Annotated in this window: 55 protein-coding genes; 24 read left to right on the top strand and 31 right to left on the bottom strand. The window is 60.7% G+C overall.

Annotation, left to right across the window (positions count from 1 at the left end):
* Window positions 1–69: 69 nt before the first annotated feature.
* Entirely contained in the window at window positions 70–1047 is a 978-nt protein-coding gene (locus AC07RO_RS18400; RefSeq protein WP_423571912.1) for an NADPH:quinone oxidoreductase family protein, read from the top strand.
* A gap of 63 nt (window positions 1048–1110) precedes the next feature.
* Here the strand turns inward: AC07RO_RS18400 and AC07RO_RS18395 are convergent, their stop codons facing one another.
* Entirely contained in the window at window positions 1111–1935 is an 825-nt protein-coding gene (locus AC07RO_RS18395; protein ID WP_495086753.1) for an energy transducer TonB, read from the bottom strand.
* 65 nt (window positions 1936–2000) lie between these two features.
* On the opposite strand from AC07RO_RS18395, the gene AC07RO_RS18390 reads away from it, so the two are divergent.
* The gene (locus tag AC07RO_RS18390) at window positions 2001–3143 is read left to right on the top strand and encodes an acyltransferase family protein (RefSeq protein ID WP_192171370.1); all 1143 of its coding nucleotides are present in this window, start codon (window positions 2001–2003) and stop codon (window positions 3141–3143) included.
* On the opposite strand, the gene AC07RO_RS18385 is transcribed toward AC07RO_RS18390, so the two are convergent.
* Complete coding sequence (locus AC07RO_RS18385; protein ID WP_495086752.1) at window positions 3140–4204, bottom strand: WaaS/CpsH family glycosyltransferase; 1065 nt, start codon at window positions 4202–4204, stop codon at window positions 3140–3142. The genes AC07RO_RS18390 and AC07RO_RS18385 overlap by 4 nt on opposite strands.
* Before the next feature lie 141 nt (window positions 4205–4345).
* Between AC07RO_RS18385 and glpT the strand changes: the two genes are divergently transcribed.
* On the top strand, window positions 4346–5695 hold the full coding sequence (glpT, locus tag AC07RO_RS18380; RefSeq protein ID WP_282365818.1) for a glycerol-3-phosphate transporter: 1350 nt from the start codon (window positions 4346–4348) through the stop codon (window positions 5693–5695).
* Window positions 5696–5744: 49 nt separating this feature from the next.
* Here glpT and AC07RO_RS18375 read toward each other — a convergent pair whose 3' ends face one another.
* The 9 genes from AC07RO_RS18375 to AC07RO_RS18335 all read right to left on the bottom strand — a co-directional run bounded on the left by AC07RO_RS18375 (window position 5745) and on the right by AC07RO_RS18335 (window position 14364).
* Window positions 5745–6014: a type II toxin-antitoxin system RelE/ParE family toxin gene (locus tag AC07RO_RS18375; protein WP_495086751.1), complete on the bottom strand. Its 270-nt coding sequence runs from the start codon at window positions 6012–6014 to the stop codon at window positions 5745–5747.
* Window positions 6004–6198, bottom strand: a complete 195-nt coding sequence (gene relB / locus AC07RO_RS18370) for a type II toxin-antitoxin system RelB family antitoxin (protein WP_192171373.1) — start codon at window positions 6196–6198, stop codon at window positions 6004–6006. Before relB ends, AC07RO_RS18375 begins: the two co-directional genes overlap by 11 nt.
* Window positions 6199–6273: 75 nt before the next feature.
* Window positions 6274–6948 carry a gamma-glutamylcyclotransferase gene (locus tag AC07RO_RS18365; RefSeq protein WP_282365928.1) on the bottom strand — a complete coding sequence of 225 codons (675 nt, stop codon included), beginning with the start codon at window positions 6946–6948 and terminating at the stop codon, window positions 6274–6276.
* A gap of 211 nt (window positions 6949–7159) precedes the next feature.
* Complete coding sequence (locus AC07RO_RS18360; protein ID WP_346628103.1) at window positions 7160–8128, bottom strand: CDP-6-deoxy-delta-3,4-glucoseen reductase; 969 nt, start codon at window positions 8126–8128, stop codon at window positions 7160–7162.
* Entirely contained in the window at window positions 8128–9594 is a 1467-nt protein-coding gene (gene ubiD / locus AC07RO_RS18355; protein ID WP_122534102.1) for a 4-hydroxy-3-polyprenylbenzoate decarboxylase, read from the bottom strand. The genes AC07RO_RS18360 and ubiD overlap by 1 nt, the downstream gene beginning before the upstream one ends.
* 70 nt (window positions 9595–9664) lie before the next feature.
* On the bottom strand, window positions 9665–11623 hold the full coding sequence (locus AC07RO_RS18350; protein WP_495086750.1) for an acyltransferase family protein: 1959 nt from the start codon (window positions 11621–11623) through the stop codon (window positions 9665–9667).
* Between the two features lie 96 nt (window positions 11624–11719).
* The gene (gene rho, locus AC07RO_RS18345) at window positions 11720–12979 is read right to left on the bottom strand and encodes a transcription termination factor Rho (protein ID WP_037016529.1); all 1260 of its coding nucleotides are present in this window, start codon (window positions 12977–12979) and stop codon (window positions 11720–11722) included.
* 227 nt (window positions 12980–13206) lie between these two features.
* Window positions 13207–13536 (bottom strand): thioredoxin TrxA, encoded by a 330-nt coding sequence (gene trxA, locus AC07RO_RS18340; RefSeq protein ID WP_192171377.1) that lies wholly within the window; start codon window positions 13534–13536, stop codon window positions 13207–13209.
* A gap of 123 nt (window positions 13537–13659) precedes the next feature.
* Complete coding sequence (locus tag AC07RO_RS18335) at window positions 13660–14364, bottom strand: FadR/GntR family transcriptional regulator (RefSeq protein ID WP_192171484.1); 705 nt, start codon at window positions 14362–14364, stop codon at window positions 13660–13662.
* Between the two features lie 266 nt (window positions 14365–14630).
* On the opposite strand from AC07RO_RS18335, the gene AC07RO_RS18330 reads away from it, so the two are divergent.
* The 5 genes from AC07RO_RS18330 (at window position 14631) to ppx (ending at window position 19186) form a co-directional block, all read left to right on the top strand.
* On the top strand, window positions 14631–15416 hold the full coding sequence (locus tag AC07RO_RS18330) for a transporter substrate-binding domain-containing protein (RefSeq protein WP_495086749.1): 786 nt from the start codon (window positions 14631–14633) through the stop codon (window positions 15414–15416).
* A 23-nt stretch (window positions 15417–15439) separates the two neighbouring features.
* Window positions 15440–16105, top strand: a complete 666-nt coding sequence (locus AC07RO_RS18325; RefSeq protein ID WP_122623513.1) for an amino acid ABC transporter permease — start codon at window positions 15440–15442, stop codon at window positions 16103–16105.
* On the top strand, window positions 16102–16752 hold the full coding sequence (locus AC07RO_RS18320; protein ID WP_495086829.1) for an amino acid ABC transporter permease: 651 nt from the start codon (window positions 16102–16104) through the stop codon (window positions 16750–16752). Before AC07RO_RS18325 ends, AC07RO_RS18320 begins: the two co-directional genes overlap by 4 nt.
* Complete coding sequence (locus AC07RO_RS18315; protein WP_122534109.1) at window positions 16739–17473, top strand: amino acid ABC transporter ATP-binding protein; 735 nt, start codon at window positions 16739–16741, stop codon at window positions 17471–17473. Before AC07RO_RS18320 ends, AC07RO_RS18315 begins: the two co-directional genes overlap by 14 nt.
* A gap of 210 nt (window positions 17474–17683) precedes the next feature.
* On the top strand, window positions 17684–19186 hold the full coding sequence (gene ppx, locus AC07RO_RS18310) for an exopolyphosphatase (protein WP_346627448.1): 1503 nt from the start codon (window positions 17684–17686) through the stop codon (window positions 19184–19186).
* Here the strand turns inward: ppx and ppk1 are convergent.
* The gene (ppk1, locus tag AC07RO_RS18305; RefSeq protein WP_192171381.1) at window positions 19173–21410 is read right to left on the bottom strand and encodes a polyphosphate kinase 1; all 2238 of its coding nucleotides are present in this window, start codon (window positions 21408–21410) and stop codon (window positions 19173–19175) included. The genes ppx and ppk1 overlap by 14 nt on opposite strands.
* A 517-nt stretch (window positions 21411–21927) precedes the next feature.
* On the opposite strand from ppk1, the gene AC07RO_RS18300 reads away from it, so the two are divergent.
* Window positions 21928–22557 (top strand): DedA family protein, encoded by a 630-nt coding sequence (locus AC07RO_RS18300; protein ID WP_346627456.1) that lies wholly within the window; start codon window positions 21928–21930, stop codon window positions 22555–22557.
* Window positions 22558–22692: 135 nt separating this feature from the next.
* A complete protein-coding gene (elbB, locus tag AC07RO_RS18295; protein WP_495086748.1) occupies window positions 22693–23373 on the top strand; it encodes an isoprenoid biosynthesis glyoxalase ElbB in 681 nt (226 codons plus the stop codon).
* A 42-nt stretch (window positions 23374–23415) separates the two neighbouring features.
* Here elbB and AC07RO_RS18290 read toward each other — a convergent pair whose 3' ends face one another.
* The 4 genes from AC07RO_RS18290 to AC07RO_RS18275 all read right to left on the bottom strand — a co-directional run bounded on the left by AC07RO_RS18290 (window position 23416) and on the right by AC07RO_RS18275 (window position 29008).
* On the bottom strand, window positions 23416–23898 hold the full coding sequence (locus AC07RO_RS18290) for a YaiI/YqxD family protein (RefSeq protein WP_495008382.1): 483 nt from the start codon (window positions 23896–23898) through the stop codon (window positions 23416–23418).
* Window positions 23899–23925: 27 nt separating this feature from the next.
* The gene (locus tag AC07RO_RS18285; RefSeq protein ID WP_495086747.1) at window positions 23926–25818 is read right to left on the bottom strand and encodes an FTR1 family protein; all 1893 of its coding nucleotides are present in this window, start codon (window positions 25816–25818) and stop codon (window positions 23926–23928) included.
* Window positions 25819–26330: 512 nt separating this feature from the next.
* Complete coding sequence (locus AC07RO_RS18280; protein WP_192171386.1) at window positions 26331–26957, bottom strand: LysE family transporter; 627 nt, start codon at window positions 26955–26957, stop codon at window positions 26331–26333.
* A gap of 140 nt (window positions 26958–27097) precedes the next feature.
* Window positions 27098–29008, bottom strand: a complete 1911-nt coding sequence (locus AC07RO_RS18275; protein WP_346629500.1) for an ATP-binding cassette domain-containing protein — start codon at window positions 29006–29008, stop codon at window positions 27098–27100.
* Between the two features lie 46 nt (window positions 29009–29054).
* Between AC07RO_RS18275 and AC07RO_RS18270 the strand changes: the two genes are divergently transcribed.
* Window positions 29055–29522, top strand: coding sequence for a TIGR02444 family protein (locus AC07RO_RS18270; protein ID WP_495086746.1), 468 nt, complete (start codon window positions 29055–29057; stop codon window positions 29520–29522).
* Here AC07RO_RS18270 and AC07RO_RS18265 read toward each other — a convergent pair.
* Window positions 29519–30532 carry an AlgP family protein gene (locus AC07RO_RS18265; RefSeq protein ID WP_346627442.1) on the bottom strand — a complete coding sequence of 338 codons (1014 nt, stop codon included), beginning with the start codon at window positions 30530–30532 and terminating at the stop codon, window positions 29519–29521. The genes AC07RO_RS18270 and AC07RO_RS18265 overlap by 4 nt on opposite strands.
* A gap of 179 nt (window positions 30533–30711) precedes the next feature.
* Here AC07RO_RS18265 and AC07RO_RS18260 point away from each other — a divergent pair, with 179 nt between their 5' ends.
* On the top strand, window positions 30712–31389 hold the full coding sequence (locus tag AC07RO_RS18260) for an FKBP-type peptidyl-prolyl cis-trans isomerase (protein ID WP_192171390.1): 678 nt from the start codon (window positions 30712–30714) through the stop codon (window positions 31387–31389).
* Window positions 31390–31482: 93 nt separating this feature from the next.
* On the opposite strand, the gene rsd is transcribed toward AC07RO_RS18260, so the two are convergent.
* The 8 genes from rsd to AC07RO_RS18220 all read right to left on the bottom strand — a co-directional run bounded on the left by rsd (window position 31483) and on the right by AC07RO_RS18220 (window position 39038).
* Window positions 31483–31941, bottom strand: a complete 459-nt coding sequence (gene rsd / locus AC07RO_RS18255; protein ID WP_495086745.1) for a sigma D regulator — start codon at window positions 31939–31941, stop codon at window positions 31483–31485.
* Between the two features lie 182 nt (window positions 31942–32123).
* The gene (locus AC07RO_RS18250; RefSeq protein WP_346627440.1) at window positions 32124–32651 is read right to left on the bottom strand and encodes a disulfide bond formation protein B; all 528 of its coding nucleotides are present in this window, start codon (window positions 32649–32651) and stop codon (window positions 32124–32126) included.
* A 251-nt stretch (window positions 32652–32902) separates the two neighbouring features.
* Window positions 32903–34150, bottom strand: coding sequence for a heme biosynthesis protein HemY (locus tag AC07RO_RS18245; RefSeq protein WP_495086744.1), 1248 nt, complete (start codon window positions 34148–34150; stop codon window positions 32903–32905).
* Window positions 34147–35289 (bottom strand): uroporphyrinogen-III C-methyltransferase, encoded by a 1143-nt coding sequence (locus AC07RO_RS18240; protein WP_495086743.1) that lies wholly within the window; start codon window positions 35287–35289, stop codon window positions 34147–34149. Before AC07RO_RS18240 ends, AC07RO_RS18245 begins: the two co-directional genes overlap by 4 nt.
* 49 nt (window positions 35290–35338) lie before the next feature.
* Window positions 35339–36112, bottom strand: a complete 774-nt coding sequence (locus tag AC07RO_RS18235; protein WP_495086742.1) for a uroporphyrinogen-III synthase — start codon at window positions 36110–36112, stop codon at window positions 35339–35341.
* A complete protein-coding gene (gene hemC / locus AC07RO_RS18230) occupies window positions 36109–37050 on the bottom strand; it encodes a hydroxymethylbilane synthase (RefSeq protein WP_369304971.1) in 942 nt (313 codons plus the stop codon). Before hemC ends, AC07RO_RS18235 begins: the two co-directional genes overlap by 4 nt.
* Window positions 37051–37212: 162 nt before the next feature.
* Complete coding sequence (locus tag AC07RO_RS18225) at window positions 37213–37959, bottom strand: LytR/AlgR family response regulator transcription factor (protein ID WP_074892681.1); 747 nt, start codon at window positions 37957–37959, stop codon at window positions 37213–37215.
* Window positions 37956–39038, bottom strand: coding sequence for a sensor histidine kinase (locus AC07RO_RS18220; protein WP_346627436.1), 1083 nt, complete (start codon window positions 39036–39038; stop codon window positions 37956–37958). The genes AC07RO_RS18225 and AC07RO_RS18220 overlap by 4 nt, the downstream gene beginning before the upstream one ends.
* A 146-nt stretch (window positions 39039–39184) precedes the next feature.
* Between AC07RO_RS18220 and argH the strand changes: the two genes are divergently transcribed.
* The 4 genes from argH (at window position 39185) to AC07RO_RS18200 (ending at window position 44407) form a co-directional block, all read left to right on the top strand.
* On the top strand, window positions 39185–40579 hold the full coding sequence (gene argH / locus AC07RO_RS18215; RefSeq protein ID WP_282365873.1) for an argininosuccinate lyase: 1395 nt from the start codon (window positions 39185–39187) through the stop codon (window positions 40577–40579).
* 63 nt (window positions 40580–40642) lie between these two features.
* Window positions 40643–40936: a hypothetical protein gene (locus tag AC07RO_RS18210; protein WP_495086741.1), complete on the top strand. Its 294-nt coding sequence runs from the start codon at window positions 40643–40645 to the stop codon at window positions 40934–40936.
* Between the two features lie 170 nt (window positions 40937–41106).
* On the top strand, window positions 41107–41358 hold the full coding sequence (locus AC07RO_RS18205; protein WP_074892677.1) for a TIGR02647 family protein: 252 nt from the start codon (window positions 41107–41109) through the stop codon (window positions 41356–41358).
* Window positions 41359–41557: 199 nt separating this feature from the next.
* Entirely contained in the window at window positions 41558–44407 is a 2850-nt protein-coding gene (locus AC07RO_RS18200) for a class I adenylate cyclase (RefSeq protein WP_495086740.1), read from the top strand.
* Window position 44408: 1 nt separating this feature from the next.
* Here AC07RO_RS18200 and AC07RO_RS18195 read toward each other — a convergent pair whose 3' ends face one another.
* Window positions 44409–44642, bottom strand: a complete 234-nt coding sequence (locus AC07RO_RS18195; protein ID WP_282365883.1) for a DUF1289 domain-containing protein — start codon at window positions 44640–44642, stop codon at window positions 44409–44411.
* Window positions 44639–44995, bottom strand: a complete 357-nt coding sequence (cyaY, locus tag AC07RO_RS18190; RefSeq protein WP_192171402.1) for an iron donor protein CyaY — start codon at window positions 44993–44995, stop codon at window positions 44639–44641. Before cyaY ends, AC07RO_RS18195 begins: the two co-directional genes overlap by 4 nt.
* 288 nt (window positions 44996–45283) lie before the next feature.
* On the opposite strand from cyaY, the gene lptM reads away from it, so the two are divergent.
* From lptM to AC07RO_RS18160, 6 genes are read left to right on the top strand one after another with little or no spacing between them, the layout of a single operon-like run.
* Window positions 45284–45448 carry an LPS translocon maturation chaperone LptM gene (gene lptM / locus AC07RO_RS18185; RefSeq protein WP_192171403.1) on the top strand — a complete coding sequence of 55 codons (165 nt, stop codon included), beginning with the start codon at window positions 45284–45286 and terminating at the stop codon, window positions 45446–45448.
* A 9-nt stretch (window positions 45449–45457) separates the two neighbouring features.
* Window positions 45458–46705 (top strand): diaminopimelate decarboxylase, encoded by a 1248-nt coding sequence (gene lysA / locus AC07RO_RS18180; RefSeq protein WP_282365888.1) that lies wholly within the window; start codon window positions 45458–45460, stop codon window positions 46703–46705.
* Between the two features lie 4 nt (window positions 46706–46709).
* Window positions 46710–47540 (top strand): diaminopimelate epimerase, encoded by an 831-nt coding sequence (gene dapF / locus AC07RO_RS18175; protein ID WP_463582415.1) that lies wholly within the window; start codon window positions 46710–46712, stop codon window positions 47538–47540.
* 13 nt (window positions 47541–47553) lie between these two features.
* The gene (locus tag AC07RO_RS18170; protein ID WP_192171406.1) at window positions 47554–48291 is read left to right on the top strand and encodes a DUF484 family protein; all 738 of its coding nucleotides are present in this window, start codon (window positions 47554–47556) and stop codon (window positions 48289–48291) included.
* A gap of 2 nt (window positions 48292–48293) precedes the next feature.
* Window positions 48294–49199: a tyrosine recombinase XerC gene (xerC, locus tag AC07RO_RS18165; RefSeq protein ID WP_495086739.1), complete on the top strand. Its 906-nt coding sequence runs from the start codon at window positions 48294–48296 to the stop codon at window positions 49197–49199.
* Window positions 49189–49905 carry an HAD family hydrolase gene (locus AC07RO_RS18160; RefSeq protein ID WP_346629509.1) on the top strand — a complete coding sequence of 239 codons (717 nt, stop codon included), beginning with the start codon at window positions 49189–49191 and terminating at the stop codon, window positions 49903–49905. The genes xerC and AC07RO_RS18160 overlap by 11 nt, the downstream gene beginning before the upstream one ends.
* A gap of 89 nt (window positions 49906–49994) precedes the next feature.
* Here AC07RO_RS18160 and AC07RO_RS18155 read toward each other — a convergent pair whose 3' ends face one another.
* From AC07RO_RS18155 to glnK, 4 genes are all read right to left on the bottom strand, one after another.
* Window positions 49995–50324, bottom strand: coding sequence for a hypothetical protein (locus AC07RO_RS18155; RefSeq protein ID WP_192171409.1), 330 nt, complete (start codon window positions 50322–50324; stop codon window positions 49995–49997).
* Window positions 50325–50417: 93 nt separating this feature from the next.
* On the bottom strand, window positions 50418–50849 hold the full coding sequence (locus AC07RO_RS18150) for a secondary thiamine-phosphate synthase enzyme YjbQ (protein WP_285349477.1): 432 nt from the start codon (window positions 50847–50849) through the stop codon (window positions 50418–50420).
* Window positions 50850–51098: 249 nt separating this feature from the next.
* A complete protein-coding gene (locus AC07RO_RS18145; RefSeq protein ID WP_346627428.1) occupies window positions 51099–52436 on the bottom strand; it encodes an ammonium transporter in 1338 nt (445 codons plus the stop codon).
* A 34-nt stretch (window positions 52437–52470) separates the two neighbouring features.
* Window positions 52471–52809 (bottom strand): P-II family nitrogen regulator, encoded by a 339-nt coding sequence (glnK, locus tag AC07RO_RS18140; RefSeq protein ID WP_002555808.1) that lies wholly within the window; start codon window positions 52807–52809, stop codon window positions 52471–52473.
* Between the two features lie 415 nt (window positions 52810–53224).
* Between glnK and AC07RO_RS18135 the strand changes: the two genes are divergently transcribed.
* Complete coding sequence (locus AC07RO_RS18135) at window positions 53225–53509, top strand: accessory factor UbiK family protein (RefSeq protein ID WP_192171412.1); 285 nt, start codon at window positions 53225–53227, stop codon at window positions 53507–53509.
* Between the two features lie 201 nt (window positions 53510–53710).
* Window positions 53711–55204, top strand: coding sequence for a YifB family Mg chelatase-like AAA ATPase (locus AC07RO_RS18130; RefSeq protein ID WP_495086738.1), 1494 nt, complete (start codon window positions 53711–53713; stop codon window positions 55202–55204).
* Window positions 55205–55436 lie beyond the last annotated feature (232 nt).

The raw sequence follows: 55436 nt of genomic DNA, 5'->3' as shown, positions 1-55436 counted from the left end.
CATGCTCATTGACCCCACAACCTCGCTACCTGTACTTATCGGCCATCCCCGAAAAAGGAATAGCCCTCGATGAAAGCCGTGCTGTGTAAAGCCTTCGGTCCCGCTGCAGATCTGGTGTTGGAGGAAATCCCCAGCCCGGAGCCGAAGAAAAACGAGATTCTTCTGGACGTGCACGCTGCCGGGGTCAACTTCCCGGACACGCTGATTATCGAAGGCAAATACCAGTTCAAGCCGCCTTTTCCGTTTTCGCCCGGAGGTGAAGCGTCGGGCGTCGTGACGGCTGTCGGCGAAAAGGTCAGCCATGTTCGTGTCGGTGACCGAGTGATGGCGCTGACCGGCTGGGGCAGCTTCGCCGAACAGATCGCCGTGGCCGGTTACAACGTCCTCCCCATCCCCGAAACGATGGACTTCACCACCGCTGCTGCTTTCAGCATGACGTACGGCACCTCCATGCACGCCCTTAAACAGCGCGCCAATCTGCAGGCAGGCGAAACGCTCCTCGTCCTCGGCGCATCGGGGGGCGTCGGCCTCGCCGCGGTTGAGATCGGCAAAGCCATGGGCGCTCGCGTGATCGCCGCCGCCAGCAGCGCAGAAAAGCTGGAGGTCGCCAAAACCGCCGGCGCCGACGAGTTGATCAATTACAGCGAAAGCAATCTGAAGGATGAAATCAAACGCCTCACCAACGGCAATGGCGTCGATGTGATCTATGACCCTGTGGGCGGTGACCTTTTTGATCAAGCCGTTCGCGGCATCGCCTGGAACGGCCGATTGCTGGTCGTCGGCTTCGCCAGTGGTCGTATTCCCGAACTGCCGGTCAATCTCGCGCTGTTGAAAGGTGCCTCGGTTGTAGGCGTGTTTTGGGGCTCATTTGCCCAACGCCAGCCGCAAGACAATGCGGCGAATTTCCAGCAACTGTTCACCTGGTTCAGCGAAGGCAAGTTGAAGCCGCTGGTGTCGAAGATTTACCCGCTGGAGCAGGCCGGGGAAGCGATTGAATCGCTGGCGCAGAGGAAAGCGGTGGGCAAGGTGGTGGTTAGCGTCAGGTAGCGCGTATCGGGATCCACCTGTTCTGAAGAAACGGAGCGAACTTTGCGCAGTTCTCTGCACGGCTCACAGCATCCTCCTCACTTGATCAGGCAACACGTCCTTGTAACGCAGTTCCGGAGTCGCCCGGCAGCGCTGAATGACCTCCGGAACTGCATCTGCCAGCGCATCCCCCAGCGCGAACCTGTCCTCGTCGGACAGCTTTCTGTAAGTCGCCACCCTCGCGAGCACGCTGTAGGTGTGCCGGAACACGCTCATCTCCACCTGTTCAAGATCAGACGAGTTCTGCTGGAAGTCTTCGAAGCGTTTGTTGAATTTCGCGCAGGACAGGTGGCGCAGACTCCGATGCAGCCAAGGCACGGCGGCATTTCCTTCACGCGGGTGGACGAAGTAATGCTCCTGACGCAGCGAAATGACTGCCGGACGCTGCTCACTGACGACCCAGGGTTTAACGCGCCACGTTGGCACCACGTTTACCACGGAGAGGGAAAACAGAGGATGCGAGCTGTCCAGCACCTCAGGCTCGGAAACCCGTCCATCATGGTGCGCCACTAGGTCGTAGACGACCCACCCGGATATTCCCGATTTTGAAAGCGAATACGGCCAGGCAGGCGCCCTGCGGTAATCAAACTCCACACTGTGCTCATCTGCATGGGCGCCGATACATACCGCGAACATCAGCCATAAAACCCACTTGCTCATCACTGCCATCACCTGCGCGCTTCTCCCGTCTACCTCCTGCGTGGGTGCAAAAGGCTGGCGCGCATTTTGTGTGCTGTTCTCCGGCGGCAATAGCTCATGACTTCCCAGGGCTGCGTAGGACCAGTCCCAAATTTCAGAGTCATGCTTAAACAAGCCGCGACGCCGCTCGAACGGTTCCGTATATTTCACGGCCGATACATACCGAACACGAGTCATTCGGTATCGACTCCCATACGAACTGCGGACCCGTGTTGATGACCGTCACTCTGCTTTTGATCACGTTGTACGCGCTGTCGATCGCGATATTTTGCTTCGCCACCCGGCGACTGCCGATCCTCTCCAGAGACGCGCTTCATCGCGTTTCGTCGCTGGACGGGCTGCGAGGCGTGCTCGCAACCGCAGTCATTGTTCACCACTTCATGGTCAGTTATTACTGGCACGTCAACGGCGTTTGGGAAACCACGGACAGCCGCGTGCTGAACAACATGGGCACGGTGCCGGTGTCGTTGTTTTTCATGATCACCGGTTACCTGTTTACCGCGAAGATCTACCGAAGCGAGCCAAAATGGCGTCAGATTCTGTCGTCACGGGTACGACGAATCTTCCCGATGTACCTCTTCAGCGTCGCGCTGATTACGGCCATCGCGCTGTACCAGTCCGCAGGCATCAGTGCGCCGGTCATGGACACGATCAAGGCGCTCGGGCGATGGGTGATTTTCATCGGCAGCCCCCTCAGTGGTTTTCCGGACACCGTGCGTATCAACGCCTCGGTGCAGTGGACGCTGCTCTATGAAGCGGTCTTCTACCTGTCGCTGCCGGTGCTGTATTGCCTGCTTCGACGCAAGCTCCCCGGCATGGCCGTCGTGGTCGCGCTGATTGCGCTGGCGTGCCTGTGGGGCGAGTACCACCATCATTTTCACAACCGGTTCATCAAACTGTTTGCTGTCGGCATCGCGGTGGCGGTCTTTGAAGACCGGATGCGCCAGTGGAAAATCGACTTCACGGGCGTACGCTGCACGTTGGTAGCGGTCGCGATACTGCTGATCTGCTTGAAGCTCAAATCGTATTCAACGCTGCAAATGCTGATCCTCGGCATTCCATTTGCGCTGTTCGTACTCGGCAACAGCTTGCACGGGGTGCTAGAGATTCGAGGGTTGAAGATTCTGGGCGAAGCGAGCTTCAGCATTTACCTGCTGCACGGCATCGTCATCTACAGCGTGTTCAGCCTGCTGGGCGCGTACGACTTCGCAATGCCGGACCCGCTCAGCTACGCGCTGTACTTACCGTTGATCATCCTGCTGACCAGCAGCATCAGCGTCGCAACGTACTGGTGCATCGAGCACCCGTTCCTGCGCAAGGCATCGCCGAGCACCAAAGCAATCCTGCCGAAAGCTTAAGACTCGGTAACGGGTGACCGATGCGGGCTAGCCGGGGGCGGACTGAACACCTCGTTCGCCCAACTGGCCATGCTGTACCGCTGCACGACTTCTTCGGGCGGGCCCACGTATTCCCCGTTAATGAACGCGTCAGGGATCACGGGGTGATCGCTATCGATGATCAAAATGTTGCGCGGATCGTAGAAGTCGTAATCCGCCACCGATGGATTGTTGGTGATCATTTTCTTGCGGTAGAGCAGCGCCTCAAAAAAACGGAAGCTCAAACCCGCGTGGCCCGGCCGGACGATGTCGATCAGGATTTCCGAACGCCTGACGTATTCGGCCGTTTCATCGATGTCCATGCGCTGGCGGAAGAAGGTCAGTAATGGACTGGCTCCGGGCACTGGTTTGCTCTGCACCAGAAATTTGCAGGTGCTGGTGTAGCCCAGCTGTTCAAACGCTTGAGCCACCCGGCCAAGCACATCAACGCGGTGCTTGCCGCCCATCACGACGAACGCCTTAAAGTCGGACGTCGTTTTGAAATCGGCGTGCTCTTCGTAGATGTAGTTGTAGAGCTTGCGCAGCTGGTACTCGCGGGCATCGGCACTGTCGAAGGTGTAGACCTTGTCAAAGGTCGCCAGTTGATCGAGCGGCATGGACAGCCGTGCGATTCCGTCTGACAGATACGCAATGGTCAGCTGCGCGGCGGACTGTGCCTGCAGGACCAGCCCCTGATCCAGCTGACTCGGGTTCACCACCAGCAATGCGTCGACATGCCCTGCTGCCCGGATCGTAGCGTTGGCACGCCGAATGATCAGGTACTTTTTTAGCCATCGCCGCATCTTTCCCGGAAGCCAGGACAGCTCCTTCCCGCCTTGGGTCAGGTCAATGAACACCACGTCGTTCGACTTGCCGAGAAAGTGGCTGAGCCGGCCAAGGTATCCGCCGACATCGCGGCACAGAATGATGATCTTTTGATTCCGAATCCCAAGCGGGGGTGACTGCATGTCGTTTGCCAATCGTGAGCCCATGAGCGCGCACTTTACCTGTCCCACGCATCGAAACCCACCTGCGCGCAGCACTGCACAAACGCAATGTTCGCAAAAGAATTCCCTCCCGCCCCGCATTTACGCCCTTTTTATCCGATGAGAAGCCTTCCTATTTTCTGTAACGAAAATGTAATATTCGGATTCGCATAACAAAAAAATAAATGGAGTGTCCCGATGTTTGCCTTTTTCCGTCCTGCCGCGCATCAGGCTCCGCTGCCTGCGGAGCGTGTCGACTCCACCTACCGCCGCCTTCGCTGGCAGATTTTCGCCGGCATCTTCTTCGGCTACGCCGGCTACTATTTGCTGCGCAAGAACTTCTCGCTGGCCATGCCCTACCTGATCGATGAGGGATATACCCGCGGTCAACTGGGGCTGGCGATCTCGGCGATCGCCATTGCGTACGGCCTTTCGAAGTTCCTCATGGGGCTGGTGTCGGATCGCTCCAACCCGCGTTACTTCCTGCCTTTCGGATTGGTGATTTCCGCGCTGGTGATGTTCGTGTTCGGATTCGCACCCTGGGCGACGTCCAGCGTGACGATCATGTTCATTCTGCTGTTCATCAACGGATGGGCCCAGGGCATGGGCTGGCCGCCGAGCGGACGCACGATGGTGCACTGGTGGTCGCAGAAGGAACGTGGCGGCGTCGTGTCGGTGTGGAACGTGGCGCACAACGTCGGCGGCGGCTTGATCGGCCCGCTTTTCCTGCTCGGACTCGGCTGGACCAACGACTGGCACGCCGCATTTTATGTGCCTGCGGCGGTTGCCCTGTTTGTCGCTCTCTTCGCCTTCGTCACCATGCGTGATACCCCGCAGTCCGTGGGCTTGCCGCCGGTCGAGGAATACAAGAACGACTACCCGGAAGGCTACGACGCGAGCCACGAAGAGGAATTCACCGCCAAAGAGATCTTCGTCAAATACGTCCTGCGCAACAAAATGCTCTGGTACATCGCGCTGGCCAACGTGTTCGTTTACCTGCTGCGTTACGGCGTGCTGGACTGGGCGCCAACGTACTTGAAAGAAGCCAAGCACTTCGACGTCGACAAAACGTCGTGGGCCTACTTCTTCTATGAGTGGGCAGGTATTCCGGGCACGTTGCTGTGCGGCTGGATGTCCGACAAGATCTTCCGTGGCAACCGTGGCCTGACCGGCATCGTATTCATGGCAATGGTGACCGTTGCGACGCTGGTCTACTGGCTCAATCCGCCCGGCAACCCCACCGTCGACATGATTGCGCTGGTCTCGATCGGCTTTCTGATCTACGGCCCGGTCATGCTGGTCGGCTTGCAGGCCCTTGAGCTGGCACCGAAGAAAGCAGCCGGCACGGCAGCGGGATTCACTGGCCTGTTCGGGTATCTCGGTGGTTCGGTCGCCGCCAGCGCCCTGATGGGCTACACAGTCGACCACTTCGGCTGGGACGGCGGCTTCGTGCTGCTGGTGTCCGCTTGCATCCTCGCGATAGCGTTCCTGGTGCCGACGCTGCGCCATACGCGGGTGGCGAGTCAGTCGCGAGAGGAAATGGCTTAAGTCTCAAACGGAAAAGGCTTGGTCAGTGCGCTGATCAAGCCACGTCTGTTCAAGGGTATTGCTGGCGAGCGTGAAGGACGCTCAGTATCTCGATACGATCCGTTAGTCGGTGAATAGCCACGTAATTCGGATGGACAATGATTTCGCGGGTATTGAGCACCCGACCTAAGCGGTAGAGGTAAGGATGCTCGGGCAGTGCTGAAGTAGCTCTCTCAATTTCAGCATAAAGCTCTTCCGCCGCTTGTGGATTTCGCTCATCAATATACTCAAGTATCTCCCACAGATCGGCGACTGCCTCCGGGCGCCAATCAACGATCATCGCTACGCTTGTCGCGCTTGGCGGCCAGTCTCGCTTTCAGTTTTGCCATGACTTCATCATGCGGGACGTTAGGTCGTGGGTCATCTACCGAAGCCTGCACCTTGGCACGGAGCCAAGCGTCGTAGCGCGCAGCCTGCTCTTCTGATTCGAACTCCGACACAAGCGGAGAAAGCCGAGCACTCATGATTAACTCCTCAGGGGGTTTCGATGCAGTCTAGCGTCTCGCGCGCAAGCCTGACCGGAAGATCGTGACCAAATGCTATATCGCCAACAACACCGGTTTACACCGCTTGAACCGCGCTTCCAGGCTCAGGTCCGGCATGGCGTGGGTGCGCAGTGCGTGGATGGTTTGTTCGACGTATTCCCACGTGGTCCCGTACCGCCCGCTGGCATTGGCCAGCACTTGGGTAAGCACGCTGTCGGGCAGGTTGCCGGCGTAACTGGGCAAATGCCGCTCCAGCACAAATCCCAAAGCCTGCACCTTGCTGCCGTCTTCAAGTCGGCAGTTGAGCCAGTGTGGGCGGTAGGACGGGAACGGCATTTCTCTCTGCCACAACGCCAGCAGCGATTCGTCGATATTGTCTTCGGGCAATCGGTACGCGAATCCGCTGCAGGAGCCGCCTCGATCCAGACCGAAGACCAGCCCCGGCTGCTCGGGGGTGCCGCGATGTTCATGGGACCAGAGATAGAGGCCGCGATGATAACCGTGGACCCGACCGCGCTGACGCTCGACGGCGCTGCACTCGGGCCGCCAGATCAATGATCCGTACGCGAACAACCAGATCGGGCCGCCCTGGTGACGGCTCATCGTGGCGTGGATGGAGGCAAGCAGCTGTTCTCGGGTGAGCTTCGGCCCAAGATCGATGACCGGCGGGTAGGACAACCCCAGGCCGTCATGGACAGCTCCCGCCAGGATATTGATTTGATTCCCCATCTGGTTCCCCCCACCGGCAAGGCTGACGCCGGTGCAACGCTGAACGCTCATGAAACGGGTCTGGCAACAACGAATGAACAATCAGACGGCATCGCAGGCAGTGTGACGTTGTGACTCGGCCACCGGCGCATGGGTCACGCCGGAAAAACCGATATCTGACAAACAGCCATGCAATACGCTGTCCACATCCAGCTCGGCGAGTGGCTGCGCTTCAGGGCCTCGGCGCGTAAGCGAAAACATCGGCACGCATCTGATGCGCATCCATGCCAGCCAGCACCAGCGCATCAAGGGTCGAATAGACCATCGCCGGTGAACCGCTGGCGTACACATAAAGCGACTTCAGATCGCTGAAGTCCTCGCAGACCGCCTCGTGCAGCATGCCGCAGCGCCCTTCCCAACCGCACAGATCACTGACGACCCTGTGCAAGAAAAGGTTAGGCAGCGTCTGCCATTCATCCCAATGCCTGAGCTGATAGAAATCTTCCGGACGGCGCATTCCCCAATACACATGCACCGGATACGGAAAGCCTTTTGAGCGGCAATGCTCGATCAGGCTGTGCATCTGCCCCATACCGGTGCCTGCCGCGATCAATACCAGCGGGCCATCGGGCAGTTCGCCCAAGTGAGTATCACCAAAGGGCAGGTCAACTCGCGCCATGCCATCGCGCTGCAACTGCTTGATCAGATTTTGCGCACTGGCCTCGCGGGCGAGGACGTGAAATTCCAGATCTCGCCCGCTCTCCGGCGCCGAGGCCATGGAAAATGCCGATTTCTCGCCGTCGTCTCGATGGATCATCAGGTACTGACCAGCGTGATAACGCGGCGGTTTGCCCGCAGGCGCACGGAGCATCACTCGCCAGACATCGCCGCCGACTTCCACACATTCGCTGACCTGGCAGGCGAACGTGCGCACCGGCAACTCGCCGAGCGCCAGCACACTGTCCCACAGCACGACGCAGTCTTCCTGCGGCACCGCCAGGCACGTATAGATTTCGCCGTGGTTGCGGATTTCTCCGGCCTGCTCGACGCTGCCTTCAACCAGCAGCGCGGAACAGATGTGGCAATTGCCGTTGCGACAGCTCTGAGGACATTCGTAGCCCAGGCGCTGAGCGGCGTCGAGGATCCGCTCGCCCGGCAATGTCTCGATGACTGCGCCCGATGGCTGCAAGGTTACACGCATCAATCAATTCCCAGCTGAGTCCAGATTTCATCGATCCGGCGGGTCACCGCTTCGTCCTTGACGATAGCGCGACCCCATTCACGGGTGGTTTCGCCCGGCCATTTATGCGTGGCATCGAGCCCCATTTTCGAACCCAGGCCGGAGACCGGCGAGGCGAAATCGAGGTAGTCGATTGGCGTGTTGTCGATCATCACCGTGTCGCGCTTGGGGTCCATGCGCGTGGTGATCGCCCAGATGACGTCATTCCAGTCACGGGCATTGATGTCGTCGTCGGTGACGATAACGAACTTGGTGTACATAAACTGTCGCAGAAACGACCAGACGCCCAACATCACGCGCTTGGCATGGCCGGGATACTGTTTCTTGATCGTCACAACCGCCATGCGGTACGAGCAACCCTCGGGCGGCAGGTAGAAGTCGACGATCTCGGGGAACTGCTTCTGCAGGATCGGCACGAACACTTCATTCAGCGCGACGCCCAGAATGGCGGGCTCGTCAGGCGGCCGACCCGTGTAGGTGCTGTGGTAAATCGGCTTGATGCGGTGGGTGATGCGCTCGACCGTGAAGACGGGGAAGCTGTCGACCTCGTTGTAGTAGCCGGTGTGGTCGCCGTACGGACCCTCATCGGCCATTTCGCCGGGATGAATCACGCCTTCAAGGACAATCTCTGCACTGGCCGGGACCTGGAGGTCGTTGCCACGGCACTTGATCAATTCGGTCCGGTTGCCACGCAGCAGGCCGGCGAATGCGTATTCGGACAGGCTGTCAGGCACCGGCGTCACGGCGCCGAGGATGGTAGCGGGATCCGCGCCCAAGGCCACCGAGACCGGGAATGGTTGACCCGGGTGTTTGTCGCACCAGTCCTTGAAATCCAGCGCGCCGCCGCGGTGGCTAAGCCAGCGCATGATCACCTTGTTGCGGCCGATCACCTGCTGGCGGTAGATGCCCAGATTCTGCCGTTCCTTGTTAGGCCCGCGAGTGACCGTCAGGCCCCATGTGATCAGCGGGCCCACATCGCCGGGCCAGCAGGTCTGTACCGGCAGCATGCCGAGGTCGACGTCGTCGCCTTCGATCACGATCTCCTGACACGGGGCGTCCTTGACGACTTTCGGCGCCATGGCGATGACTTTTCTGAAGATGGGCAGCTTGGACCAGGCGTCTTTCAGGCCCTTGGGCGGCTCGGGCTCCTTGAGAAAGGCCAGCAGCTTGCCAATTTCCCGCAGCTCGGACACCGATTCGGCGCCCATGCCCATGGCCACCCGCTCAGGCGTGCCAAACAGATTGCCGAGCACCGGAATGTCGAAACCCGTCGGCTTTTCGAACAGCAGCGCTGGCCCCTTGGCGCGCAGGGTCCGGTCGCAGATTTCGGTCATTTCCAGTACAGGGGAAATAGGCACCTGAATGCGTTTCAACTCTCCGCGCTGCTCAAGCTGCTGCACGAAATCCCGTAGATCCTTGAATTTCATTAACCCGGCCACTCACCAAATAGATGCACATCCTACCTGCTCTGACCGCAGACGGCAGCCTGTGTCCAACTCAAATGCGCGGTGTTGCGCGGAATACCGGCGTGAACAGCGGCTGCATCTTCTCGCCGCCCAGATCCGACAGGTGATCCTCGTCCTTGTACAGCGAACGCCCGTCAACTTCGGCACGGCACAGGCCGCCCTCACACATCAGCGGTTTCGGGTCAATCAGGTGAACGCCCGCATCCGCTTGGCTGAGGGTGGCGAACAGCTGATTGATGAACGCCTGTCGCGCATCGAGCTCCGCCGCCGGCCGCCCAACCTCTGCCGCCGAACGCCCGACCCTCGCCAGACTGCTCAATCTTTCGATAGCGCCCTTGCGCTGCTGCGGCACTTCCTTGAACAACCAGACCTGGGCGCCGGCTGCACGCAATTCGGCGACCTGCGCTTTCAACGCATCGGCAAAATACGCTTCGTTTTGAGCAATGGATTCCCGTTTCAGCAGCACGTTGCTCTTGTTGCCGTCTTCCAGCCCGTAGATGTACAGGCTCCAGCGCGCGGCCAAGGTGACATCGGGAATTTGCTGCATTCGAACGCGCTCGACGTTCAGCGCATTGAAATCCTGACAGCGCTTACTGGTTGCGGTGCTAACAAGGGGCGGGCATCCACTCATGCTCGCCAGCCAGACAGGCATGTGCGCTCGCTCGGCCGCGATTCTGACGCCAGGCCACAAAGCCGCTGCATGACTGTCGCCCCAGATGAGATGGGACGGCGCGGCGTCGGCACTGCCACCCGCTCGACAGAGCTTGTCCAGACCCTTGCTGTGCTTTGATCCGAGCAGGAAGCAGTCCATCTGACCGGCGTTCCATTCCTGAGACTGCGCATAGGCAAGCGCCTGACCCGACATCCGTTGCGGCACGCCATCACTGGAGCGCACCGCCTGCCCTACCAGCGCCAGCACGGCCAGGGTCAGCAGGCCGCCAATCAGCACCGGCTTGCGGCCGGCCAGTAAGCGGCGCTCACGGAACGGGAGCTCGACGAAGCGCCAGCTCAGCCAGGCCAGCGCGCCGGCCAGAAGGATCCAGCCGATCGCTTCGAGGTCGGAAATGCCGTCGGCGGAAATCGCGTTGGCGTAGACGTGGATAGGCCAATGCCAGAGGTACAGCGAGTAGGAGATAAGCCCGATTGCCACCAGCGGTTTGATGCTCAGCAAACGCCCGACCCAAGACGCAGGATGACCGTTGGCCCAGATCATCGCCGTGGTGCCCAGCACCGGCAGCAGCGCTGCCCAGCCGGGAAATTGAGTGGTTTTGTCAAAGCTCAGCATCGCCAGTACGACCGCCGCAAAGCCGCTCAGGCTGATCGTCTGGTACACCCAGCTCGGCAGCGGACGTTTGGGCGCAGGCCCGACGGCCAGCATCGCACCGCACAGCAGTTCCCATGCACGCATCGGCAGTAGAAAGAACGCGGCCTCGGGCTTGTGCTTGATCGCCCAGATGTTCAGCCCGAACGACAGCACCAGCAAGCCGAGCAGCAACCAGCGCCAGTGCCGCACGTACCGCGTCGCCAGCACCATCAGCAGCGGGAAGAAAATGTAGTACTGCTCCTCCACCGCCAGCGACCAGGTGTGAAGCAGCGGTTTGAAATCTGACGCGGAATCGAAGTAGCCGTCCTGCCGCATGAACAGCAGGTTGGACATGAACATCGACTGATACCGCACTTCCCGGCCCAGCTCGGCGTAGTCCTTGAGCGTCAGCAATATCCAGCCAAACGCCAGCGTGGCCAGCACGACAACGGTCACGGCGGGGACAATACGCCGCGCGCGACGGGCCCAGAAATCAACGAAGCTGAATCGCTCAGCGCTGATCTCACGGAAAATGATGGACGTGATCAGGTACCCGGAGATGACGAAGAACACATCGACGCCGACGAAGCCGCCGCTCAGTCCAAGACCGAAGTGAAACAACAGCACCGGGACCACGGCCAGGGCCCGCAGCCCATCGATATCACGGCGATTGCCAAACGTGTGCATGACGCTCCTTGTCTACGGGAGAGGTCTACGGAAAAGGGCAAAAAAAATGGTGTCCGGAAGGACACCATTTTTCTACGGTCGGTTCAGCGCAGGGTGTTACTTGCGCTTCATCGACAGGAAGAACTCATCGTTGGTCTTGGTCTGTTTCAGCTTGTCGATCAAGAACTCGATGGCGGCGACTTCATCCATAGGATGCAGCAGCTTGCGCAGGATCCACATGCGCTGCAACTCGTCGTCGGCCGTCAGCAACTCTTCGCGGCGTGTGCCGGAGCGGTTGATGTTGATGGCCGGGAAGACGCGCTTCTCTGCGATCTTGCGATCCAGAGGCAGCTCCATGTTGCCGGTACCCTTGAATTCTTCGTAGATCACTTCATCCATCTTCGAGCCGGTTTCAACCAGCGCGGTGGCGATGATGGTCAGCGAGCCGCCTTCTTCGATGTTACGTGCCGCACCGAAGAAACGCTTTGGCTTCTCGAGGGCGTGCGCATCGACACCACCGGTCAGGACCTTGCCGGAGCTAGGAATGACGGTGTTGTAGGCGCGAGCCAGACGGGTGATGGAGTCAAGCAGGATGACCACGTCTTTCTTGTGCTCGACCAGGCGCTTGGCCTTTTCGATCACCATTTCGGCGACCTGCACGTGACGGGTCGGTGGCTCATCAAAAGTGGAAGCAACCACTTCGCCGCGCACGGTGCGCTGCATTTCGGTCACTTCTTCCGGACGCTCATCGATCAGCAGAACGATCAGATGGACTTCAGGGTTGTTACGCGTGATGTTCGACGCGATGTTCTGCAGCATGATGGTCTTGCCCGCCTTTGGCGGAGCAACGATCAGGCCGCGCTGACCTTTACCGATCGGGGCACACAGATCGATGACGCGACCGGTGAGGTCTTCGGTGGAACCGTTACCGGCTTCCATCTTCATGCGAATGGTCGGGAACAGCGGCGTCAGGTTTTCGAACAGAATCTTGTTCTTCGCGTTTTCTGGACGGTCGAAGTTGATGGTGTCGACCTTGAGCAGCGCGAAGTAACGCTCGCCTTCCTTCGGCGGACGGATCTTGCCGACAATGGTGTCGCCCGTGCGCAGGTTGAAGCGGCGGATCTGGCTCGGCGAGACGTAAATGTCGTCTGGGCCGGCGAGGTAGGAGGCGTCTGCAGAACGAAGGAAGCCGAAGCCATCCTGGAGGATCTCCAGCACGCCGTCACCCGAGATTTCCTCGCCGCTCTTCGCGTGCTTCTTCAGCAGGGAGAAAATCACGTCCTGCTTGCGCGAACGGGCCATATTTTCTATGCCCATCTGTTCGGCCATTTCGAGCAGATCGGTAATAGGCTTTTGCTTGAGTTCAGTCAGGTTCATATAGGAATGACGTAATCATGTATGGAGGGGGAAATTAAGCTTTTGGCTTAATGAGGCCGCGCCGCAGAGAAGGCGACAGGATCGCGTGCAAATCGAAAGGAGACGGTCGGCGACGGCTAGCAGGGGGCAACGGAGAAGCCGTTGCGGGGCCGAATGTACCACTTGATTTTCTAAGCGTCTAGTACGACGCCAGAAAAAACCCCGCGATTTGCGGGGCTTTAACGTCATCAGATATTGGCGTCGAGGAACGCTTGCAGCTGGGACTTGGACAGTGCGCCGACCTTGGTCGCGGCGACTTCGCCGTCCTTGAACAGCATCAGAGTCGGAATACCACGGACGCCGTGCTTGGCCGGTGTTTCCTGGTTGTCGTCGATGTTCAGCTTGGCAATGGTCAGCTTGCCATCGTAATGAGTAGCGATGTCATCCAGAACCGGGGCAATCATCTTGCACGGGCCACACCATTCAGCCCAGTAATCGACCAGTACAGGGCCGCTGGCCTTCAGGACATCGGCTTCGAAGCTCGCATCGCTGACATGCTTGATCAGGTCGTTACTCATGAGATTTCTCCGAGGTCATAGGCAAAAAAACGTGGGCCATCATAACTGTGTCACGCGGTGACAGGAAGCCGAGGTTGATTGTCTCTTGCTATGACTCGACAGGGTTGCCTCAATCGACGGAGCTCAGCCGGAGGGTGCGACGAACACAATGCCGGTGCGTAACGCCGCGCCGCGGATGTGCTCCTGCATGGCTTTCTGCGCCGGGCCAGACGCGTTTCGCGCCAACGCCCGGAGGATCTTGCGGTGCTCCTGCCAGGTCTCCATCGCCCTGCCCGCCCGGATAAATGGCAGCTTCTGGCTTTCCAGAAAAATATCGGCGCTGCTGGTGATGATCCCCAGAATCGCCTGATTGCCACTGGCGACAAGGATGCGTCGATGAAAATCGAAGTCGAGCCGGGCTGCGCACTCAAAGTCCCCGGCCTTGAGCTCAAGCCGCATCGCCTCGACGTTGTCTTCCAGTACATCGCGCTCGTCGGCCGTCAACGTCACTGCCGCAAGCCCGGCTGCAAAACCCTCCAGGGCGTAGCGCAACTGAAACGTCTCTGCGGGCGAGGCGTGCGCTGCATACGGCCAGGAAAATCCACTCGTGCTCCGTTGTGGTTCAGAAATCGCCTGCACGAAGACGCCCTTGCCGGGCTGCACACTGACCAGTCCCAGAGCGCTCAACGATGACAATGCTTCGCGCAACGAAGCGCGACTGACGCCCAGACGAATCGCCAGATCCCGCTGGGATGGCAGGCTGTCGCCGGGCACATAGCCCTGCTCGGCGATCAATTTGCGGATCGCCTGGAAGGCGGCTTCAGGCACTGCGACAGGGCTCGGATGCATAGCGATCAAGGTGTGGAAACCGTGGGAAAAATCCCTTGTATCGCCATCGGAGGTATCCGGCAAGTGACGCCCAAGCGAGGGGCGCCGGGCCTTTCAGGCGCGCCAAAGCAGGGCGCCTCGTCAACTCACTGTTCAGACCAGTTAGACCGGATCAGGCCTGCGGCCCGCATTCCATGGTCGCAAACAAGCGGCTGGCATGGGCTGTGCACTGGTGCTTGGCCATCACTCGGGCTTCGCCTACACATTGATCGATTCGGAGACACCCCATGACCCAGCGTTACAGCGCCCTGCTCGCCGCCCTGTTTGCCAGCCTCATGCTCGGCCAGGCCCCCGCCCACGCTAATGGTCTGGATGATGTAACCGCCCGCGGCACGTTGAAAGTTGCTGTGCCGCAAGACTTCCCGCCCTTTGGCTCGGTCGGCCCCGACATGAAGCCGCGCGGCCTGGACATCGACACCGCGCAGCTGATCGCCACCCAACTGAAGGTCAAGCTTGAGCTGACGCCGGTCAACAGCACCAATCGCATCCCTTACCTGACCACTGGCAAGGTTGACCTGGTCATCTCCAGCCTTGGCAAAAACCCGGACCGCGAAAAGGTCATCGATTTCTCCCGCGCTTACGCACCGTTCTACCTCGCGGTATTCGGCCCGCCTGAAGACGCGATCAAAACCGTGGACGACCTGAAAGGCAAAACCATCAGCGTGACCCGTGGCGCTATCGAGGATATCGAGCTGACCGCCGTCGCGCCGAAGGAAGCCACGATCAAACGCTTCGAAGACAACAACTCGACCATCGCGGCTTACCTGGCCAAGCAGACCGACCTGATCGCCAGCGGCAACGTGGTGATGGTCGCCATCAGCGAAAAGAATCCCAAGCGCATTCCGGAGCTGAAAGTGAAGCTCAAGGACTCGCCGGTCTACGTGGGCGTGAACAAAGGTCAGCCTGAGTTGCTCGCCAAAGTGAACGAGATCCTCGAAGCGGCGAAGAAAGACGGCGCGCTGGAGAAGAACGCGCAGACCTGGCTCAAGCAGCCATTGCCTGCCGACCTCTGATCATCGACTGCCGAGGCGCTTAAATGGCTTATCAGTTCGACTTTATCCCGGTCCTGCAAAACACTGACCTGCTCCTGCGCGGCGCGCTGTTCACCCTGGAACTGACGGCCATCGGCACCCTGCTCGGCGTCAGCGTCGGCATCGTCGGGGCGATTGTCAGGGCGTGGAAAATTCAGCCGTTCTCGGCCATTTTCGGTGTCTACGTCGAGCTGATCCGCAACACGCCGTTTCTGGTGCAGCTGTTTTTCATTTTCTTCGGGCTGCCGTCCCTGGGGCTGCAGATATCCGAGTGGCAGGCCGCCGTGCTGGCGATGGTCATCAACCTCGGCGCCTATTCGACGGAAATCATCCGCGCGGGTGTGCAGGCCATTCCGCGCGGCCAGATCGAAGCGTCGGCCGCGCTGGCAATGACGCGCTTCGAGACCTTCCGCCACGTCGTGCTGGTCCCGGCACTGGGCAAGGTCTGGCCGGCGTTGAGCAGCCAGATCATCATCGTAATGCTCGGCTCGGCGGTCTGTTCGCAGATCGCAACGGAGGAGCTGAGCTTTGCGGCGAACTTCATTCAGTCGCGTAATTTCCGCGCGTTTGAGACGTACATCATTACCACGCTGATCTACCTGTGCATGGCGCTGCTGGTGCGTCAGTTGCTGGCGTGGATCGGCCGACGTTACATCGCGAGGAGCCGCTGATGAATTTCACCCTCTGGGACGTCGTGCGCAACTTGCTGACCGGGCTGCAATGGACACTGGTGTTGTCGCTGGTGGCATTCATCGGCGGCGGCGTGATCGGGTTGCTGGTGATGACCCTGCGCATCTCCGAGAAGGCAATGCCCCGCCGGCTCGCGCGCTGCTATATCGAGCTGTTTCAAGGCACGCCGTTGTTGATGCAGCTGTTTCTGGTGTTCTTCGGCGTCGCGCTGATGGGCATCGACATTTCGCCCTGGTTCGCGGCGGCGCTGGCGTTGACGCTGTTCACCAGCGCGTACCTGGCTGAGATCTGGCGGGGCTGCGTGGAGTCGATTTCCAACGGCCAATGGGAAGCTTCGGCGAGCCTGGCGCTGACGCCCTTCGAGCAACTGCGCTACGTGATTCTGCCCCAGGCATTGCGCATCGCGGTGGCGCCGACGGTAGGGTTCTCCGTGCAAGTGGTCAAAGGCACGGCCGTTACGTCGATCATTGGCTTCACGGAGCTGACCAAAACCGGCGGCATGCTCGCCAATGCCACGTTCCAGCCTTTCATGGTCTACGGCTTCGTTGCCTTGGGCTACTTCCTGCTTTGCTATCCGTTGTCGCTCAGCGCGCGCTACCTGGAAAGGAGACTTCATGCCTCTGCTTAGAATTTCCGCCCTGCACAAGTATTACGGCGACCACCATGTGCTCAAGGGCATCGACCTCAGCGTCGAGGAAGGCCAGGTCGTGGCGATCATCGGGCGCAGCGGTTCGGGCAAAAGCACACTGCTGCGCACGCTCAACGGGCTGGAGTCGATCAATGACGGCGTGATCGAAGTCGACGGCGAATACCTCGATGCAGCGCGGGCTGACCTGCGCAGTCTGAGACAGAAAGTCGGCATGGTCTTTCAGCAATTCAACCTGTTTCCTCACCTGACGGTGGGCGAGAACGTGATGCTTGCGCCGCAGGTGGTGAAGAAGGTTTCCAAAGCCGAAGCGACCAGGCTGGCGAAGGAAATGCTCAATCGCGTGGGCCTGGGCGAGAAATTCGACGCCTTCCCTGACCGGCTGTCCGGTGGTCAGCAGCAGCGCGTGGCGATTGCGCGTGCGCTGGCGATGTCGCCCAAAGTGCTGCTGTGCGACGAAATCACCTCGGCGCTCGACCCGGAACTGGTCAACGAGGTACTCGCGGTCGTTCGCGAGCTGGCCAAGGACGGCATGACGCTGATCATGGTCACCCACGAAATGCGCTTCGCCCGGGAGGTGGGCGACAAGCTGGTGTTCATGCACCAGGGTAAGGTGCATGAGGTGGGCGACCCGAAAGAGTTGATGGCCAACCCGAAAACGCCCGAACTGGCTAATTTCATTGGGTCAGTCGAGCAGGCTTGAGCCCGAGTGCAGCACCGGCTTTCGCTCAAATCGTAGGACCGGCTTTAGCCGGGAAGGCGTCAGCTGCCATACCGTACAACTGATGGTGTACACACCGGCCTCTTCCCGGCTGAAGCCGGTCCTGCTAATACTGCGCAAATACGTTGCCGGTTTGGCGACGGTGATGGATCGTGGCACGATGTCGGAGTTATCGACCGAGATCTTTTGACCATGCCGCTATCCACAGCCAAAAACCTCTCGCTGATCGCCGCGATCGACCTGGGCTCCAACAGCTTCCATATGGTTGTCGCCAAAGCCAATCAGGGCGAAATTCGCATCCTCGAGCGGCTCGGTGAGAAAGTGCAGCTGGCCGCGGGGATCGATGACGACCGCCGCCTCAGCGAAGAATCCATGCAGCGCGGGCTCGACTGCCTCAAGCGTTTCGCCCAGCTGATCAACGGTATGCCGCCCGGTGCCGTGCGCATCGTCGGCACCAACGCCCTGCGCGAAGCCCGCAACCGCAACGAATTCATTCACCGCGCCGAAGAAATCCTCGGCCATCCGGTCGAGGTCATCTCCGGCCGTGAAGAAGCGCGCTTGATCTACCTGGGCGTCTCCCACACCCTGGCCGACACGCCCGGCAAACGCCTGGTCGCCGACATTGGCGGCGGCAGCACCGAGTTCATCATCGGCCAGCGCTTCGAGCCGCTGCTGCGCGAAAGCCTGCAGATGGGCTGCGTCAGCTTCACTCAGCGTTATTTCAAGGACGGCAAGATCACCCCGGCGCGCTATGCCCAGGCTTACACCGCGGCGCGGCTGGAAATCATGAGCATCGAGCACGCACTGCATCGCCTGACCTGGGATGAAGCAATCGGCTCGTCCGGGACCATTCGCGCCATCGGCCTGGCGCTGAAAGCCGGCGGCCACGGTAATGGCGAGGTCAACGCCGAAGGCTTGGCCTGGCTCAAGCGCAAGCTGATGAAGCTGGGCGAAGTGGAAAAAATCGATTTCGAAGGCCTCAAGCCTGATCGTCGGGCAATCTTCCCGGCGGGCCTCGCAATCCTCGAAGCCATCTTCGACGCCCTCGACCTCAAGCGCATGGACCACTGCGAAGGCGCCCTGCGGGAAGGCGTGCTCTACGACCTGCTTGGCCGTCATCATCACGAAGACGTGCGCGAACGCACCCTCAGCTCGCTGATGGAGCGCTATCACGTTGATCTCGAGCAAGCCGCCCGTGTCGAGCGCAAGGCGCTGTCGGCGCTGGAGCAAGTGGCGAAGGCGTGGGAGCTTGAGGACAATTCGTACCGCGAGTTACTGAGCTGGGCCGCCAAAGTGCATGAAGTGGGCCTGGACATCGCCCACTACCACTACCACAAGCATGGCGCGTACCTGATCGAGCACTCGGACCTGGCCGGCTTTTCCCGCGAGGACCAGCAAATGCTTGGCCTGCTCGTGCGCGGTCACCGCCGTAATATTCCCAAGGACAAGTTTGCCGAGTTCGGCAACGAAGGCGTGAAGCTGATTCGTCTGTGCGTGCTGCTGCGTTTCGCGATTCTGTTTCACCACATTCGCGGCACCCAAGAGATGCCGCAGCCTGTGCTGACTGCCAACGATAACCACCTGGACATCGTGTTCCCGGATGGCTGGCTGGAAAACAACCAGCTGACTCAGGCCGACTTCGCGCTCGAAGCGGAGTGGCTGACCCGAGTCGGCATCATCCTCAACGTACGCTGAGGACCGGGTTGCTGAGTTTTTCCAACAGACTCGCCTGCACATTGCGGGCGTTCTGGTTGCCGGTCGGGGTGCTGCGAATGTAGCGCCCGTCCGGCTGCAGCAGCCAGCTATGGGTGTTGTCGGTCAGGTACCCTTCCAGCTCTTTCTTCACACGCAGGATCAATTTCTTGCCTTCCACCGGGAAGCAAGTCTCGACGCGTTTGTCGAGGTTGCGCTCCATCCAGTCGGCACTGGACAGGAACATCTGCTCGTCGCCGCCATTCAAGAAGTAGAACACCCGTGTGTGCTCAAGGAAGCGACCGATGATCGAGCGCACCTGAATGTTGTGGGACACGCCAGGCACGCCAGGACGCAGGCAGCACATGCCGCGCACGACGAGGTCGATCTTGACCCCGGTCTGGCTGGCCTTGTACAGCGCGCGAATGATCTTCGGATCGGTCAACGAGTTGAACTTGGCGATGATGTGCGCAGGCTTGCCCTCGGACGCGAACTGCGTCTCCCGGCCAATCATGTCCAGCATGCCTTTCTTCAGGGTGAACGGCGCGTGCAGCAGCTTCTTCATGCGCAGCGTCTTGCCCATGCCGATCAACTGGCTGAACAGCTTGCCGACGTCTTCGCACAACGCATCGTCCGAGGTCAGCAGGCTATAGTCGGTATAGAGACGCGCGTTACCGGCGTGATAGTTGCCGGTGCCCAAATGCGCGTAGCGCACGATCTCACCAGCTTCACGACGCAGGATCAGCATCATCTTGGCGTGGGTCTTGTAGCCGACCACGCCATAGATCACCACGGCGCCGGCCGCTTGCAGGCGGCTGGCCAGTTGCAGGTTCGACTCTTCGTCAAAACGCGCACGCAGCTCGATAACCGCAGTGACTTCCTTGCCGTTGCGCGCGGCATCCACCAGCGCATCGACGATTTCAGAGTTTGCGCCGCTGCGGTACAGCGTCTGCCGCACGGCCAGCACGTGAGGGTCTTTCGCAGCCTGGCGCAGCAGATCGACGACCGGGGTGAAGGACTCGAACGGGTGCAGCAGCAGGATGTCCTGCTTGCTGATCACGTTGAAAATGTTTTCGCTGTTCTGCAGCAGCTTCGGAATCGCCGGGGTGAACGGCATGTACTGCAGCTCGGGGTGACTGTCCAGACCCGTGATGCTGAACAAACGCGTCAGGTTCACCGGGCCATTGACCTGATACAGCTCGGTCTCGCTCAGGTTGAACTGCTTGAGCAGATAGTCCGACAGCAGTTTCGGGCAGGTGTCTGCCACCTCCAGACGCACCGCATCGCCGTAACGCCGGGAGAACAGCTCGCCACGCAGCGCGCGGGCAAGGTCTTCCACGTCCTCTGAATCGAGGGCCAGGTCAGCGTTACGGGTCAGACGGAACTGGTAGCAGCCCTTGACCTTCATGCCTTGGAACAGGTCATCGGCGTGGGCGTGGATCATCGACGACAGGAACACATAGTTGTCGCCTGGGCCGCCCACGTCTTCCGGCACCTTAATGATGCGCGGCAACAGGCGCGGTGCCGGGATGATCGCCAGACCCGAGTCACGGCCGAAGGCGTCAATGCCTTCCAGCTCAACGATGAAGTTCAGCGACTTGTTCACCAGCAACGGGAACGGGTGCGTCGGGTCCAGACCGATCGGCGTGATGATCGGGGCGATCTCATCACGGAAATAACGGCGCACCCAGGCCTTGATCTTGGCGTTCCAGTTGCGACGGCGAATGAAGCGCACCTGATGCTTCTCCAGCTCCGGCAACAGGATGTCGTTGAGAATGGCGTACTGGCGATCCACGTGGCCGTGGACCAGCTCGCTGATGCGCGCCAGCGCCTGGTGAGGCTGGAGACCATCAGCGCCGGCCTGTTCGCGAGCAAAAGTGATTTGCTTCTTGAGCCCGGCGACGCGGATTTCGAAGAATTCGTCGAGGTTGCTGGAGAAAATCAACAGGAACTTGAGCCGCTCAAGCAACGGGTAGGACTCGTCGAGCGCCTGTTCCAACACGCGGATGTTGAACTGCAGCTGTGACAGCTCCCGATGGATGTAGAGACTGCTGTCATCCAGATTGGGCACCGCGATGACATGCGGGGCTGGATGATGCGGTTCCAGCGCGGGGACCACTTCAATGGTCGGCTCGACCACGGCAGTGACCTCTTGGTTGACGGGCGGCTGATTGACAGGCTGAGGGTCAAGCTCGACTGCGGCTTCGGTAGATCCTTCGGTGCTCATGAATAATCCTGTAAGGCAATTGGCCTTGTAACAGTTGGGCCGCGCATACGGCCGATGTCGGAATGCCGCTTGCGCCACAACAGTGGTGACGTACAGCGTGGGACAACGGTCACGCCCAAGGCGTGGCGGTTCTGAAGATGTTTGCAGCCTGACTCAATGTCGTGCGGCGAGGCGACCGGCGTCAGGCTCGATGCTGTGAGCGGTTTGACTCTCCACGCTACGGATTTCTCCGTACGGTGCAAGCCCTGACCTGCAAACATTCGGGTGGTGCCAGGTAGAAGGCACGTGCAAGGAGGGGCTCCGAGCCCATCCAGACGGGCAAGCGTGACATTTATAAGCGGCGATTATGACACTCGCGTGACAGGTGTAATTGCGACGTAACGTGTGCGATACAAACCCCCTCTCCAAGCGAATAATCGCTTCGGGATGTAGGAAACTTTAACGCGGTGACACATTTGCATACTTTCCTGAATGACTTGGGCGCGTTAGGCTGCGCGTTCATTTCGCCAGCACCTAAATAATGCTCCAGCATTTTTTACAAGAATTTGGCTACTTCGCCCTTTTCCTCGGGACCTTTTTTGAAGGCGAGACCATTCTGGTGCTCGCCGGCTTTCTTGCGTTCCGCGGATACATGGATATCAATCTGGTCGTGGTGGTTGCCTTTTTCGGCAGCTACGCAGGCGACCAGCTCTGGTATTTCATGGGGCGCAAGCATGGCCGCAAGCTCCTGGCGCGCAAGCCACGCTGGCAGTTGATGGGCGACCGTGCGCTGGAGCATATCCGCCGCCACCCCGACATCTGGGTGCTGAGCTTCCGCTTTGTGTATGGCTTGCGCACGGTCATGCCGGTTGCCATCGGCTTGTCCGGTTATCCACCGGGGCGCTACCTGTTGCTTAACGGCATCGGCGCGGCGGTATGGGCGGCGGCGTTGGGCGCAGCGGCGTACAAGTTCGGCTCGGTGCTCGAAGGCCTGCTGGGCAATGTCAAGAAATACGAGCTGTGGGTGCTTGGGGCCCTGCTGGTGATTGGCGTGCTGCTGTGGATTCGCCGCCGCATCAAAAACGCACGCATCGCCCGAGAAGAGAAACTGGCCGTCGCGGCCAATGCCGAAGCCAACGTAGAAGCCAGGAACACCCCTGACGAGTAAATCCTCGGCGCATGCCGATGAATCCGGAGACAATCGCTGACGGCGTTGTCCTAGGTTCATGGCTTGCGACAATCAGCGCAATGCTGACCTGCGTAACCGGTGACTGACCGGAGCGCCCGAGAGAGGAACACGCGAATGACCAAAAAAGTGGCCGTTATTCTTTCTGGCTGTGGCGTTTACGACGGCGCGGAAATCCACGAAAGCGTGCTGACGTTGCTGCGCCTCGATCAACGTGGCGCCTCAGTGAAGTGCTTCGCACCGAATATCCCTCAGCACCACGTTATCAATCACCTGACCGGCGAAGAGATGCCCGAGTCGCGCAACGTGCTGATCGAATCAGCCCGCATCGCCCGTGGCGCCATCGAAGACATTCGCGAAGCCGACGTCACTGAGTTCGATGCGCTGATCATCCCCGGCGGCTTCGGTGCAGCGAAAAACCTGTCGAACTTCTCTACCCAAGGCGCTGGCTGCAAGGTCCAGGCAGAAGTGCTGGCGATGGCCGAAGCGTTCGCCGCAGCCGGCAAACCTATCGGGCTTATCTGTGTTTCACCTGCGCTGGCCGCCAAAATCTATGGGCCAGGCGTGACCTGCACGATCGGCAACGACGCCGATACCGCTGCAGCGATCACCCGAATGGGCGGCACCCATCAGGACTGTGAGGTGACGGAAATCGTCGAGGACAAGGACCGCAAGTTGGTGAGCACGCCGGCTTATATGGTCGCCACGTCCATCGGCGAGGCAGCGTCCGGGATCAACAAGCTGGTGGATCGGGTGCTGGAGCTGGTGCAGGAAAACGAGGATCGCCTCCCGGACTGATGCTGGAAAAGGGGCTGGAAGCGGATTGATCGCTCGCCAGCCCTACGGGTTCTCGCCTGCAGGCGCCGAGGGATACTCGCGAGCCAGCCGCGTCAGGATCCGGTCGAGGCAGTTGGCGAAGGCCTGTTTCTCCCGCTCGCCATAGGCGCCCTGCCCGCCACTGGCCTGGCCTTGCTCCCGCAGATCCGTGAAGAGGTTACGCATCGCCAGGCGCTGACCCATGTTCTGCGCATCGAATTCCTTGCCCCGGGGATCGAGCGCTGCAACGCCCTTCTTGACCAGCCGATCAGCCAACGGCACATCGCTGCAGATCACCAGCTCGCCCGGCACGGCGTGCTCCACCAGATAGTCGTCAGCCGCATCCGGCCCGCTGGGTACCACGATCAACTTCACCAGGGTGAGGCTCGGCTTGATCTGGCTCTGCCCCGCCACCAGCACCACCTCATACTTGCGCTTGAGGGCGAACTTGATGACGAGGTCCTTGGCAGCCTTGGGACAGGCGTCGGCATCGATCCAGACGCGCATAAGCGACTCCAATTCCAGAAAATGAATTTATGCGGCGACCGCCCGGCGCTTCTCGGCTATCCGGCTGCGGCCATACAGCACCACAATCGCCAACAGCGCGATGGCTTGCGCGCCGAGGGAATAGGCGTCGGCGTGAATGCCCAGCCAGTCGAATTCGAAGAACGGCACCGGACGCGTCCCGAAAATCCCGGCTTCCTGCAATGCCTTGACGCCATGGCCGGCGAACACCACCGACAGCGCGCACAGCAGCGCGGCATTGATGCCGAAAAACAGCGTCAGCGGCAGTTTCGCCGACCCCCGCAGGATCACCCACGCCAGGCCGACAAGCAGCACCAGCGCCGTGGCGCCTCCGGCCAACACGGCATTGTGGCCGGCGGGGCCTGCCTGCAGCCACAGGGTCTCGTAGAACAGAATGACTTCGAACAGCTCGCGGTAGACCGAGAAGAACGCCAGCACTGCAAAACCGAAACGGCCACCGCCGCCGACCAGACTGCTCTTGATGTAGTCCTGCCAGGCGGCGGCATGACGTCGATCGTGCATCCAAACGCCCAGCCACAGCACCATGACGCTCGCGAACAGCGCGGTCGCGCCTTCCAGCAGTTCGCGCTGCGAACCACTGACATCGATGACGTACGCTGCCAGCGCCCACGTACCCAAGCCTGCCAGCAACGCCAGCCCCCAACCGACGTTGACGCTGCGCACCGCCGATTGCTGACCGGTGTTGCGCAGGAACGCGAGAATGGCGGCGAGCACGAGAATCGCTTCCAGTCCTTCGCGCAGCAGGATCAGCAGACCGGAGATGAAGCTCAATGAGGTGCTCAGGCCATCGCTGCCAAGCAGATCGGCCGATTCCTTGAGCTTGACCTTGGCATCAGCGAGTTTCTGCGCCGCTTGGGCTGCGGGCAGGCCATCCTGAAGCGACTGCCGGTAGGCCATGAGCGCTTTTTCGGTGTCTTTGCGCACGGTGGCATCGACGTTGTCGAGTGAGCTTTCGACCAGCTCGAAACCCTCCAGATACGCCGCGACGGACAGGTCATATGCCTGCTCGCGATCACCGGATTGGTAAGCGGCCAAACTTTTGTCCAGAGTTGCGCTGGTGTAATCGAGCAACTGAGCCGGGCCGCGCTGAACCTGAGGCGGCTGCGCGCGCTGGGCACGGAAGCTGGCAGCGGCTTGCGGCCCATCGCTGGCACCGACTTCAGCCGGTGTCTGCCGCGCCAGATCGGCGAGGTTGTAGGGTTTTTCCTGCTTCGCAACGGAATCCGCACTGAAGCCTGCGATGTAAGTCGCGACGTCCCAACGCTGACGGTCATCCAGCTGGTCCGCGAAGGCAGGCATTTCAGTGCCTTCAATGCCCAGACCGAGGGTGTTGTAGAAGTCGTAGAGACTCAGGCGGTCCAGCCGCGCTGCGTCACGCAGGTTGGATGGCGGTGGTGAAAGGCCAATCCCGGCGGGGCCATCGCCTGCGCCCGCGTCGCCGTGGCACACCGAACAATACTGCGCGTACAAGGGCGAGCCACGTGCGGGATCCGGGGTGATCACCGGCGCCTGACTGACTTCGTATGCCACGGCCAGCTTCGCGCCGAGCTGACGCGCCTGACGAGCCACCTGCGCGCCGTCCTGCTTCAGGTTGACCGCATTCAACAGCGCCGTGACGCCCTGCTCCAGCTCTGCGCGCTCCGGCTTTGCCGGCAGCATTGCGATCGTGCCCTGCAGCGCCGCGAGAAACTCCACCTGCTCGCGGTACTCTGCGTCATCCACGACCTTGCCATCCGCGACCGTCGCCGGGTAGTCCGCCCCGACGTAATCTAGCAGATGCAAAGCCTGAGCCGCGTCCTCGGCAGGCGCTGCGCAGGCCCCGACGCTGAACACGCTCAACAGCACGAGGCTCAGGCAGGTCAATAAGCGGGAGCGGAACATGAGGGTGGATCTCAAATAGGAATGCGAAGGGTTGCCATTGTTCATGTTAGGCGCTGAGGACTCAAGCGCTGCGTTGATGGCTTTGACTCAATTGCAGGACCGGCTTTAGCCGGGAAGACGTCAGTCCCCTTTTAACCATGTTGTCTGACACACCGCCTTCGCGAGCAAGCTCACGCCTACAACTTCGTGTGCGCGCCCGACGTCCGCGCTGGACGCAAATCCCCTGTAGGAGCAATCGAAGGTTGCGACGGTCGCGAACACGGTGGGCCTTTGACGTCAACGGTGACTGACACACCGCTTTCGCGAGCAAGCCTTGTCATTTCCAATGGACGAACGCGATGCTTTTAGTGGGACCGGCTTTAGCCGGGAAGGCGTCAGGTGTCACGCCGCAAAAGTGTCTGGCCGCTTCCCGGCTGAAGCCAGTCCTACGATTGAGGGTGTAAGCCGGTTTCCCAGCCCAGCACAGCCAGTGAGACCGGCCGTGACTAACTGTGAGACGGGCTGTTGCCGAATCAGGCCCGATGCAAGGTGGCGAGAAACGCCGCTGCACTGACGAACAATCCGGCAAAGGTGCGGTTCATCCGGCGTTGCTGCTTGGGGGTTTTAAGGGCGCGGAGCACTTTCGAGGCCAGGCCGGTGTAGCCCGCCATGACGATCAGATCCACGCAGACCATGGTTGCGGCGATGATCAGGTATTGCGGCAGCAGCGGCAGGTGCGTGTCGATGAACTGCGGCAGGATCGCCAGGATGAACACCAGCGCCTTCGGGTTGCTGATGTTCACCAGAAAGCCACGGGCCATTAGCACCAGCGGCTTGCCCACCGGGCGCACAGCCGACTCATCCGCCAGATCGCTTGGCAGCGCACGCCACTGCTTGATACCCAGATACACCAGATAGGCGACGCCGAACCATTTGATCAGAGTAAACGCCAGCGCCGAAGTGGCCAGAACCGCTCCAAGCCCTACGGCGACCACGGCAATCTGCACGACAAGGGCGATCTGCAGGCCGAGCGCGTTCCAGTATCCACGCCAGAAGCCGTATTGCAGTCCGCTGGACATCGAGGCAATAGCGCCCGCGCCAGGAGACAGGCTGATAACCCAGCAAGCGGCGAAGAACCCCAACCATGTTTCGAGCGACATCACACACCTCAGCCAACGAATACCTGCGCCTAAGCTAGTGTTTCCAGGCCTTTAAACGCCAGTCATTTCTGACTGTTGCGGCGACTTGCCAGACAGCTGTTCCGGTCGCCTGCGTTATACGGCCAACGCAGGTGACGCCATCAGGACAACGCTTCCAGCTCGGCCTGCATCGACTCCAGCAATTCCAGTGCTTCCATCCACGCTTCTTCAAGCTCGGACTCACGGGATTTCAGCTTGGCCTGATCGGCCAGCAGGTCGCGCAATTTGTCTCTGTTGGCCGCTTCGTAGATACCGCTGTCGCCCAGGGCGACTTCGATCTTCGCCAGTTTCTCGTGCAACGTGCCGAGCTCCTTTTCAAGCTTGTCGGCTTCGCGCTTATGCGGGGCGAGTTGCTGGCGCAATGCGGCGGCCTGCTGTCGCTGGGCTTTCTTGTCAGTCTTGTCGACATTGACCGGCGTATTGCTGGCCGGTGCATTGCGCAGGCGATAGTCCACCAGCCAACGGGCATAGTCATCCAGGTCGCCATCGAACTCCTGAACCAGGCCATCGGCGACGAGGAGGAAGTTGTCCGTCGTGCTCTTGAGCAAATGCCGGTCGTGAGACACCACCAGCACCGCGCCACTGAACTCCTGAAGCGCCATGGTCAGGGCCAGGCGCATTTCCAGATCCAGGTGGTTGGTCGGTTCGTCGAGCAGCAGCAGGTTGGGTTTATCCCAGGCAATCAGGGCCAATGCCAGCCGCGCTTTTTCGCCGCCGGAGAAATTCAGCACCGGCTCGTCGAGGCGCGCACCACGGAAGTCGAAACCGCCGAGGAAATCCCGCAGCGCCTGCTCGCGTTCGGTGGGCGCAATGCGTTGCAGGTGCAGCAGTGGACTGGCCTTGGCGTCCAGCGAGTCAAGCTGATGCTGGGCGAAATAGCCGACCACCGTGTTTTCGCCACGCACCATGCGCCCGCTCAATGGCTCAAGTTCGCCTGCGAGGTTTTTGATCAGCGTGGATTTACCGGCCCCGTTCGGGCCCAGCAAGCCGATGCGTGCGCCCGGCGTCAGTTGCAGTTTGACCTTCTGCAGGATGGCTTTGTCGCCATAGCCCAAGCGCGCGTCAGACAGATCCATCAGCGGGCTGGAGATCTTGGTCGATTCGCGGAAGGTGAAGTCGAACGGAGAATCGACGTGGGCCGCCGACAGCTCTTCCATTCGCTCAAGCGCCTTGATCCGGCTCTGAGCCTGCTTGGCCTTGGTAGCCTGGGCCTTGAAGCGCGTGATGAATTTCTCCATGTGCGCGCGCTGGGCCTGTTGCTTGTCGTAGGCCTGTTGTTGCTGGGCTAGACGTTCGGCACGGGCGCGCTCGAACGCGCTGTAACCGCCGCGATAAAGCGTGATCTTCTTCTGCTCGACGTGGGCAACGTGATCGACGACCGCATCCAGAAAGTCGCGGTCGTGGGAGATCAGCAGCAGCGTGCCCTGGTAGCTCTTGAGCCAGTCTTCAAGCCAGAGAATGGCATCGAGATCCAGGTGGTTGGTCGGTTCATCGAGCAGCAACAGGTCCGAAGGACACATCAAAGCCTGCGCCAGGTTGAGACGCATCCGCCAGCCACCGGAAAAATCGCTGACCTGGCGCTCCATCTGCTCGTTGGTAAAGCCCAAACCTGCCAGCAACTTGCGCGCCCGCGCGTCGGCCGTGTAGCCATCGGCGCTGTCGAGCTCCGAATGCAGACGTGCTTGCGCGGCGCCGTCCTGGGCGGCCTCGGCAGCCGCGAGGTCATGCTGCACCTGACGCAGACGCAGGTCGCCGTCGAGCACATAATCCACCGCCACACGATCGAGGGTATCGACCTCCTGACGCATGTGGGCGATGCGCCAATCGGCGGGCAGCAGGCAGTCGCCGTTGTCGGGGGTCAATTCACCCCGCAACAGTGCGAACAGGCTGGATTTACCGGCGCCGTTGGCGCCGATCAGGCCGGCTTTCTGGCCGGCGTGCAGGGTCAACTCGGCGTCTTCTAGCAGACGTTGCGGACCACGCTGTAAGGTAAGGCTTTGAAGTCTGATCATAATGGCGGCGGAGTCTACCAGCTTCGCCCAAAACAGGTAGATGACGATGCTTTCGGACCTATGGAGTTTCACCCTCGATTTCTATGCTCGCCCAGGCGTTGAGCAGGCATGTCTCACCCTGCAGGCCAGTGGCGCCAATGTCTGCGCGCTGCTGTGCGGCGTCTGGATGGACCGGCGTGGTGTGCAGTTCGACTCAGAGCGGGCGCGACAAATCGGACAATTGGCCGACCCGTGGCACGAGAAGGTGGTGGGGCCATTGAGGGATGTTCGGACACGCTGGAAGGCCGACGCGGCAGAAGACGAAGAGCTGAAGGCGTTACGCGACAGACTGAAAACCTTGGAGCTCGATGCCGAGCGTGAGCTGCTGGTGCGTCTGCAACGGCTGACCAAAGACTGGCCTGAGCGAGATGCTGAACCTACAGGCGTTTGGCTGGGAGCGCTGGCGGGAGGTGCTGCTCAAGCCAGTCCCGACGCGTTGCAGATTCTGCTTCGCGCCGGGACCGATATCGCTTAGGAAGCGCTGTTCGAGGTCGAATCAGCAGCTGGCGCGGCCGGGGCGGCTGGCGCAGCGGACGCTGCCGGAGCAGCAGGTGCTGGCTTGGCGGTCGCGGAGACAGCAGGCTTGACGGCCGGCTTTGCCGCAGCCTTCGCTGCAACTGGCTTGGCAGTGGCAGGTTTCGACGCTGCTGGCTTGGCAACCGGGCTCGCTTTCGCGGCAGGCTTGGCGGCTACTTTGCTCGCAGCAGGCTTGGCAGCGGCACTGGCGGCCGGCTTTGCAGCAGGCGCTTTAGCCGGAGCAGGTTTGGCAGCGGCCTTTACGGCCGGCTTGGCAGCGGTAGTCTTGGCGGCTGGCTTGGCGACCGGCTTCGCGGCAGTCGAAGTTTTAGCGACTGGCTTGCTTGCGGCGCTGACAGCTGGCTTGGCAGCGGGCGCCTTGCTCGCAGCTGGCTTGGCGGCGACGGTTTTCGCAGTCACTTTGGCAACGGTTTTTTCAGCGACGGCTTTGACTGCAGTTTTAGCGGCAGGCTTGGCCGGGGCCGCTTTAGCAGCAGGTTTTGCAGGTGTTTTTGCAGGAACAGGCTTGGCGGCAGGCTTGGCAGCCGCTTGCACCGGGGCTTTTGCAGCGCGATCGTTCAGCGCTTTGCCAACGGCTTCCTTCACGCGGCCAATGCCTTGGGCCAGCTTCAGGCTTTCCTGAGCATCACGCTTGAGGTTGAGGATATAGCTGCGGGTTTCGGTCTGACGATCTTTCAACGCGTCGAGCAACGACTCGAGCTCGGACACGCTGTCTTTGGCCTTGCCTTGCGCCTTGGCTTTACCGGCGGCAGCAGCGTCCTGCAATTTGGTGCGCGACTTGTGCAGCTTTTCCTGCGCCTTGCCACGTTGTTTCTCGAGTTTGGCGAGCAGTTTTTCAGCGTCAGCCAATGCTTGAGAGCAAGCGTCTTCGAGATGTTCGAGCAGGCTGCTCGAGAGCTGTTGGAGCAAATGCAACGGAGTGTTTACTGGCTTCTTGGTGGCCGACATGACTTACCTCCTGGCTGATTTGAGTGCGGCCATACTAGACCTCCGCCCGCACCGCCGCTAGGGCATCTTGACACTACAATCCCCGCTCTGTTGCAGGACGCCGAAAAACGCGGCAATACCCGTCACGCTCGGGCCTCAGCGCTGGCATAATCGCTCACTTCCCAGGCCGGAGAGCATTCATGTCGCGCTACCTGTTTATGTCGTTGTTCCTCTTGGTACCCCTTGCTCACGCGACCGATGCTCCGGCGTCCGACAACACCCACGATCTTTCCTATAGCCTCGGTGCGAGCCTGGGTGAGCGCCTGCGTCAGGAAGCACCCGACCTGCAGTTGCCCGCGCTGCTTGAAGGTCTGCAGTCGGCGTATCAAGGCAAGCCGCTGGCGATCAAGCAGGAACGCATGGAGCAGATCCTCAGCGACCACGACGCCGCTCTTGCCCAGGCTGAAAACTCCGGCCAGACCGAACCGCAGACTGAAGCGGCGTTGAAGGATGAGCGCAAGTTCATGGACGCCGAGAAGGCCAAACCGGGCGTTCGCCAGCTCGCGGACGGCATCCTGATGACCGAGCTGACACCGGGCAACGGTGCCAAACCCGACATCAATGGCCGTGTGCAGGTGAAGTATGTAGGCCGTCTTCCTGATGGCACGATCTTCGATCAGAGCCAGCAGCCACAATGGTTCCGGCTGGACAGCGTCATCGCCGGCTGGACGACAGCCCTCGCCGACATGCCGGTGGGTGCCAAATGGCGGCTGGTCATCCCCTCGGCCCAAGCGTACGGCGCAGAGGGCGCAGGCGATCTGATCGATCCCTACACGCCGTTGGTGTTCGAAATCGAGCTGCTCGGGGTGTCGCAGTAACGCTGGCAGTGGCTCAGGCTCGTCGGCGGCAGCCCTAAAGACAGACCATAAAAAAGGGTGCCCAAGGCACCCTTTTTTTCATCAGCGTTCTGCTCAGACCTCTGCCTCAATCTGTTCCTTGTGCGCGTTATGCAGCACTTCGATCAGGCAGTCTTCCAGTTCAAAGCGCTCGTGCAGCAAGCCGCCCAATTCCTTGAATGTCTCGGTGACGCATTTGCCTTCGTCGCAGAGATCGTTGAAGGCCAGCAGCTTCTCGGTGATGACGTCGATTCGAGGATAGATCGTGTCAGCCAGCTCGAGGCCACGCTGATCATTGAATGCCTTGGCCTCGCTGGTGAGTTGCTCGTAGATTTCGAAATGACCGGCCGACACGTAATCGACCAGCGTGCCGCAGAAGTCCTGCAGGGGCACGCGCTTTTCAGAGAACGCTCCCGGCTCTGCACCGATGGCATCGTAAGCCTTGATCAGCTCGTTGCGCTCCACCAACCAGCGGTCAATCAGCTTGTGAACCCCACCCCAGCGTTCCTGAGCGTTCTGACAACTTTCCAGCATGATGTTCTCTCTTCCCTTCAGGGGCATGCTGCTTCAAGCGCACTCCAGTTCGGTCCGGGATTGGTCGGTACCGGCCTGGACAAGCGTCGACAGCAGCATTGATCCGATGATGCGTGCGGCCCAGATTATGCCCGCATGACTAGCCCATCAAGGTACGCAGGACACAAAGTTCATACAAGTGTTTAATCCGAAGGCCCTGCATCTATTGATCTGAATCGCCGAAACTCGATAAAGAGGTAGTACAGCGCGAACAGGCAAAGCCCCGAAAATGCCAGCAGGCTCCACTCCGGCAAGCTGATGCCGAACAGCGACCAGTTGATCTCGGAGCACCCCGCACTTCCCGCCAACACCATCAGCATGACCTTCACGTAGGTTTGCGTTTCCAACAGGTAGTGAAGATTTTCAATGCACGCCGCCATGTTCTCGGGCGGCGAAGCCTGCAACCAGACCTGACGTGCCGCGACGCTCGCCCCCAAAGCGGAAAACAGTAAAAGAAAGCCTGCGTAGACACGCCAGCCGGATTTGCCAGGCGCGTGCAGCGCGGCGAGCAGGCAAACAACCGCCGATAACGCCATGAGCACACGCTGAAGCAGACACATCGGGCATGGAGCCGCATCAACCACAGGGCCGAGATAAACCGTCGCTCCCACAATCGATGCGCAGGCCACAAACGCCAGAGAGAACAAGGAGCGCGTACGAGCCAGCTGCATGGAAGATCCGTAACAAAAGACGAAGGCGGCTACGGTAGAGGAAAGCGCGAGTCGCTTTCAAGGCACCCAACGGAGGATATTTCTTTGTTGCTGTAGGTAAATCCCGACGCCGTGTTTAAGACGTTGTACCGATAGCTTGAAGATCTTCTCAACAAGCCACACCGAGCACGGAAAGGTCCTACACGAATCAGGGAAGCAGACACTGAAAAGGCCCGCAGTCGGGCCTCTTCGAGTTGACGCCTCGCCCCAGTCTAAGCGCGTGTCAGCGCTGGCAACGGACGTGCAAGCAAACGCTCATCCAGCAGGCCCAGGCCTTCCTGAAACAGCTGATTGCTGCGATCAGTTTCGCCCAGCTGCGCGAGCAAGCGAGCCAGTTCGGCACACGCTTCCGGGTTGCGCTGCAACCTCAAGCTCGACTCAAGATAATCACGCGCTTTACCCCACAGGCTGCTCTGCAGACACAGACGGCCCAGGGTCAACAGCAAGCCTGGATCATCGGTATGACTTTTCAGCCAACCTTCGGCGGTCTGCAGCTGTTTGGCAGGATCAGCGCCGCGCACCAGTCCATACAAACGCGCAAGGTGGGTGTTGTAATCGCGCTTCATGGCCGTGCGCAAAACCTCTTCGGCCTGCACATCGGCGCCCAGACGTCGCAGCTGTTCGGCGTATGCCAATACCAGCGCAGGCTCCTGGCGCTGGGCCGAGGTCAATTGCTGCCAGGCGTTCTCCAGCGACGGGAGGCCCGTGGCTACGGTATCGCTGTCGGATTCACGATGGGCGGCCAACGAGAGATTCTCGCCCCACGCGCGGCTCTCAAGCTCAGCCAGCTCTTGCGCTGGGAGCACTTTGTCCTTGCGCAGCTCAGGCATCAACCGAATCAACTCCGCCCACTCGCCGCGCTCGCGGTACAGGCGCTGCAACTGGCGCAACACCTGCGGGTTATGCGGATGGCGTTCCTGCATGGCCTGCAGGGTCACCAGCGCGCCGTCGAGATCGCTGCGGTCCACCTGCAACTGTGCGTGGCTCAGCGCAATGGCCAGTTCGGCGTGAGGCTGACGCTCCAGCGCGCGCTCGAGGAGATTGTCGCTTTCCTCATAACGGCCCTGCTCGTTCGCGGCCCGGGCCGCGCCGAGGTAGTAAAGCAGTGGCTGACGTTCCGCCTCGGCAGCGCGATGCAAGTTGCGTTGCGCGCTGGCCCAGCGCCCTTCGGCGAGGTCCAACTGGCCCTGCTCGATCGCGTTTTGCACACGACGGCTTCGGTTGCGACGCGACCAGGGATTGACCACCCCGCCGGAGGTCGTCAGCAATGAGATCAGCACCCGCACCAGCCAAAGAATAAACAGGACGGCGACCAGTATCGCCAGTGCTGCCCAGATGCTCGATTCGTAGCGGAAAGTGTCGTAGGAGATCAGCACGTAACCCGCATGGCGAGAGATCGCGACACCGATCAGCGCCGCGGCCACCACAAGCACGAAGAGGACGACGTAAGCGCGCTTCATGGCTGTTTCCCAGGCTGGGCCTCGTCAGTGCGCTTCTCCAGCGCACCGCCAACAGGCGTATGACGCTGCTCGAGGTAGGCCTGAACCGAAGCCAGGCTTTGCGTCAAATCAGGGGTCGCCACGGAAACTGGCTGTTTGCCCAGCTCATCCAGACGCTGGCCGAGCGCTTTGCTCTGCTGGTTATCGCGATTGAAATTGTCGTCCAGGACGCTGCGCGCCTCAGCCATGGCTTTTTCGTAGACCGGGGCCTGGCCGTTGAGCGCTGCCCATTGCGCCTGCTCGATCGCCAGGCTCAGCGCCAGACGAACCTGGGTCAGGCTCTGGCCAGCCAGCAATGGACGAATATTCTTATCCGCGTGGAAGTCGATTCGCACGAACTGAGAGATCTTGCCCCACCATTTGGCCCAGTAGCTGTCCTCGCTGCCATCGGTCAAACCGAACAGCGAGTCGCCCTTGTCTTGGTATTCCGGCGCCAGCTCGTTCAATTGCGCGACTTGATCACGCACTGCCGCCAGTTGCAGAAACAGACCCGTGCGATCCGGTTGATCGACGCTGCGCAGTGCAGTCAGGCTCTTGGCCAATTGCTCGCGGGCTGCAAATGCGCCGGGATCGTCCTGCTCGCGCAGGATCTCGTCAGCGCCCTGCACCAGTGCGGCAGCACTGTTGATGTCTTGCAGCGCAGACAGCCTCAGGCTCGCCAGGCGCAGCAAATGCTCCGCTTCGGCGAGACGCCAATCCTTGCGGCTGGCGCCGAGCACGGTTTCTACACGCTGGCTCAGGCGCTGCTGATCACCCTGCAACTGCGTGACGAGGCGGCGGCGATCTTCAAGCTCCTGAGCCGGAGGCAATTGCGCCAGACGCGCGGCGATCTGCTGCTCGCTCTGCTTGAGGGCTTGAGTCTGAGAGCCGATGTCCTGCAACTGGCCCGACTGCTCCTGATGACCAGCCTGCATGGCGCGCAGTTGCCAAACGCTCCAGCCGCCAACGGCAACGCCCGCAGCGCCCAGCAACAGGGCCAGTATGGCGAGCCCGTTGCTGCTCCGGCGAGTCGACGGTTCTTTGTACGCTGGATCCGGCAACGGCTCGGATTTGGCCAGTACCGGTTCAACGTCATCTTTTGGCAAGACTGTTTCGCTCACGTGTCCATCCTTTGCATTTTGGGCGTCGCGTAATCCGACTGATCGAGCATTACGCCTGTGAGGCAGGCGCGGTGTGTCCGCGCAATGCTGCCAGCAAGGCCGGGGCGCTGGCGCCACGGCAGTCCACTACGGTAAGAGCTCCGGCAGCACGCGCCATTTCGGCGACCCGCGGGCTCGGTACAAACAAAGGCATCTGCGCAAGCGTAGGCCAGGCGTCGCCCGCCAACTTGCGCAGATGCTCGAAACCCTGTCCACTGCTGACCACCAGCCCATTCAAGCGTTCCGCTTTTACCGTATCGGGCAATGCGAAAGCCGGGTATTGCGGCAGGTGGCGACGATACAGCGGCAGGTAATCCACCGCCACACCGCGCTCGCGCAATCGCTCGGCGAGCAGCTCGCGGCCGTCTTCGCCGCGCATGATCAGCACTTTGGGGTCATAGCCCGAGAGGGCTTGTTGAAACTGCGGCAGGTCGAGCAATGCTTCGCTGTCATCCCCGTGCTCTGGGAAGAACACTGGCAGGCCGTAGTCATCGAGAATTTGCGCGGTGGCAGCACCAACGGTGAACCACTTCTGCATCGGCGGCTGCGGCCAGACTTCATCGAGCATCGCCAGCCCCAGCCGCGCGGCCGGCTTGCTGACGACGATGACAGCGCAATACGCCGCAAGGTCATAGATGATCGAACGGTTCGCTTCTGAAACCGGCAATGGCTCGATCTCCAGCAACGGCAGGCTGGCGCTGTACACGCCGACCTCAGCCAGGGTCTGCGCAAGGGCCTGCGATTCTTCAGCAGGACGCGTGAGCAGCAAACGCCAGGCCTTCACTCGTCGCCTGCCTCGCCGTACACCGCTTTGAGAATCTTCGCCGCACCTTGAGCCAGCAGCGCTTCGGCCACTTGTACACCCAACGTTTGAGCATCCACTTGGGGCGCACGCGCTTCGGCGTGGAGCAGCACTGTGCCGGAAGGATCGCCTACCAGACCGCGCAACCACAGTTGTTCGCCTTCCAGCACGGCGTAGCAGGCAATCGGCACCTGGCACCCACCGTTGAGGTGCTTGTTGAGCGCGCGCTCAGCGGTGACCCGCACGGCCGTATCGTCATGGTGCAGCGGTGCCAGCAAGGCATGAAGTTCGATGTCGACGCTGCGGCATTCAATGCCCACTGCGCCCTGCCCGCCAGCCGGCAAGCTGTGGTCGATGCTGATGGGGGCGGTGATGCGGTCTTCGAAACCCAGACGGATCAGGCCGGCCGCGGCAAGGATGATCGCGTCGTACTCACCGGCGTCCAGCTTGGCGAGGCGCGTGTTGACGTTGCCACGCAGAAACCGGATTTGCAGGTCAGGCCGGCGCGCCAGCAACTGAGCCTGCCGACGCAGGCTCGACGTCCCCACCACGGCGCCGGCGGGCAATTCATCGAGACTGGCGTAGGTGTTGGATACGAAGGCATCGCGCGGGTCTTCGCGCTCGCAGATGCAGAACAGGCCAAGCCCCTGAGGGAAGTCCATCGGCACGTCTTTCATCGAGTGGACGGCGATGTCGGCTGTGTGCTCCAGCAGGGCTGTTTCCAGCTCCTTGACGAACAGACCCTTGCCACCGATTTTCGACAGCGGTGAATCCAGCAGCTTGTCGCCGCGACTGACCATTGGCACCAGCGTCACGATCAGACCGGGATGCGCCTGCTCCAGACGCGCCTTGACGTACTCGGCTTGCCAGAGGGCCAGGGCGCTTTTGCGGGTGGCGATGCGGATTTCGCGAGAAGACATGAACCGGTCCGTACTGAGTGAATGCGGCGAATAATAACAGCTCGGCCGGATCGGGCCGAATGACTGTATTCAATCGTTGCGCATCATGATCTCAATCAACCTTCGCACGCCATGCGACGGCGTGTCGCCCGCATCGCACGGCATGGCCCTCGCGGCACTCGCTTACAACTGCTGCATCATCTTGCGCACACCGGCAACGTGCCGGCGGCTGACGATCAGCGCATCACCGTTGAGCCCCTTGAGGAACAACTGGAAATGGCCCAGCGGCGTGCGTTGCAGGCGTTCGATACGTTCCCGGGCGACCAGCGCGTTGCGGTGAATACGCACGAAGCGGTCGCCGAATTCGTCTTCCAGGGCTTTAAGCGGTTCATCCAGCAGCACTTCGCCGCCTTCATGGCGCAGGGTCACGTACTTGTGATCGGCGATGAAATAGATCACCTCAGCCAGCGGAATCAGCTCAATGCCCTTTCGGGTACGCGCGCTGATGTGGCTGCGCGGGCCGGTGCCGCTTTCGGCAGCAGGTCGGGTCATCGCCGCCAGTTGCACGCGATTCGGCCGCTCGGCCTTGCGCAACGCCTCAAGCAGGTGCTCGGGACGAACCGGTTTGACCAGATAACCCACGGCGCTGACCTGAAAGGCCTCCAGCGCAAATTCATCGTGGGCCGTGCAAAACACGACGGCAGGCGGGGTGTCGCGCTCGCACAACTTAGCCGCGACCTGAAGTCCATCCAGGCCCGGCATGCGGATATCCAGCAACACCACGTCGGGTTTCAAATTTTCAATCAGCTGCAATGCTTCTTCGCCATTGGTGGCGCTGGGTTCAAGAACCTTGTAACCCTCGAGCTCACTTACCATACGGCTCAGGCGGTCTCGGGCTAGGGGTTCGTCATCAACGATCAGGACATTCATATTGCTCTGGCTTCCTGCGTGAGTCTCGCACAAGGATAGCGTAGACAGGTGAAGTGACGACCGTCTCGGCGCTCCACGCTCAGACTGGCGAGAGGGCCGAAAAGTGCCGTGAGTCGAGCGCCGATGTTTGCCAAGGCCTGCTGAGTGCCGCCTGGATTTTGCTGTAAGACGACCTCATCGTAAGGATTACTGACGCGCAATATAAATACTCCCCGTTCGTAGTCCGCCTCAACTCTGACCACGCCGCCTTCAACACGGGGCGCGATGCCGTAAATCAACGCGTTTTCCAATAATGGCTGCAAGGTTAGCTGGGGAATTGGCAAGTCGTCGGGAATTGCACTAACGGCCCAGTCCAACTGTAGACGCTCGCCAAGTCGATATTGCTCAATCGATAAATAGCGTTTCGCCAAATCAAGTTCTTCACGCCATGTCGTCAGGCTGCCGGGCTTGCCCAGACTGGCCCGGAACAGGTCGGACAGATCAAGCACTGCCTGCTCCGCCTTGACCGGATCGCTGGTGACCAGACTGGCGATGCTGTTGAGCGTGTTGAAGAGAAAATGCGGGCGGATACGTGCCTGCAAGGACTCGATCCTGGCCTGGAGTTCGGCCTGCTGCTGCTTGCGCCACTGACTCTGCAGGTAAAAGTAGCGCAGCATCAGTGCGGACATGATCAAGGCGATCAAGGCATAGCGCAGGTACCGCTCGACGACGCTATCGAACGAGGTCGGGGGATTCACCTGGTAGTAGTCCGTCACGGCGGTGCACATCAGCGTCACCGCCACCACCAGCAGACAACCGATGCAGCCGGCCACCCCGGCACGCAGCCGTGCCAGCCAGGGGCGCAAGCCACACAGCAGCGCAGCGGACAACAGCACGATCCACTGCACGAAAAGAGAAATCAGCGCCAACCGCACCCAGTCGAAATCCGGCTGCATGGGTTCGATGAGCACAAGCACGAAGACCAGCAACTCCGCCAGCACGACCAGCATCAGCAGCGCCTGGGGCAGACACAGTTCCGGGAGGAAAAACTCTTTGCCGGGCGCACTGCTCTGCCCCGGGTGTTTGCGCTCGTTTTGCATGGCCGCCAGTCTCTTCGCTCATACCGTTGCGGGCAAGCCGCCGGGGATAAATAAACGGCAATGCTGTTATCATCGCCCGCGTCTTTAGAATCGGCCGGCGCCGGTTTTTCATCAGTTTCAGCCACCAGCAAAGCAGCGAGCGAATCATGAGCACCGACAAGACCAACCAGTCCTGGGGCGGCCGCTTCAGTGAACCCGTCGACGCCTTCGTCGCACGCTTCACCGCCTCCGTCACCTTCGATCAGCGCCTTTATCGCCACGACATCATGGGCTCCGTCGCCCACGCCACGATGCTCGCCAAGGTCGGCGTGCTGACCGACGCCGAGCGCGACACCATCATCGACGGGCTGAAGAGCATTCAGGGCGAGATCGAGGCCGGCACGTTCGACTGGCGAGTGGACCTCGAAGACGTGCACATGAACATCGAAGCGCGCCTGACCGATCGCATCGGCGTCACCGGTAAAAAGCTGCACACCGGTCGTAGCCGCAACGATCAGGTCGCCACCGACATCCGCCTGTGGCTGCGTGATGAGATCGACCTGATTCTGGCTGAGATCACTCGCCTGCAAGAAGGCCTGCTGGGGCTGGCCGAGCGCGAAGCCGACACCATCATGCCGGGCTTCACTCACCTGCAGACCGCGCAACCCGTGACCTTCGGCCACCACATGCTGGCGTGGTTCGAAATGCTCAGCCGCGATTACGAGCGTCTGGTCGATTGCCGCAAGCGCACCAACCGCATGCCCTTGGGCAGCGCCGCGCTGGCCGGCACCACCTACCCGATCGACCGCGAGCTGACCTGCCAACTGCTGGGCTTCGAAGCCGTCGGCGGCAACTCGCTGGACAGCGTCTCCGATCGCGACTTCGCCATCGAATTCTGCTCCGCAGCGAGCATCGCGATGATGCACCTGTCGCGCTTCTCCGAAGAGCTGGTGCTATGGACCAGCGCGCAATTCCAGTTCATCGACCTGCCTGATCGCTTCTGCACCGGCAGTTCGATCATGCCGCAAAAGAAAAATCCTGATGTCCCTGAGCTGGTCCGTGGCAAGAGCGGCCGCGTGTTCGGCGCCTTGATGGGCCTGCTGACCTTGATGAAAGGCCAGCCGCTGGCCTACAACAAGGACAATCAGGAAGACAAGGAACCGCTGTTCGACGCCGCCGACACCCTGCGCGATTCGCTGCGTGCCTTCGCTGACATGATCCCGGCGATCAAGCCCAAGCACGCCATCATGCGCGAAGCCGCCCTGCGCGGTTTCTCTACCGCCACCGACCTTGCCGATTACCTGGTGCGTCGTGGCCTGCCATTCCGTGATTGCCACGAGATCGTCGGTCACGCGGTGAAGCATGGCGTTGAGACCGGCAAGGACCTGGCCGAGATGACGCTGGACGAGCTGCGTCAGTTCAGTGATCAGATCGAACAGGACGTCTTCGAGGTGCTGACGCTCGAAGGTTCGGTCAACGCGCGTAATCACATCGGCGGCACGGCGCCGGAGCAGGTCAAGGCCGCGGTTGTGCGTGGCCAGCATTTGCTCGCCACCCGCTAAACGCATCAGAGGGGTCGCCCGTTACGGGCGATTCCAATCAATTGGCAAGACATCGAGAACGACATGAGCGACAACATCGAGAACGACGACGAAGAGTTTGCCGAAGCCACGCTGATTGAAGCCATCGAAAATCAGATCGAAAACGACAACCCGCCAGCGGCCAAAGCCACCTACAACAAGCTGACCCTGGTGGGCATTGAGCGCGAAGAGATTCTGCAGATGATGGCCCACATTCTGGCGCTGGAGATCGACGGGATCCTGGCCGAAGATCGCCCGTTCAATACCGTCTGGTACGAAGCGGCCCTGCGTGCACTGCCCGACATGCCACCGGGCGTGCGACTGGCGGAAGACGAGTAAAACCCGCCACACATGCCGGTCGCTCAACTGACCTGACGACCGGCCAGATACTTCCTGCAAAATCCCCAGACCTGACTACACTCCAACAGCCTCGCTGCCGCATGGCGACGGGGCCGTCACGCCTGCGATTCTGATCGCGGTGTATCCACTGGAAAAAGTCTGGAGCACCTATGTCGTTTACCCCTGAATTGGTTGCCGAGCTGGAAATCCTGTCGCTGTTCAATCTGAGCAACACCAAAGAGGGTCTGAAGGTCCACCACCACTCTGCGGCCCCCACGGCCATCGCTGCTGCCCAACGACTTTTCGACAAAGGCCTCACCACGCAACACGACGGAGGCTATTTGACCAGCCTGGGGCTGGATGCCGCTGACCACGCTCAATCGCTGCTGATTATTCTTGCTACCAGCCAGGAAGCTGCCTGATTTCGTCCCTCGCGAAACCTTTGCCTGGACGCATCAAATAAAGGTTTCGCGAATCCTCCATTTCGACGATGCTGCGCCGATAAAATAATGGCGCCATAAAAAAGACCCGTGATCGAGCCATACCGGCCTGACGTCCAGCTGTCTTTATTATCGCTATACCCTCACTTCATGCAGTGCCGCCCGCCGGCTTCGAGTCGCGATGACGCGTAGTTCCGAAATTCGCCCGGATCTGGATGAGGGCATTGATCGCAAGGTCCTCGCTCAGTTGCGCAGCCGCTTTCTGGCCCTGAGCCAGAGTCGCCTGGCGCGTGCGTACGAAGGTCTGTCGACCCGTCAGCAAAGCGTGCTCACGCTGCTTCCGCTGTTTTTCCACGTCAATCATCCGCTGCTGCCAGGCTATGTGTCGGGCTCGACCCCCGCTGGCGTGTCCCATTACGAGCCAGACGCCCAGGCCCTCGCTGAAGCGCAACGCCTGACGCGGTCGTTCTCATACAAACCGCGCCGGCTGAATCCGCCACAGCCGATTCACGGCATCTTCCTGATGGGCAGCCTTGGCACCCTCGCCCAGGCCGACCAGAGCGACATGGACGTGTGGATCTGCCACGACCCGCTGCTGTCGGCCGACGAAATCCACGAGTTGCGCAGGAAGTGCCAGTCCCTCGAAAGCTGGGCAGCCAGCATGGGCGCCGAGGCACACTTCTTTCTCGTTGATCCTGAGCGTTTTGTCGTCGGCGAACGTGACGCGCAACTGAGTGGCGAGGACTGCGGCACAACCCAGCACTATTTGCTGCTGGACGAGTTTTATCGCACCGCCATCTGGCTCGCCGGGCGCACCCCGATGTGGTGGCTGGTGCCGGTCTATGAAGAAGCGCGCTACGCCGAATACACCCACACCCTGCTGTCGAAGCGCTTTATTCGCGCCGACGAGGTGCTGGACCTCGGCAACATGTCGCATATCCCGCCGGGGGAATTCATCGGCGCCGGGCTCTGGCAGCTGTTCAAAGGCATCGAATCGCCTTACAAATCGGTGCTCAAGCTGCTGTTGACCGAGGTTTATGCCAGCGAGCACCCCCATGTGCAGTGCTTGAGCATGCGCTTCAAAAAGGCCGTGTTCGCCAACCGCGCCGACCTTGATGAGCTGGACCCGTACGTGATGGTGTACCGGCGCATCGAGGAATACCTGTTGGCGCGGGGTGAACCCGAGCGACTGGAACTGGTACGCCGCAGTTTGTACCTGAAGGTGAACAAGAAACTCACCGGCTCCACCCGTCACCGCAGTAACGGCTGGCAACGGCTGCTGCTGGAGCGGCTGGTCAATGAGTGGAACTGGGACGAGCGTCAGCTGGCGTTGCTCGACAGCCGCAGCCAATGGAAAGTGCGTCAAGTCGCCAGCGAACGCCGCGCACTGGTCGGCGAGCTCAACTACAGTTATCGCTTCCTGACCCAGTTCGCTCGCGCGCAAAAAGCGGTCAATTCGATCACCAAGCGCGACATGAATGTGCTCGGGCGTCGTCTGTATGCAGCCTTCGAACGCAAAGCCGGCAAAGTGGAATTTCTCAACCCGGGCATTGCGCCGGATCTGGCCGAGGACACGCTGACGCTGGCGCAACTGCCGAACAAGCGCGAGCCCGGCAGGTATCAGTGGTGCCTCTACAACGGCAGCCTGAGTGCCCACGAGCTGGAGACGTTTGCGCCGATCAAGCGCAGCCGCGAGTTGCTGGAACTGCTCACGTGGTGCCATCGCAACAACGTCATCGACAGCAGCACGCGCCTGGCGCTCCACCCTGGCATCAGCGATCTGACCGAATTTGAACTGTTTAATCTACAAGGCGCGTTGCAGCAGAGCATCGCGCTGCCGCTGGCCATGGTCGATGAAGACGTACTTCTAAGCCCGAGCGTGCCCCGCGAGATTCTGCTGTTGGTCAACGTCGGCGTCGATCCGCTCCGGCACCATAAAGACCTGAACATCCTGATGACGACCGAGCGAACCGACTCGCTGAGCTACGCCGGCGTCCGTGAAAATCTGGTGCTGACCTTCGACCAGATCACCCTCAACAGCTGGAACGAGGTGCTGGTCAATCGCTTCGACGGCGCCCAAGCGCTGCTGGACTGCCTGACAGAATTGCTCAACGGCCTGCCGGAAAAGTCCGCCAGGCCTGTCATCCGCGTGCGCTGTTTTTGCCACAACCGTGCGCAGGCTATCGCCCAGCGCGTGGAGGAGCTCATCGGCACTGCGCAACTGCTGCTGGACCGGCGCCTGAATCATCGCTATCTCATTCAGGTCGAGCAGCGTTACCACGTTCTGGAAATGATCCCCGGCCAGGTCAGCCACGTCACGCTCGAACACGTGCCGGCGCTCTTCAGCTATCTGGGAGAAGAGCTTTCCGCCTACAGCCCGCTTCATTTGGACCCGCAGGCACTGGACGACTCGGACCTGTCGCTGTTCATCCCGTACGGTCAGCCCGAATGCATTCAGGTGTTTTACCGGATCAACGAACCCAATGCCGACCTGTACGTGCTCGATGAGCGCAATGCGTTATGGCATCAGCAGGTGCCTTATCACAGTGAGCCCAGCCTGCTGGTTCCGCTGCAGCGCTTTTTTCAATCGTTGACGTACCGGCGCGTGACGTTGCTGCCGCTGGATAACCCGTTGGAATCAACGTCGCTGGAGGCTTTGTATTACCGCATAACCCCCGATGGCTCAGGGCGGGCCCGCCGCGTTGAGCATCGGCCGAGCCCGGCCATGCTCATCGACAAATCGTTCTTTGACGTGCAGGCGATTATCGAGGAAGCATCCCCCGGCCAGGTCAGCGTGACGCTGTATTGCGACGGGATGGAGTTTTCCGAGCTGGAGTTTGGCGATCAGTTGTTCAGCGTCGTGGCGCGGCGGATCCTCGACCAGCGCCGCGAGACGCAACGTTATCGCTGCTACATCACCGACCTGGACCTGTCCGGGATACTGGGGGACACGCGCGGGCAGACTATTCTGTTCCTGCGCTACAAAGCCCAGCTGGAACAGTCACTGAATGCCGCGATGGACGAGGCATGACCTACACGTGATCGGAAGTCGCACTGCGACGCAAATCTGCCTGCCGCACGATCTCCCGTCGGCGCTCATCGGTCGCCGCCCGCCACTCGCGGATGTCCTCGACGTGGCGCTGGCAACCCGTGCAGACTTTGTCTTCGTCGAGCCGGCAGATGCTGATGCAGGGCGACGGCACAGCCGGGCTGACGTTGCTGAACAGCGGCTTTGGCGGCTTGACCGGGGTTGCGCTAACGGTCACTGGCGGTTGCCATCGCTGCCGTCGAGGGCGTCGAAGTCGATTTCTTCGCCCGCCTGCTCCTTCGCCAGACGATAGAGCATCTCGCTCAACAGCTCTTCGCTCTTGTCGCAGATCCAGTGCTTCGCTTCTTCGTCGTAATCAAAGTGAAAACCACCCGACGCAGCCGCCAGCCACAGCTGACGCAAAGGCTCCTGACGGCTGAAAATGAACTGCGAGCCGTTTTCGAATTTCACGGTCAGCACACCGGCCGACTCCTCAAGGTCCAGATCCAGACCGCTCTCGTCGAAGATATCCTGGAGCTTTTCCTGGGTGGCATCGACCAGATCGTGAAAACGGGCTTCGGTCAAACTCATTGCATGAACCTCAAAAGTGTCAGCGGACGGCGCAGCGACGCACGATACGGTCGCTCCACGGCAAATGCAAAGCCTACCCGCCCAAGTGCAAATGTGGGACCGGCTTTGGTCGGGACGGCATCGAGCATCACCCTGCACCACAGACCGCGTCAGAAATCCGCACGTGCTGCGCAGTCTAATTGCGCGGCGGCGTCAAACCCCCGCCGGACGGGAACTCCAGCGCATAGGCAATCTGTCGGGTGGTCGGTATACTCGGGCGCAATTAATGCTTATACAAAGGATTTCGCCATGAAGCGCCTGATTTCCTCCCTGGCCGCGCTGCTTGCAGTTGCGTGTCTGGTCTCTGCCTGCGGTCAGAAAGGTCCGCTGTATCTGCCCGACGACGATTCGTCCGCCGACGGCACCAGCCAGACCAAATCGCACTCGCACAAGCATCAGACTTCGACCTACTAGGAATCAGTCATGGACGCCTTCAACTACCGCGACGGCGAGCTGTTCGCGGAAGGAGTGGCGTTGTCTGCCATCGCCGAACGCTTCGGCACGCCGACATACGTCTATTCCCGCGCGCACATCGAGGCGCAGTACCGCGCCTACGCCGACGCCTTGAGCGGCATGCCGCATCTGGTCTGCTTTGCGGTCAAAGCCAACTCGAACCTGGGCGTTCTCAATGTCCTCGCGCGTCTGGGCGCCGGTTTTGACATCGTGTCCCGTGGCGAGCTGGAGCGCGTGCTGGCGGCAGGCGGTCAGGCTGACAAAATCGTTTTCTCCGGCGTCGGCAAGACCCGCGATGACATGCGCCGAGCGCTGGAAGTCGGCGTGCATTGCTTCAACGTCGAGTCCACCGACGAGCTTGAACGACTGCAAGTCGTCGCCGCCGAAATGGGCGTGCGTGCTCCGGTTTCGTTGCGCGTCAACCCGGATGTCGACGCCGGCACCCACCCTTATATCTCCACCGGCCTCAAGGAAAACAAATTTGGCATCGCCATCGCGGACGCCGAAGACGTTTACATCCGCGCCGCGCAGCTGCCGAATCTCGACGTCATCGGCGTCGACTGCCACATCGGCTCTCAACTGACCACCCTTTCGCCTTTCGTGGATGCGCTGGATCGCCTGCTCGATCTTGTCGACCGACTGGGCGATTGCGGCATTCTGCTGAAGCATATCGATCTGGGCGGCGGTCTGGGCGTGCGTTATCGCGACGAAGAGCCGCCCCTCGCGGGCGATTACATCAAGGCCGTGCGTGAACGCCTTGATGGCCGCGATCTGGCGCTGATGTTCGAGCCCGGCCGCTTCATCGTCGCCAATGCCGGCGTGCTGCTGACCCGCGTCGAGTACCTCAAGCACACCGAGCACAAAGACTTCGCCATCGTCGACGCCGCCATGAACGACCTGATTCGTCCAGCGCTGTATCAGGCCTGGATGGACGTGACGGCCGTCAAACCCCGCGACGGCGCCAAACGCACCTACGACATCGTCGGCCCGATTTGCGAAACCGGGGATTTCCTGGCCAAGGAGCGTGAACTCGCGCTGGCTGAAGGCGATCTGCTGGCGGTGCATTCGGCGGGCGCCTATGGCTTCGTGATGAGCTCCAACTACAACACCCGCGGACGTACGGCCGAGGTGCTTGTGGATGGCGAGCAAGCCTTCGAAGTGCGTCGCCGTGAAACCGTGACTGAGCTGTTTGCCGGCGAAAGCCTGCTGCCGGAGTAATCCCATGCTGCTGCGTTTTACCAAGATGCATGGCCTGGGCAATGATTTCATGGTGCTGGACCTTGTGAGCCAACACGCCCACATTTTGCCCAAGCACGCCAAGCAATGGGGCGATCGCCACACGGGTATCGGTTTCGATCAGCTGCTGCTGGTGGAGGCGCCGAACAATCCGGACGTGGATTTTCGCTACCGGATTTTCAATTCCGACGGCTCCGAGGTCGAGCAGTGCGGCAATGGCGCGCGCTGCTTCGCCCGTTTCGTGCTGGACAAGCGGCTGACGGCCAAGAAGCAGATTCGCGTCGAGACCAAGGGCGGCATCATCGAGCTGGACATCCGCAACGACGGCCAGATCAGCGTTGATATGGGCGCGCCGCGTCTGGTGCCGGCGGACATCCCGTTCGACGCACCGGAACAGGCCGCCAGTTATTCGCTCGATGTCGATGGCGAGACTGTCGAGCTTGCCGCCGTGTCCATGGGCAACCCCCATGCCGTGCTGCGCGTCTACGACATCAACAATGCGCCCGTGCATGTGCTTGGGCCGAAGATTGAAAACCATCCGCGTTTTCCGGCCCGGGTGAACGTGGGCTTTCTCCATGTCGTCGACCGTCAGCGCGCGCAACTGCGGGTGTGGGAGCGTGGCGCCGGGGAAACCCAGGCCTGTGGCACCGGCGCCTGCGCGGCAGCGGTGGCAGCCATTACTCAGGGCTGGATGGATTCCCCGATGCTGATCGACCTGCCGGGCGGACGCCTGTCCATCGAGTGGGCCGGCCCCGGCCATTCAGTGGTGATGACTGGCCCGGCTGTCCGGGTTTACGAAGGCCAAGTACGTCTATGAGTGAGAGTATCCAATGACCGACCAGCCTCAGACTTCAAACGACACGCCCGGCCAGCCCCCTGCCGAGACCGCAGTGCCTGCCCTTGAAGCCGAGGCAGTCGCGGCCTGGCTGCAACAACACCCTGATTTCTTCGCCGAGCACGACGAACTGCTGGCGATGATGCGCGTCCCGCACCAACGGGGCGACACCGTCTCGCTGGTCGAGCGCCAGCTCAAGCTGCTGCGCGAGCGCAACATCGAGATGCGTCACCGGCTCTCGCAACTGATGGACGTGGCCCGGGACAACGACCGGCTGTTCGAAAAAACCCGCCGGCTGATTCTTGATCTGATGGACGCGACCAGTCTTGAAGAGATTGTCATCTGCGTGGAAGACAGCTTGCGCCAGGAATTTCAGGTGCCCTTCGTCAGCCTTATCCTGTTCAGCGACAACCCGATGACCGTCGGCCGCTGGGTGAGCGCCGCCGACGCGCAGAAAGCTATCGGCGGGCTGATGTCCGGCGGCAAGACCCTGTGTGGCGCGCTGCGTGAGCATGAACTCGAGTTCCTGTTCGGCAGCGAGCAAAGCAAGGAAGTAGGCTCAACCGCCCTGGCCGCCCTCAGCCACCAGGGCCTGCACGGCGTTCTGGCGATCGGCAGCCGTGATCCGCAGCATTACAAAAGCTCGGTCGGGACGCTGTTTCTCAGCTACATCGCCGACGTGCTCAGCCGCCTGCTGCCACGCTTCACCAACTCGCTGCGTTCGGTTCGCTAGTCATGGAGCGGCAACTGGACGCCTACTGCACGCACCTGCGCAGTGAGCGCCAGGTGTCGAGCCATACGCTTGAAGCCTATCGTCGCGACCTGAACAAGGTCTTGGCGTTCTGCGAAAAGCAGCACATCGACAGCTGGAAAGCGCTGGATATTCAGGCCATGCGCAGCCTTGTCGCTCGCCTTCACCAGCAGGGTCAATCCTCGCGCAGCCTGGCCAGACTGCTGTCAGCCGTGCGCGGCTTTTATCACTACCTCAACCGCGAAGGCCTTTGCGATCACGATCCGGCCAATGGCCTGTCACCGCCCAAGGGCGAGCGTCGCTTGCCGAAAACCCTGGATGCCGACCGCGCCCTGCAACTGCTTGAAGGCGGCGTCGAGGACGATTTTCTGGCCCGGCGTGATCAGGCGATTCTCGAACTGTTCTACTCATCAGGCCTGCGCTTGTCCGAACTGACCGGGTTGAACTGCGAAGACCTGGATCTGGCGGACGGTCTTGTGCAGGTCCTCGGCAAAGGCAGTAAAAGCCGCGTTTTACCGGTTGGCAGAAAGGCACGGGAAGCGCTGGAGGAATGGCTCAAGCAACGAGCGCTGGCCAATCCCCAGGACGATGCCGTGTTTGTCAGCCAGCAAGGCCGCCGCCTCGGGCCGCGCTCGATCCAGCTGCGGGTCAAGGCTGCCGGCGAACGTGAGTTGGGCCAGAACCTGCACCCGCACATGCTTCGCCATTCATTTGCCAGTCATTTGCTGGAGTCGTCCCAGGACCTGCGCGCCGTGCAGGAACTGCTGGGTCACGCCGACATCGCCACCACTCAGATCTACACCCATCTGGATTTCCAGCATCTGGCCACGGTGTACGACAGTGCCCATCCACGGGCCAAGCGCAAAGGTAACGCCGACAATGAGCATTAAGCTGATCACCTTCGACCTGGACGACACGCTGTGGGAAACCGCTCCAGCAATTGTCAGCGCTGAAGCCAAGCTGCGCGAGTGGCTGGCTGCCAACGCGCCAAAACTAGGGCCGGTCCCGGTCGAGCATCTGTGGGAAATCCGCTCGCGACTCATCGAAGCGGATCCGACGTTCAAGCACCGGATCAGTGCGCTGCGCCGCAAGGTGCTGTTTCATGCGCTGGAGGATGCGGGGTATGGTCACGCCGAAGCCCATGAGCTGGCGGACCAGAGCTTTGAAGTGTTCCTTCAGGGGCGGCACCAGCTGGACATCTTCCCTGAAGTGGTGCCGACGCTTGAGATCCTGACCAAGTCTTACACGCTGGGTGTCGTGACCAACGGCAATGCCGATGTCCGCCGTCTGGGCCTGGCCGATTATTTCGCCTTCGCGCTATGCGCCGAGGACCTGGGCATTGGCAAACCGGACCCTGCGCCCTTCGTCGAGGCGCTGAAACGCGGCAATGCAGATGCTAGTCAGGCCGTGCATGTCGGCGATCACCCGGGTGACGACATCGCCGGCGCCCAACAAGCCGGCCTGCGGGCGATCTGGTACAACCCCGGCGGCAAGGTCTGGGAGGCTGAAAAAGCGCCGGATGCCGTAATCAACAGCCTGACGCAATTGCCCGAGGTGCTGGCGCGCTGGGCTGGATCTGCGCTTCCCGCTGCGTGAACGCCGGCCTTTGCGTCGGCAACTCGAATCGCAGGCAATAAAAAACCCGCAGCGACAGCGGGTTTTTCATCAAGCGCGCAGCAGGTCCCTTAGATGGGACGGCTGCCGTACTTGTTATCAGGCTTCTTGGGCGGATCGGCGACCACGTTGGCCTCCACTTCCACGACCTTGCCACCACGAGCGAGGAATTCTTCCATCGCGCGAGCCAGAGCATCACGCTCCTTGTTCTTGGCTTCCACACTCGGCAATTCATCAACCGAGACGGCGGCCTTGGCCTTGCCTTTGGCCGGAGTCGCAGAGACTTCAGCGCTGTCGTCGACTTCCACTACATCTTCATCGGACGCCGCTGCAAGCCCCTCACCGTCCTCCCCTTCTTCCAGATCGTCTTCCAGACCTTCTTCGATGTCGTCGTCGCTCATGTTCTACCTCATGACTTGCGAAAGCAGATTAGTTATAGCCCAGCCGGGCTTGATTTCTTGGACAGCCGGAAAAAATTCAACTACCGCATACGTTCAGCGGTCGTGCCCCTCACCCTGAAGCGTGACGAGGACTTTACGGGCACCGCCTGCATCGCGGTGCTCGCCCAGATAAATACCTTGCCATGTGCCCAACGCCAGCCGTCCATTTGTAACCGGCAATGTAAGCTGGCAGCCAAGCAGACTGGCTTTGAAGTGCGCCGGCAAATCATCGGGCCCTTCGTCGTCATGCTCGTAGCCGTCGCGCCCCTGAGGCACCAGACGGTTGAAGAAACGCTCGAAATCGCGACGTACCGCCGGGTCGGCGTTCTCGTTGACGGTCAACGAGGCCGAGGTGTGTTGCAACCAGACATGCAGCAGGCCGATGCGGCATTCGCGTAATTCGCGAAGGCCCGCGACGATCTCGTCAGTCACCAGATGGAAACCACGAGGCCTTGCCCGCAGCGTGATCAAGGTCTGTTGCCACATACCGTTCTCCGCCCTTCGGCGCGCATTCTAACGCGCTGGAAAAAAAAACAAAGTGCGTAATGAGCGACGATTTTCAGGAGCGCTGAACAAGGGCATTTATGCCCTCTAAAGCATCGAGAATCGTCAGGTTAGGCCGAACATTGCAGCGGATGTTCCTGCCGGGAACGCCCACCCGCTGTGCGGACATCCCTATCGACAAACCTCAGACAAAAAAATGCCCGGAGACCCGGGCATTTTTTCACGCGTGGATTACAAGTTGTAGCCACGTTCGTTGTGTTGCGCCAGATCCAGGCCGACCGCTTCTTCTTCCTCGGTGACACGCAGGCCCATGACCATGTCGAGCACCTTGAGAATGATGAAGGTCACGATCGCGGTGTAGATGACCGTGAAGCCGACGCCTTTGCACTGAATCCAGACTTGTGCCGCGATGTCGGTCACGGTGCCGAAGCCGCCCAGCGAAGGGGCTGCAAACACGCCGGTCAGGATCGCGCCGAGGATACCGCCGATACCGTGAACGCCGAAGGCATCCAGGGAGTCGTCGTAGCCCATTTTGCGTTTCAGGCTGGTGGCGCAGAAGAAGCAGACCACGCCCGCCGCCAGACCAATGATCAGGCCGCCCATCGGGCCGACAGTACCGGCGGCCGGAGTGACGGCAACCAGACCGGCAACCACACCCGAAGCGATGCCCAGAGCGCTTGGTTTACCGTGGGTCAGCCATTCGGCGAACATCCAGCCCAGCGCTGCCGCAGCAGTGGCGATCTGAGTAACCAGCATGGCCATACCGGCAGTGCCGTTGGCCGCAGCCGCGGAACCTGCGTTGAAACCGAACCAGCCCACCCAGAGCATGGCCGCGCCGACCAGGGTGTAACCCAGGTTGTGCGGCGCCATCGGAGTGGTCGGGAAACCTTTACGCTTGCCGAGTACCAGGCACGCTACCAGGCCAGCCACACCGGCGTTGATGTGAACAACGGTGCCGCCCGCGAAGTCGAGAACGCCCCAGTCCCACAACAGACCACCGACGCCGCTCCAGACCATGTGCGCAATCGGCGCATAAACCAGGGTGAACCAGATCCCCATGAAGATCAGCATCGCGGAAAACTTCATGCGTTCCGCGAAAGCGCCGACGATCAGGGCCGGGGTGATGATGGCGAAGGTCATCTGGAAGGTCACGAAGACGGCTTCCGGGAACAGTGCCGCAGGACCAGTGATGCTTGCAGGGGTGATGCCTGCCAGGAACGCCTTCGACAGACCGCCGACGAAGGAGTTGAAGTTGACGACGTTGACTTCCATCCCGGTGGTGTCGAACGCCATGCTGTAGCCGTACACGACCCACAGGATGCTGATCAGGCCGGTAATGGCGAAGCACTGCATCATCACGGAAAGAATGTTTTTCGAGCGGACCATGCCGCCGTAGAACAGCGCCAGACCGGGGATGGTCATGAACAGCACCAGCGCGGTGGAGGTCAGCATCCAGGCGGTGTCGCCGGAATTGAGTACGGGGGCTGCCACTTCGTCTGCCGCCATGGCCAAGCCAGGGGTTACGAGGGACAACAGGGCTCCTAGCCCTGCGAATTGACGCAGAGTCATATTGTTTTCTCCTGGGGCGTTGGGGTTTGGCGGCTTAGATTGCGTCGGTATCGGTTTCGCCGGTACGGATGCGGATGGCCTGTTCCAGATTGACCACGAAGATCTTGCCGTCACCGATCTTGCCGGTGTTGGCCGCTTTGGTTATCGCTTCGATAACGCGGTCCAGATCCTTGTCGTCGATCGCAACATCGATCTTCACCTTGGGGAGGAAGTCGACTACATACTCCGCACCGCGATACAGCTCGGTGTGGCCTTTCTGACGTCCGAAGCCTTTGACTTCAGTGACCGTGATGCCCTGCACGCCGATTTCGGACAGCGACTCGCGTACGTCGTCCAGCTTGAACGGCTTGATGATGGCAGTGACTAGCTTCATGAAACTTTCTCCCGAATTGGTGGACTTGCCCCAGGAAAACAAACCCGACTCAAGTCTAAGCGCAGTGTCTGGCTTTGTAACGCGTCGTGTCCGTAACAGACCTGACCAACTCCAGAAAACCGCTTCTGACGAAACATTCCCCGCTCCGCCTGCCGCACTGCATTCGTCACAGCGACTGCATCAGTGCATGGGTTACAAGCCACTAAGCAGAAAGCTTGCCATCTCATGAATCGGCATGAATTTCGGCCCTTCGACTGTTAATTCACGCTTTAGCGTAGTCGTCGATTGCGATCGCCGCACAACAACGGTGCGCACGTGCCCGGAGCCATGCGCGAAAAGCGTGCAGCGCATCGCGTCCGGCAGAAGGTCAAAAGCTGCGTGCTACACTCGCGCCCTCTGATTCTGGAGTTTCATCATGCTCGCCCCCAAAGCTTTTCTCGACGCCCTGAGCGGCCACGCCTCCCGCCTGTTCAACGGCGAAACACCGGTTCCACGCAGCGAATTCGAAACCCAGTTCAAGGCGCTGCTGCAGAGCGGCTTCAGCAAGCTGGACCTGGTCAGCCGGGAAGAATTCGACAGCCAGATGATCGTCCTCGCCCGCACCCGCGCCCGACTTGAGGCACTGGAAGCGAAGATGGCGGAGATGGAAGCGCAGTTGGCGACGCAGCCGAAAGCGTCAGGGGCTGAGCCACAGGGTTGAGCGTTTAACCCTGCGGGTGCTCAGGCGCAGTGCGCAATGCGCTGAACCTGGGCCTTGATCGCCTCCAACGTGGCCATCGACGTATCCTCCCGTGCCCCTACCCTTCGATACACACCCCGAAAAACATGCCCCGCCCACGCGCCGGAGCAATGACTATCCTTCAGCTCGCCGCAGGAAGCGGTGCTGCCTACAAGGAAAGCCATGTCCCTCGCGATCGTTCTGAGCCGTGCCCAAGTTGGCGTTGAAGCCCCTGCCGTGACCGTCGAAACCCATCTCGCCAACGGGCTGCCGAGCCTGACGCTGGTGGGTCTGCCGGAGGGCGCGGTCAAGGAGAGTAAGGATCGGGTGCGCAGTGCGATCCTCAACTGTCGGCTGGAATTCCCGGCGCGGCGGATCACCCTGAATCTGGCCCCTGCCGATTTGCCCAAAGACGGCGGACGCTTCGATGTCGCCATTGCACTTGGCTTGCTGGCTGCCAGCGCGCAGGTGCCAACGCTCGCGCTGGAGGGCATTGAATGTCTGGGGGAGTTGGCGCTGTCCGGTGCGATTCGGCCCGTACAGGGCGTGCTGCCGGCGGCACTCGCTGCGCGGGAGGCGGGCCACACGTTGATCGTGCCGGCGGTGAATGCCGAGGAAGCGTGTCTGGCGTCAGGCCTGAAGGTGATCGCGGTCAGTCATCTGCTGGAGCTGGTGTCCCACCTGAATGGGCACACGGTCATCGCGCCTTATAAATCCAATGGCCTGATTCTGCAGACACAGCCTTATCCCGACTTGAGTGAAGTGCAGGGCCAGACCGCGGCCAAACGCGCTCTGTTGGTGGCCGCCGCCGGTGCACACAATCTTCTGTTCAGTGGCCCTCCCGGCACCGGCAAAACGCTGCTCGCGAGCCGTTTGCCTGGGCTGTTGCCACCACTGGATGAACTCGAAGCGCTGGAGGTGGCGGCGATTCAGTCGGTCGCCAGTCACGCCCCGCTGACCAGCTGGCCCCAGCGCCCCTTCCGCCAGCCCCATCACTCGGCATCGGGCCCTGCGCTGGTCGGAGGTGGCAGTCGCCCGCAACCTGGCGAAATCACCCTCGCGCACCACGGCGTGTTGTTTCTGGACGAGCTTCCGGAATTCGACCGGCGCGTGCTGGAGGTGCTGCGCGAACCCCTCGAATCGGGCCATATCGTGATTTCCCGGGCGCGGGATCGGGTGCGCTTTCCGGCGCGCTTTCAACTCGTCGCGGCGATGAACCCCTGCCCGTGCGGTTATCACGGCGAACCGACCGGGCGCTGCCGCTGCTCGACTGATCAGATTCAGCGCTACCGCAACAAGCTGTCGGGCCCATTGCTTGACCGGATCGATTTGCACCTGACCGTTGCTCGGGAAACTACCTCTTTAGCTGCCACGCCTGACTGCAAGGGTGAAAGCGCCAGCGCAGCGGAGGTGGTCTCCGAAGCCCGACAGCGCCAACAACGACGCCAAGGGTGCGCCAACGCATTTCTTGACCTGCCCGCGCTGCGCCAACACTGCGCGTTACTGCCGGAAGACGAAGCCTGGCTCGAGAATGCGTGTGAACGCCTCAATCTCTCGCTACGCGCTGCCCACCGCCTGCTGAAAGTGGCTCGCACGCTCGCTGATCTGGAGAAGGTGGACGCCATCGCGCGATGCCACATCGCCGAGGCTTTGCAGTATCGGCCTTCGACGAATTGAAACCGCATACACCATGCCACGGGGGGAGATAACCCTTCGTTCAGCACCGCACTGTCGCGCAGAATGTGCAACACCTGTGGGAGTGACCGGGGTGGCGCTCCACCTTGCTCACGAAGGCGGCATCTCAACCGCTGAATATTTGGCGGATGTTCTTGCCTCTTCGCGAGCAAGCTCGCTTGTATGGTTAGACTTGAAGGGGTGGTGGGACGAACAGTTCGCATCTGACTGCTGC

It is taken from the genome of Pseudomonas sp. GW821-FHT07F05 (assembly GCF_059418765.1).
Note: the sequence above shows the minus strand (reverse complement) of the source record. Positions and strands in the feature narration are given on the sequence as shown.

What these genes read in the sequence shown, in the direction of transcription:
- AC07RO_RS18400 (WP_423571912.1), top strand. Translation starts at nt 70, where the DNA reads ATGAAAGCCGTGCTGTGTAAAGCCTTCGGTCCCGCTGCAGATCTGGTG.
- AC07RO_RS18390 (WP_192171370.1), top strand. Translation starts at nt 2,001, where the DNA reads ATGACCGTCACTCTGCTTTTGATCACGTTGTACGCGCTGTCGATCGCG.
- glpT (WP_282365818.1), top strand. Translation starts at nt 4,346, where the DNA reads ATGTTTGCCTTTTTCCGTCCTGCCGCGCATCAGGCTCCGCTGCCTGCG.
- AC07RO_RS18375 (WP_495086751.1), bottom strand. Translation starts at nt 6,014, where the DNA reads ATGATCGTTGATTGGCGCCCGGAGGCAGTCGCCGATCTGTGGGAGATA.
- relB (WP_192171373.1), bottom strand. Translation starts at nt 6,198, where the DNA reads ATGAGTGCTCGGCTTTCTCCGCTTGTGTCGGAGTTCGAATCAGAAGAG.
- AC07RO_RS18365 (WP_282365928.1), bottom strand. Translation starts at nt 6,948, where the DNA reads ATGGGGAATCAAATCAATATCCTGGCGGGAGCTGTCCATGACGGCCTG.
- AC07RO_RS18360 (WP_346628103.1), bottom strand. Translation starts at nt 8,128, where the DNA reads ATGCGTGTAACCTTGCAGCCATCGGGCGCAGTCATCGAGACATTGCCG.
- ubiD (WP_122534102.1), bottom strand. Translation starts at nt 9,594, where the DNA reads ATGAAATTCAAGGATCTACGGGATTTCGTGCAGCAGCTTGAGCAGCGC.
- AC07RO_RS18350 (WP_495086750.1), bottom strand. Translation starts at nt 11,623, where the DNA reads ATGCACACGTTTGGCAATCGCCGTGATATCGATGGGCTGCGGGCCCTG.
- rho (WP_037016529.1), bottom strand. Translation starts at nt 12,979, where the DNA reads ATGAACCTGACTGAACTCAAGCAAAAGCCTATTACCGATCTGCTCGAA.
- trxA (WP_192171377.1), bottom strand. Translation starts at nt 13,536, where the DNA reads ATGAGTAACGACCTGATCAAGCATGTCAGCGATGCGAGCTTCGAAGCC.
- AC07RO_RS18335 (WP_192171484.1), bottom strand. Translation starts at nt 14,364, where the DNA reads ATGCATCCGAGCCCTGTCGCAGTGCCTGAAGCCGCCTTCCAGGCGATC.
- AC07RO_RS18330 (WP_495086749.1), top strand. Translation starts at nt 14,631, where the DNA reads ATGACCCAGCGTTACAGCGCCCTGCTCGCCGCCCTGTTTGCCAGCCTC.
- AC07RO_RS18325 (WP_122623513.1), top strand. Translation starts at nt 15,440, where the DNA reads ATGGCTTATCAGTTCGACTTTATCCCGGTCCTGCAAAACACTGACCTG.
- AC07RO_RS18315 (WP_122534109.1), top strand. Translation starts at nt 16,739, where the DNA reads ATGCCTCTGCTTAGAATTTCCGCCCTGCACAAGTATTACGGCGACCAC.
- ppx (WP_346627448.1), top strand. Translation starts at nt 17,684, where the DNA reads ATGCCGCTATCCACAGCCAAAAACCTCTCGCTGATCGCCGCGATCGAC.
- ppk1 (WP_192171381.1), bottom strand. Translation starts at nt 21,410, where the DNA reads ATGAGCACCGAAGGATCTACCGAAGCCGCAGTCGAGCTTGACCCTCAG.
- elbB (WP_495086748.1), top strand. Translation starts at nt 22,693, where the DNA reads ATGACCAAAAAAGTGGCCGTTATTCTTTCTGGCTGTGGCGTTTACGAC.
- AC07RO_RS18290 (WP_495008382.1), bottom strand. Translation starts at nt 23,898, where the DNA reads ATGCGCGTCTGGATCGATGCCGACGCCTGTCCCAAGGCTGCCAAGGAC.
- AC07RO_RS18285 (WP_495086747.1), bottom strand. Translation starts at nt 25,818, where the DNA reads ATGTTCCGCTCCCGCTTATTGACCTGCCTGAGCCTCGTGCTGTTGAGC.
- AC07RO_RS18280 (WP_192171386.1), bottom strand. Translation starts at nt 26,957, where the DNA reads ATGTCGCTCGAAACATGGTTGGGGTTCTTCGCCGCTTGCTGGGTTATC.
- AC07RO_RS18275 (WP_346629500.1), bottom strand. Translation starts at nt 29,008, where the DNA reads ATGATCAGACTTCAAAGCCTTACCTTACAGCGTGGTCCGCAACGTCTG.
- AC07RO_RS18270 (WP_495086746.1), top strand. Translation starts at nt 29,055, where the DNA reads ATGCTTTCGGACCTATGGAGTTTCACCCTCGATTTCTATGCTCGCCCA.
- AC07RO_RS18265 (WP_346627442.1), bottom strand. Translation starts at nt 30,532, where the DNA reads ATGTCGGCCACCAAGAAGCCAGTAAACACTCCGTTGCATTTGCTCCAA.
- AC07RO_RS18260 (WP_192171390.1), top strand. Translation starts at nt 30,712, where the DNA reads ATGTCGCGCTACCTGTTTATGTCGTTGTTCCTCTTGGTACCCCTTGCT.
- rsd (WP_495086745.1), bottom strand. Translation starts at nt 31,941, where the DNA reads ATGCTGGAAAGTTGTCAGAACGCTCAGGAACGCTGGGGTGGGGTTCAC.
- AC07RO_RS18250 (WP_346627440.1), bottom strand. Translation starts at nt 32,651, where the DNA reads ATGCAGCTGGCTCGTACGCGCTCCTTGTTCTCTCTGGCGTTTGTGGCC.
- AC07RO_RS18245 (WP_495086744.1), bottom strand. Translation starts at nt 34,150, where the DNA reads ATGAAGCGCGCTTACGTCGTCCTCTTCGTGCTTGTGGTGGCCGCGGCG.
- hemC (WP_369304971.1), bottom strand. Translation starts at nt 37,050, where the DNA reads ATGTCTTCTCGCGAAATCCGCATCGCCACCCGCAAAAGCGCCCTGGCC.
- AC07RO_RS18225 (WP_074892681.1), bottom strand. Translation starts at nt 37,959, where the DNA reads ATGAATGTCCTGATCGTTGATGACGAACCCCTAGCCCGAGACCGCCTG.
- AC07RO_RS18220 (WP_346627436.1), bottom strand. Translation starts at nt 39,038, where the DNA reads ATGCAAAACGAGCGCAAACACCCGGGGCAGAGCAGTGCGCCCGGCAAA.
- argH (WP_282365873.1), top strand. Translation starts at nt 39,185, where the DNA reads ATGAGCACCGACAAGACCAACCAGTCCTGGGGCGGCCGCTTCAGTGAA.
- AC07RO_RS18210 (WP_495086741.1), top strand. Translation starts at nt 40,643, where the DNA reads ATGAGCGACAACATCGAGAACGACGACGAAGAGTTTGCCGAAGCCACG.
- AC07RO_RS18205 (WP_074892677.1), top strand. Translation starts at nt 41,107, where the DNA reads ATGTCGTTTACCCCTGAATTGGTTGCCGAGCTGGAAATCCTGTCGCTG.
- AC07RO_RS18200 (WP_495086740.1), top strand. Translation starts at nt 41,558, where the DNA reads ATGACGCGTAGTTCCGAAATTCGCCCGGATCTGGATGAGGGCATTGAT.
- cyaY (WP_192171402.1), bottom strand. Translation starts at nt 44,995, where the DNA reads ATGAGTTTGACCGAAGCCCGTTTTCACGATCTGGTCGATGCCACCCAG.
- lptM (WP_192171403.1), top strand. Translation starts at nt 45,284, where the DNA reads ATGAAGCGCCTGATTTCCTCCCTGGCCGCGCTGCTTGCAGTTGCGTGT.
- lysA (WP_282365888.1), top strand. Translation starts at nt 45,458, where the DNA reads ATGGACGCCTTCAACTACCGCGACGGCGAGCTGTTCGCGGAAGGAGTG.
- dapF (WP_463582415.1), top strand. Translation starts at nt 46,710, where the DNA reads ATGCTGCTGCGTTTTACCAAGATGCATGGCCTGGGCAATGATTTCATG.
- AC07RO_RS18170 (WP_192171406.1), top strand. Translation starts at nt 47,554, where the DNA reads ATGACCGACCAGCCTCAGACTTCAAACGACACGCCCGGCCAGCCCCCT.
- xerC (WP_495086739.1), top strand. Translation starts at nt 48,294, where the DNA reads ATGGAGCGGCAACTGGACGCCTACTGCACGCACCTGCGCAGTGAGCGC.
- AC07RO_RS18160 (WP_346629509.1), top strand. Translation starts at nt 49,189, where the DNA reads ATGAGCATTAAGCTGATCACCTTCGACCTGGACGACACGCTGTGGGAA.
- AC07RO_RS18155 (WP_192171409.1), bottom strand. Translation starts at nt 50,324, where the DNA reads ATGAGCGACGACGACATCGAAGAAGGTCTGGAAGACGATCTGGAAGAA.
- AC07RO_RS18150 (WP_285349477.1), bottom strand. Translation starts at nt 50,849, where the DNA reads ATGTGGCAACAGACCTTGATCACGCTGCGGGCAAGGCCTCGTGGTTTC.
- AC07RO_RS18145 (WP_346627428.1), bottom strand. Translation starts at nt 52,436, where the DNA reads ATGACTCTGCGTCAATTCGCAGGGCTAGGAGCCCTGTTGTCCCTCGTA.
- glnK (WP_002555808.1), bottom strand. Translation starts at nt 52,809, where the DNA reads ATGAAGCTAGTCACTGCCATCATCAAGCCGTTCAAGCTGGACGACGTA.
- AC07RO_RS18135 (WP_192171412.1), top strand. Translation starts at nt 53,225, where the DNA reads ATGCTCGCCCCCAAAGCTTTTCTCGACGCCCTGAGCGGCCACGCCTCC.
- AC07RO_RS18130 (WP_495086738.1), top strand. Translation starts at nt 53,711, where the DNA reads ATGTCCCTCGCGATCGTTCTGAGCCGTGCCCAAGTTGGCGTTGAAGCC.